Origin of the sequence: Saccharopolyspora flava (assembly GCF_900116135.1) — a bacterium.
Classification (GTDB): Bacteria; Actinomycetota; Actinomycetes; order Mycobacteriales; family Pseudonocardiaceae; genus Saccharopolyspora; species Saccharopolyspora flava.
Window position 1 is genome coordinate 170,114 of the sequence record NZ_FOZX01000007.1, and the last position, 57,671, is coordinate 227,784.

The window sequence follows — 57,671 nt, forward strand, 5'->3', positions numbered from 1 at the left end:
CCGGGGGAGCCGATCGCGGTGGTCGGGATGAGCGGCCGGTTCGCCGGTTCCGCCGACCTCGACGAGCTCTGGGAGCATCTCGCCGCCGGGCACGACCTCGTCACCCCGGTGACCCGCTGGGACCTCGGCGACAGCGACACCGGCGAGCAGCGCTGCGAGCACGGCAGCTTCGTGGACGGCATCGACGAGTTCGACCCGCTGTTCTTCACCATCTCCGGCGTCGAGGCCGCCGTGATGGACCCGCAGCAGCGCCTGCTGCTGGAGGAGTCCTGGAAGGCCCTGGAGGACGCCGGCTACGCCGGGACGATGGGCCGTCGCCGCTGCGGGGTGTACGTGGGGGCGTGGGCCGGGGACTACCAGGACCTGCTCGCCCACGAGAGCCCGGCGCAAACCCTGTGGGGCAACATGACCTCGGTCATCCCGAGCCGGGTGTCGTACTTCCTGGACCTGCGGGGACCGGCGATCGCGGTCGACACCTCCTGCTCCAGCTCGCTGGTCGCGATCGACCTGGCCTGCAAGGACCTGCGTGCCGGGGAGACCTCGATGGCGCTGGCGGGCGGGGTGTTCCTGCAGTCCACGCCCCGGCTGTACCGGCTGGCCGGGCGGGCCGGGATGCTCTCGCCGACCGGGCGCTGCCGCACCTTCGACCACCGCGCGGACGGGTTCGTGCCGGGCGAGGGCGTGGGGGTGCTGGTGCTCAAGCGGCTCTCCGACGCGCTCGCCGACGGCGACCACGTGCACGGTGTGATCCGCGGTTCCGGCGTCGGCCAGGACGGGGCGACCAACGGCATCACCGCCCCGAGCTCGGTGTCCCAGGAACGCCTGCTGCGCGAGGTCCACGAGGAGTCCGGGGTCGACGTCGAGCGCATCGGCCTGGTCGAGGCCCACGGCACCGGCACGCCGCTCGGCGACCCGATCGAGTTCCAGGCCCTGCAGCGGGCCTTCCGCGCCCGCACGGACCGGTCCGGTTACTGCGCGGTGGGTTCGATCAAGACCAACATCGGGCACAGCCAGTACGCCGCGGGTGTCGCGGGCGTGATCAAGGTGCTGCTGTCGATGCGGCACGAGCAGATCCCCGCCGCGCTGCACTTCGAGCGGGCGAACCCGGAGATCCGCCTGGACGGCAGCCCGTTCTACGTCAACACCCGCACCCAGAAGTGGGCCGCCGAGGCGGGCCCGCGCTGCGGCGTGGTGAGCTCGTTCGGCGCCAGCGGCACCAACGCCCACGTCGTGCTGGAGGAAGCACCGGCGCCGCGCCGGTCGGCCGCGCCGCGGCGGGCCGCGCACCTGGTCGTGCTCTCTGCCCGGTCCCGCGACCAGCTCGCCGAGCAGGTGGCGCGGCTGGCGGCGCACTGCCGCCGCGATCCCGCCGTGGACTGCGGGGACCTGGCCCACACGCTGCTGGCCGGGCGCGCGCACTTCGAGCACCGCTTCGCCTGCGTCGCCGGCGATGTCGCGGAGCTGATCGAGGTGCTCGACGGCGGGCTCGACTCCCCGCGCGCCCGCACCGGCCGCAAGCAACCCGGCGCGGGGGACGCGGCCGAGCAATTGCGCCGCTGCCGGGAGGCCGACGGCGCCGCGCTGCGCGCCGAGCTCGACGCACTGGCCGAGCGCTACGTCGCCGGTGCCGCGCTGGACGCCGCCGAGCTGTTCCCGGCGGGCGCGTACCTGCGGGTCCCGCTGCCGACCTACCCGTTCGCCCGCGAGCGGTACTGGCCGGAAACCCGGGACGGCGGCCCGGAAACCCCTCCCGCAGCGGAGGAGACGACGCGCAGCGAGTTCGTGGTGACCGGGTCGGAACCGCACGTCCGCGACCACCGGGTGCAGGGCCGCAGGGTGCTGCCTGCCGTGGCCTACCTGGAGCGGGCGCGGCAGGCCGGTGAGCGCGTCCTCGGCGCCGATCCGGTGCTGCGCGACGTGACCTGGGTGCGGCCGCTGACCGTCGAGGACGGCCCGGTGACCGCGGAAGTCCGCGTCGAACCGGCCGGTTCCGGGTTCACCTTCGAGATCGCCGCCGAGTCCGGCGGTGAGCGGGCGGTGCGCTGCGCGGGACGCCTCACCGGAGGCGGCGGCGCGGCACCGGAACCGGTGGACCTGGCGGCGCTGCGCGAGGAGTGCCCGACCCCGGTCTCCGCCGAGCGGATCCGGGACGCCCTGGCAGGCATGGGCATCGAGCACGGACCCGCGTTGCGGGCCGTGGCCCTCGCCCACGTCGGGCGCGGCGTCGTGCTCGCCGAGCTGCGCGCCCCGGCCGAGCGCACCCGCTCGGTCCTCGACCCGGCGCTGCTCGACTCGGCGATCCAGGCCTCGATCGCGCTGCAGCTCGCCGACGGCGATGCGGCGACCACGACCGCGGTGCCGTTCGCGCTGGAGTCCCTGCAGCGGTTCGGCCCGTGCGAGGAGCGGATGTGGGCGGTGGTCCGGGCTTCCGGCGAACCCGGCCCGCTGAGCAGGCTCGACGTCGACCTGGTCGACACCGCCGGCGCTGTGCGCGTGCGGATGGCGGGCTACACCTCCCGCCGCGCACCCGCCCCGGAACAGCAGGCGGCCCCGGAGCAGGCGGTGCCCGCGCTGTTCGAGCCGGTGTGGGAACCGGTCGGTGCGGCCGAGTTCGGCGCGCCGCTGCCGAGCGCCGCGGACCGCGTCCTCGTCGTCGGCGGCACCGAGGCGCAGCGCGCGGCGGTGGCCGCCGCGCACCCGGCGGCGCTGGGCTGGAACCTCCCCAGCACGGCCGAGGTCGAGGAGATCGCGGCAGCGCTGGCCGAGCTCGGGCCGATCGACCACCTGGTCTGGCTCGCCCCCGAGGCACCGCTGCCGACCGGCGCGACCGCGCTCACCGCGGCCCAGGAGACCGGCGTGCTCGCCGCCTTCCGGATGCTCAAGGCGCTGCTGCGGTCCGGTTTCGACGGCCGCGACCTCGGCATCACGCTGCTCACCCGCCGTGCGGTGCCCACCTGCGCCGACGACCCGGTCGAGCCCGCCCACGCCGGGCTGCACGGGCTGTTCGGCTCGGCGGCCCGCGAGTACCCGCACTGGCGGGTGCGCCGCGTCGACGTCGACGGCGAGGTGTGGCCTGCGGACCTGACGACCCTGACGGCGAGCCCCGACGACGTGTGGGTCCGGCGCAGCGGCCAGTGGCTGCGGCGCAGGCTCGTGCCCGCCGAATCGGCGACCGCACCGTCCGAAACCTACCGCCGCGACGCCGTTTTCGCGGTGATCGGCGGGGCCGGTGGGCTCGGCGTCGAGTGGACCCGGCACGTCGTCGAGCACTACGGCGCGACCGTGGTGTGGATCGGCCGCCGGGAGCGCGACGAGGACATCGAGCGCAAGCTGGCGAGCATCCCCGGCGAGGTCCACTACCTCAGCGCCGACGCCACCGACCCGGCGGCGCTGCGCGCGGCCCGCGAGGAGATCATCGCCCGCTGCGGCCCGATCCGCGGCCTCGTGCAGGCGGCCCTGGTGCTGCGGGACCAGAGCCTCGCGCGGATGAGCGAGCGGGACTTCCGCGCCGGGCTGGCCGCCAAGGTGGACGTCAGCGCCGCCGCGGCCGAGGTCTTCGCCGACGATCCGCTGGACTTCGCGCTGTTCTTCTCCTCGCTGCAGTCGTTCACGACCGCGGCCGGGCAGAGCAACTACGCGGCCGGCTGCTTGTTCGCCGACTCCTACGCGCACGACCTCGGGCAGCGCTGGAACTGCCCGGTCAAGGTGGTGCACTGGGGCTGGTGGGGCAGCGTCGGCAGCGTCGCGACGGAGTTCTTCGCCCGCCGGATGCGCGGCTGGGGCCTGCGCTCGATCGAACCCGCCGAGGGCATGGCGGCGCTCGACGAGCTGTTTGCCGCACCCCAACGGCAGCTCAGCTACATCGGGACCACCGCGCCCGACGCGCTCGACGTCGTCGACCCCGGCACCCGCAGTACCGCCTACGCCCGGACCGGCGAGCGCGTCGACCCGGAGCTGCTGCGCTCGCGCGGCGCGCTCGGCGACGGCCCGCTGCTGGACTCCCTCGCCCGGTGGCGCAGCACCGAACGCGACCCGCTGCTGGCGCGGGTGCTGCGGGCCCACCTGGCGGAACTGGGCATCACCGAATCCGCCGCGCACGCCGACGTGACCGCTCTGCGGGAGCGCGCCGGGATCCGGGAGCAGTACACGAGCTGGCTGGAGCACGCCCTGCGGGCCACGCCGGACGCGGCGGAGCCGCTGGAGGAGGTCACCGGCGAATGGCGGCGGACGGCCGCCGAGTGGCAGCGCGACCCCGACAAGGCCGCCGAGGTCCGGCTGGTCAGCGCCACGCTCGCCGAGCTGCCCGCGATCCTGACCGGCCGCACCCCGGCCACCGATGTGCTGTTCCCGCGCGGCTCGGTGGAACTGGTGGAGGGCTGCTATCGGGACAACCGGCTCGCCGACGCCTTCAACCGGGCGCTGCGCGAGGCCGCGGTCGCCGTCGTCGCCGAGCGGGTGCGCCGGGAACCGGGAGCGAAGCTGCGGATCCTGGAGATCGGCGCCGGAACCGGCGGCACCAGCGCGGGCATGTTCACCGCGCTGCGGCCCTACCAGGACAGCATCGAGACCTACACCTACACGGACCTGTCGAAGGCGTTCCTCAACCACGCCCGCACCGCCTACGGGCCCGACGTGCCGTACCTGGAGTGCGCGCTGTTCGACGCCGAGCGGCCGCTGGCCGGGCAGGACGTCGAACCCGGCAGCTACGACCTGGTGATCGCCGCCAACGTGCTGCACGCCACCCGGGACACCCGCAACACCCTGCGCAACGCGAAAGCGGCGCTGCGCGACGGCGGGTGGCTGCTGCTCAACGAGCTCGCCGCGTTCGACGTGTTCACCCACCTGACCTTCGGCCTGCTCGACGGCTGGTGGCTGTTCGAGGACACCGCGCTGCGGGTGCCGGGGTCCCCGGCGCTGTCGCCGGACAGCTGGCGCGCCGTGCTGGCGGGGGAGGGGTTCTCCTCGGTGGTGCAGGTGCTGCCGGAGGCGCTGCCGCTGGGGCAGCAGATCATCGCCGCCGAGAGCGACGGGATCGCCCGGCAGCGGCTCGTCGAGGGCGAGGAACCGCCCGCGGCAGCACCGCGGCCCGCGCACGGCGGGAGCGCGTCGGTGGCCGCCCCGGCGGCGAGCCCGCTCGGCGGAGCCGTCCCGGCCGCACCGACGCCCCGCGAAACCCCGTGTGCGGACCGGCCCACCGGGAATCCGGTAGACCGCGTCCGGGAACGCGCCGCCGCCGTCCTGCACCTGCCGGTGGACCGGATCGACCCGGCCGTACCGCTGACGGACTACGGGCTGGATTCGATCCTGGTGCTGCAGCTGGTCAACGCCCTGCGTGAAGACGTACCGGAGATCTCACCCGCGATGGTCTTCGACGCCGGGACGATCGACGGCATCGCCGCCCTCGCCCCGAGCGGCCCGGCACCCGAACCGCAGCACGCGGCCGAACCCGACCTGGCCGAGCGGATCCGGCAGCGGGCCGCGTCCGTGCTCGGCGTCGCCGCCGACCGGATCGACCCGGCCGCGCCGCTGACGGACTACGGCCTGGATTCGATCCTGGTGCTGCAGCTGGTCAACGCGCTGCGCGAGGACCTGCCGGAGATCTCGCCGGCGATGGTCTTCGACGCCGGGACGATCGACGGACTGCTCGCCCGCAGCGGCTCGCGGCGGCGGTGGGAGCTGTCCGGCAGCCAGCGGCTCATCCACCGCGACCACGTGCGCTGGGGCGGGTCGAGCACCTACAACCTGCCGCTGCTGTTCGAGATCGGCGGTGAGCTCGACGAAGCGGCGCTGGAACGGGCCGTGCGAGAGCTGGCCCGGCTGCACCCGGTGCTCACCGCCGCGCTCGTCGAGCAGAGCGGCGCGCCGCAGCTCGAACTCGACCCGTCCCGGACGCCCGCGTTCCAGCGGATCGAGCTGCGCGCGGCCACCCGGGACGAGCAGCTGGCCGCGCTGCGCGAGCTGGTGGCCGAGGAGTTCGACCTGGCCACCGGGCCGCTGGTGCGGGCGCACCTGGTCGGGCTGCCCGACCGCCGTCGGCTGCTGCTGATCACCGCGCACCACCTGCTGCTCGACGGCACCTCGACCGCGCTGCTCGTGCGCGACCTGCAGGACGCCTACCGCGGCACCGCGACACCACCGCGCGCCACCTTCGGCGACTTCACCGCGTGGGAGCGGGACCTGCTGGACGGCCCGGCATCCCGCGCGCACCGGGAGCACTGGCTGCGCGAACTGGACGGCGCGCCCGCCCACCTCGCGCTGCCCTGCGACCGGCGGCCCGACCCGGACCGGATGCCCCGCATCCGCGTGCTGACCCGGGAAGTCCCGGCGCAGCAGGCCGAGGCGCTCGCGACCTGGGCCGCGCGGCACCGATCGGGCCTGGCGACCGCCCTGTTCGCCACCTGGGTGGCCTTCCTCGGGAAGGTCACCGGTCAGCGCGACCTCGTCGCGGGGATGACCGCGGCGGCCCGCCCCGAGGAGCGGTTCCAGGACGTCGTCGGCCAGTTCGCCACCCGGCTGCCGATCCGCTGCACCACCACCGGCGATCCCGGGCAGGTGCTGGAGTCGTTGCGGGACACCGTGCTCGCCGCGATCGAGCACAGCGCCTACCCGCTGCCGGAGATCGCCCGCGCGCTGGGGCGGGAGGACGAGCCGCTGGCGCGGACGAACTTCCTGTTCCAGAACTTCGCCGGAGCCGGTCTGCTCACCGGCGAGACGACGGGGGAGCCGCAGCTGCGGCCCTTCGCCGACCTGCCCTACACCGGGGAGCACGCGCTCGCCGCGGAGGTCTACCGCAGCGGCGCCGGCTTCAAGGTCTTCCTCAAGTACGACGCGAACCTCTTCGACGACACCACCGCGCAGCGGCTGGCCGACGAGTGGTTCGCCACGCTGCGCGCCGAAACCGACGCGCTGGAACCGTGATTCCCGACCCTGGATGGGAGAAGCGATGGCTACTCTGGACGAACCGTTCGCGGTGGGCGACCTGCACCTGCGCAACCGCATCGCGATGGCCCCGATGACCCGGATGCAGTCGCCCGGCGGCGTGCCGGGACCCGACGTCGCCGACTACTACGCCCGCCGCGCCCGCCACGGCGTCGGGCTGATCTTCACCGAGGGCACCTACATCGGCCGCCCGCAGGCCGTCGAGCACGAGGGCGTGCCGCTCTTCCACGGCGAGAAGGCCCTGGCCGGGTGGCGGGAGGTGGCCCAGCGCGTGCACGACGCGGGCGGCCGGATCGTCCCGCAGCTGTGGCACACCGGCCTCACCCGCGGCGACCTCGACCCGCCCGCCGAGGGGCCCTCCGGGATCGGCCTGGACGGCACCCCGCACGGGGTCGCGATGACCCGGCAGGACCTCGACGCGGTGATCGCGGCCTTCGCCGAGGCCGCCGCTCAGGCCGAAAGTCTCGGGTTCGACGGGGTCGAGGTGCACGGCGCGCACGGCTACCTCATCGACTCGTTCCTGTGGGAGCGCACCAACCGCCGCACCGACGGCCTCGGCGGCGACGCGGCCTCCCGCGCCCGCTTCGCCACCGAGATCGTCCAGGCCGTCCGCGCCGCCGTCAGCCCCGGATTCCCGGTGTTCTTCCGGTTCTCGCAGTGGAAGGTCGGCCACTACGACGCGAAGATCGCGGAGAACCCGGACGAGCTCGCGGCGCTGCTGAACCCGCTGGCCAAGGCCGGTGTGGACGTCTTCCACGCCTCCACCCGCCGCTACTGGCTGCCGGAGTTCGACGGCAGCGACCTCAACCTGGCCGGCTGGGCCCGCAAGCTCACCGGAAAGCCGTCGGTGACGGTCGGTTCCGTCGGGCAGGCCCAGCAGTTCGGCGACGGCGGCGGTCTCGCCGAGGGCTACACCACCGAGTCCGGGGTCACCGGCATCGAGGAGCTGCGCGAGCGCCTCGCCCGCGACGAGTTCGACCTCGTCGCCGTGGGCCGGACCCTGCTGTCCAACCCGGACTGGGCCGACAAGGCGCTGCGCGGCGACCTCAGCGACATCAAGCCCTACGACCCCGCGGTGCTGGCGACTCTCTCCTGAACCGACCGCAGCTCCCGGAATTCCGACCAGGGAAGGACATCGACTTGAGCAACGACGAGCTCACCGGCAAGCGCGCGGTGGTCACCGGCGGCAGCCGCGGCATCGGCGCCGCCATCGCGCAGAACCTCCTCGACGCGGGCGCCACCGTGGTCACCGCCGCGCGCAGCGCCACCGACCAGACCCCGCCCGCCTCGAAGTTCATCGCCGCCGACCTCAGCACCCCGGACGGCGTGGAGGCGTTCGCCGAATCCGCGCTGGGCGTGCTCGGCGGCGTCGACATCGTGGTGAACTGCGCGGGCGGCTGCCGCTCCTTCCAGACCGCCCTGGAGATCGAGAACGACTGGCAGCACACGATGAACGTGAACTTCCTGTCGGCGGTGCGGCTCAACGCCGCGCTCGTGCCCTCGATGCGGGAGGCCGGCGGTGGCGTGATCGTGCACATGTCGTCCACCGCGACGATCTCCTCGTACCCGATGATCCTGCACTACGCGGCCGCCAAGTCCGCGCTGGAGGTCTACAACAAGGGCCTCGCCGTCGAACTCGCCCCGCAGGGCATCCGCGTGGTGTCGCTGTGCCCCGGCAACGTCGAAACCCCGGGCGCCGACGCCGCGCGCGACCAGATCGTCGACTACCTCGGTCTCGACCCCGACGACGACCACGCCCAGCGGTGGGCCGACGAGGTCCCGCTCGGCCGGATCGGCCGCTCGCAGGACATCGCCGACGCCGTCAGCTTCCTCGTCTCCGACCGCGCCTCCTGGATCACCGGCAGCAACCTGGTGATCGACGGTGGCAAGAGCGCGATGTGACCGGCACCCCGACCACCCCACAGGCGGAAGGACGCACGCCATGACGTCGACACAGCACGAGGTTCCCGACTACCCGTTCGCCCCGCCGGACCGGCTGAAGGCCGATCCCGAGGCGCTGCGGCTCTCCGGTGCGCACCCGGTGCTGCGGGTGCGCCTGCCCTACGGCGGCGAAGGCTGGCTGGTGACCCGGCACGCCGACGTGCGCACCGTGCTCGCCGACCCCCGGTTCAGCAGGGCCGCCGCGGTCGGCCCGGACGTGCCGCGCACGGTCGCGGCCGGACTGCCCGGTTCCTCCATGCTCAGCATGGATCCGCCCGAGCACAGCAGGCTGCGCCGCCCGGTCGCCAAGGTGTTCACCGCCCGCCGCGTCGAGGACCTGCGCCCCCGCGCCCAGGAGGTCCTCGACGACCTGCTGGAGCGCATGATCGCGGCGGGCCCGCCCGCGGACCTGACCGCGGCGCTGACCTGGACGCTGCCGATCACCGTGATGTGCGAGCTGCTCGGCGTGCCGCTGGCCGACCGCGAGCACTTCACCACCTGGGTGGACCGGCTGCTGATCTTCTCCGACCCGGCCGAGTCGGCGCGGGCGCGCGAGCAGCTCAACGAGTACCTGATCGGGCTCATCGCCGAACGCCGCACCGCACCCGCCGAGGACCTGCTCAGCGCCCTGGTTCAGCTCACCGGCGAGGACGGCGGGCTCACCGACGAGGACCTGGTCAGCATCGGCGTCAGCCTGCTCTCGGCCGGGCACGAGGCCACCGCCAACCAGCTCGCCAACTTCGTCTACACGCTGCTGATGCACCCCGAGGTGTGGCAGCGGATCGTCGCCGACCCGTCGCTGGTGCCGGGCGCGGTCGAGGAGCTGTCCCGGTTCGTGTCCAACAGCGCCACCGCCGGGTTCACCCGCATCGCCACCGAGGACGTGGACTTCGGCGGCACCACCGTGCGCGCCGGGGACGCGGTGGTCTGCGAACTCGGGGTGGCCAACCGGGACCCGGAGGTCTTCGCCGAGCCCGACGTGCTCGACATCCACCGCGGCCCGGTCCCGCACGTGACCTTCGGGCACGGGCTGCACCACTGCCTCGGCGCCCAGCTGGCCCGGATGGAGCTGCGGATCGTGCTGGAGACCCTGGCGGCGCGGCTGCCCGGGCTGCGCCTGGCCGCACCCGAGCAGGAGCTGACCTGGCGCGCCGACCGCCTCATCCGCGGACTGCACACCCTGCCGGTGACCTGGTGACCCGCCCGAACGCTCACGGAAGGACGCGCATGTCCGACTCACTGCAAGGAATCAGCGCCGCGGTGCACGACTCCGGCACCGGCATCGCCGAGGTCATGGCCGCGGTGTCCGAACAGGACACCGGCCAGGGCCTGGCCGAGGTGATGGCCTCGTTGCTGGAGGGCCACGGCGACAAGCCGGCGCTGGGCGTGCGCGCCACCGACCCGGCGACCGGGCGGCTGCTGCCGCGGTTCGACACCGTCACCTACCGGCAGCTGTGGGAGCGGGTGCGGCAGGTCGCGGCGGCCTGGCACCACGCCGGGCTGCGCCCCGGCGACCGCGTCTGCTACCTGGGCTTCACCAGCCTCGACTACGTGACGCTCGACCTCGCCGCCATCCACCTCGGGCTGGTCGCGGTGCCGCTGGCGGCCGGATCGCCGCAGGAACAGCTGGACCCGATCATCGCCGAGACCGAACCGGTCGTGCTCGCCGCCGGCGCCGGGTACCTGGACACCGCCGTGGAGTGCTTGCTCGCCGGGACCACGGTGCGCAGCCTGGTGGTGTTCGACCACGAGCGGTCCGAGGCGGCGGTCGAGGCCGCGCGGGACCGCCTCGCCGCAGCGGGCAGCGAGGTCGCCGTGGAGACCTCCGGCGACCTGCTCCACCGGGGCGCGGAGCTGACGGAGGCACCGCTGTTCGTCCCCGACTCCGGCGACGACCCGCTGGCGCTGATCATCTACACCTCGGGCAGCACGGGAGCGCCGAAGGGCGCCATGTACACCCAGCGGCTCGTCGGCACCGCCTGGTACGGGTTCACCTACGGTTCGGCCGACGTGCCGGTGGTCGGCGTGCACTACATGCCGCTGAGCCACCTCGCCGGGCGCTACTCGGTGATGACCTCGCTGGCGCGCGGCGGCACCGGCTACTTCACCGCCGCGGCCGACCTCTCCGCACTGCTGGAGGACTTCACCCTGGTGCGGCCCACCGAGCTGACGATGGTGCCGCGGGTGGCCGACATGCTCTTCGAGCACTACCGGTCCGAAGTGGACCGCAGGAGCGGCGAGCCCGGGGACGTGGAGGCCGCGGCGCGGGCCGGGGTGCGCGAGCAGCTGCTCGGCGGGCGCGTGGCCAAGGCGATGGTCGCCAGCGCGCCGCTGCCCGCCGAGATGAAGACGTTCCTGGAGTCCTGCCTCGGCGTGCAGGTCCACCTCGGGTACGGCTCGACCGAAGCGGGCGGTGTGCTGCTGGACTCGGTGGTGCAGCGCCCGCCGGTGCGCGACTACAAGCTCGTGGACGTCCCGGAACTGGGCTACTTCACCACCGATTCCCCGCACCCGCGCGGAGAACTGCTGCTGCAGTCCGACGTGCTGATCCCCGGCTACTACCGGCGTCCCGAGCTCACCGCGCAGATCTTCGACGCCGACGGCTACTACCGCACCGGCGACATCATGGCCGAGATCGCCCCGGACCGGCTGGTGTTCGTCGACCGCGCCAAGGACGTGCTCAAGCTCTCCCAGGGCGAGTTCGTCGCGGTCTCCCGGCTGGAGACGGTGTTCAGCGGCAGCCCGCTCGTGGAGCAGATCTTCCTGTACGGCAACGGGGAACGCGCCTACCTGCTCGGCGTCGTGGTGCCCTCCTCGGCCGCACCGGTCGACGGCGACGAGGCCGAGCTCAAGGCGGCGCTGTTGGAATCCCTGCAGGACATCGCGCGCGACGCCGGGCTCAACTCCTACGAGATCCCGCGCGACCTGCTGATCGAGACCGAGCCGTTCAGCCCGGCCAACGGGCTGCTGTCGGACAACCTCAAACCGCTGCGCCCGCGGCTCAAGGAGCGCTACGGGCCCGCGCTGGAACGGCACTACGCCGCGCTCGCCGAGCAGCACGTCGAGCGGCTGAGCGAGCTGCGCCGCGGCGGCGCGGACCGGCCGGTGCTGGAGACGGTCACCCGGGCCGCGCAGGCGGTGCTGGGCTGCTCGGAGGCCGACCTGCGGCCCGAAGCGCACTTCACCGAGCTCGGCGGGGATTCGCTGGCGGCGCTGTCGTTCGCGGGGCTGCTGGAGGAGATCTTCGGCGTCGAGGTCCCCGCCGCCGCCGTGCTCAACCCGGTCGCCGACCTGGCGGGACTGGCCGGGCGCATCGCGGCCGGGCGCACCGCCGCCACCGACCGGCCCGTGGCGGGCGCGGTGCACCGCGGGGAGCGGTTGCGCGCCGACGAGCTCCAGCTGGAGGAGTTCCTCGACGCCGACCTCGTCGCCGCCGCACCCGGCCTGCCGGTGCCGGAAGGTCCGGCCCGGACCGTGGTGCTGACCGGCGCGAACGGCTACCTCGGCCGGTTCCTGTGCCTGGAGTGGCTCGAACGGCTCGCCCCGGCCGGCGGCACCCTGATCTGCCTGGTGCGCGGCGCGGACGCCGAGCAGGCCGCGCGGCGCCTGGAGGAGGCCTTCGACAGCGATCCGGAGCTGCACCGCCGCTACCGGGAGCTGGCCTCCGGCGCGCTGGAGGTCCTGGCCGCCGACATCGCCGAACCGCGACTCGGGCTCGACGAGGACACCTGGAACCGGATCGCCGCGACCGCCGACCTCGTCGTGCATCCCGCCGCGCAGGTCAACCACGTGCTGTCCTACGCGCAGCTGTTCGGCCCGAACGTCGTGGGCACCGCCGAGGTGATCCGCCTGGCGCTGACGACCCGGCGCAAGCCCGTGACGTTCGCGTCCAGCATCGCCGCGGTCCCGGCCGGCGACGCCGCCGAGGACGCCGACATCCGCCTGGCCGCTCCCGTCCGCGAGCTCGACGACCGTTACGCCGGCGGTTACGCCAACACCAAGTGGGCCGGCGAGGTGCTGCTGCGCGAAGCGCACGACCGGTGCGGGCTCCCGGTGGCGGTGTTCCGCTCCGACATCCTGCTGGCGCACCGCCGCTACGGCGGGCAGCTGAACCTGCCGGACGTGTTCACCCGCCTGCTGCTGAGCCTGCTGGCGACCGGCATCGCCCCTCGCTCGTTCTACCGGGGCGGGGAACGCGCGCACTACGACGGCCTGCCGGTCGACTTCACCGCCGCCGCGGTGACCGAGCTGGCGGCGCGGATCCCCGAGGGCTACCGCACGTACCACGCGGTCAACGACCACGACGACGGGATCTCGCTGGACACGGTCGTGGACTGGCTGATCGAGCTCGGGCACCCGATCCAGCGGATCGCCGACTACGACGACTGGTTCGCCCGGTTCACCACCGCGCTGCGCGCCCTGCCGGAGCGGCAGCGCGCGCACTCGCTGCTGCCGCTCCGGCACGCCTTCGAGCGGCCCGGCGAGGCCGTGGCCGGATCGGCGGTGCCCGCCGGGCGGTTCGACGCGGCCGTGCGCGAGTCCGGCACCGACGTCCCGCACCTGGGACCCGACCTCATCGCCAAGTACGTCACCGACCTGCGCGCCCTCGACCTGCTGCAGGACGCCGAGAAGTGAAACCGGAGGAACCAGTGGACACCGACATCACCACCCTGCTCGACGAGGGGCTGCGCCTGCTGGAGGCGAAGGACTTCGACGGGTTCCGGGCGCGCTGCACGCCCGGCGCGAGCCTGTGGGAGAACGACGGCAACGGCGAGCAGACCATCGACCAGCGGATGGTGCAGTTCAAGGAGTTCGCGAAAACCGTGGACACGCTGCACTACGAGGTGGTCCGCCGCTTCGCGCGCGACGGCGAAGTGCTCCAGCAGCACGTGCTGCACGTGCTCGGCACCGACGGCTCGCGCAACGAGGTCAACGCCGCGGTCTACTTCCGCTTCGACGGCGACCTGATCGACCGGATCGAGGAGTACGGCTACCAGATCCCCTCCTGATCCCCACCCGAGCAGTCCGGAAAGGACGGTCAGAGATGGCCCGCATCGTCCGTTTTCACCAGGTCGGCGGACCCGAGGTCCTGCGCGTCGAGGAGGTCCCCACCCCGGAACCCGGCCCGGAGGAGGTGCTGATCGAGACCAGGGCGCTCGGCCTCAACCGGGCCGAGACCGAGTTCCGGGCGGGGCGCTACGGGCAACCGTCGCTGCCCTCGGGCATCGGGTTCGAGGCGGCGGGCGTGGTGCGGGTCGTCGGCACCGGGGTCGAGCACGTCGCGCCGGGAGCCGCGGTCAGCGTGCTCCCGGCCTTCGCCCCCGGTGCCTACGCCCTGCACGGCGACCTCGTGCTCGCCCCCGCGCACGCCGTCGTCGAGCACCCGCCCAACCTGACCTGGGAGCAGGCCGCGGCGGTGTGGATGAGCTTCACCACCGCCTACGGCGGGCTCGTCGAGACCGCCGGGGTGACCGGCGGGGACGTGGTGCTCATCCCCGCCGCCTCCAGCGGCGTCGGCATCGCCGCGATCCAGCTCTGCGCCGAGCTCGGTGCCCGCCCGGTCGCGCTGACCCGCACCGGCGCGAAGCGCACCGCGCTCCGCGAGGCCGGTGCCGCCGAGGTCATCGCGACCGAGGAGCAGGACGTCGTCGCCGAGGTGCAACGGCTGACGGAGGGACGCGGTGCCCGGGTGGCGTTCGACCCGGTCGGCGGCCCCGGTTTCGCCGCCCTCGCCGCCGCGCTGGCCCCCGGCGGGATCGCCGTCGTCTACGGCACGCTCGCGGGGGAGGGAACGCCGCTGCCGGTCGGGGACGTGCTGGCCAAGGGCCTCACCGTCCGCGGCTACGCCCTGTTCGAGACCACCGACGACCCGGCCCGCCGCACCGCCGCGATCGAGTACCTGCGTGCCCGCCTGGCGACCGGCGCCCTCGTCCCGCACGTCGGCGCCACCTTCCCGCTCGACCGCATCGCCGACGCCCACACCCGCATGGAGGCCGGCACCCACCTCGGCAAGATCGTCCTCCGCACGTGACGGCCGAGCACGAGCTATCCTCCGGGAGCAACCCGAGCCCGGGCAGTCCCGATTGGATCGTGACCCGTGAGTGCAGGCCCGAACAGAAGCGGCGTTCGTCGTCCGTGGCACCTGTGGCCGGCGGCCGTCGTCGTGTTCGCGCTCTACGTCGGCGGGCTCCGTGACTACCTCCTGATCCTGATCGGGGACACCGACTACATCGAGGGGCAGTTCGGCCCGGGCGGTCTCGCCTACTTCACCGACTACCCGCCGGTGCTCCGCGCCCTCTGGGCGATCAACGTCCTCGGAGGCCTCATCGCCCCGGTGCTCCTCGTGGCCCGCAACCGCTGGGCGGCCCCCACCGCTCTCCTCGCGGCGGCCGCCCAGCTCGTGCTCCTCGCGGTGACGTTCGCCCTCCTGGACCGCTGGACAGCGCTCGGTGCCTCGACCTCGTGGTTCGACATCGGAATCGGCCTCGTAACAGTCCTCTTCGCCCTCTACTGCACGAACCTGCGACGTCGAGACCTCCTCCGATGACACAAGCCCCGACGAAGCCGCGCGGTATTCCGGGGGTTCATGGGGCTTCTCGGTTCTGGGGGATCCGCCCCGGCTGGTACGAGAGCACAGCGGTCGCGTAGGCGTCGATGACCGCGACGTTGTCACCGACCTCCGAGCGTCCGCGGTGGGTGACGTCGGCGCTGACCTGTTCGAGCTCCGCGCTGCTCGCGAGCGCGGGCACCGCTACGCGGACCGGGTCGGCCGTCTTGTTGACGAAGAGGATCTTGCGGGAGCCGTCAACGGTCAGATAGGCCTGGGCGTGCACGCGCGGGTCGGGGTAGCCGTGCCCCGCGGTGGCGGAGGTGGGGACCAGCGCGTCTCCGGGGCCGAAATGCCGGAGGAGCAGCGCGAGAGCGTCATAGCGGGCGTTGGGTTCCCCCGTCTCCCAGTCCAGCAGGCTGATGCCGGGGTTCATGCCGGGATAGTCGATGAACTCGGCGATCCCGACCAGGTCGACGCCGAGTTCGACGAGTTTGGCCCACAGGTAGGACTGGACCGCCGCGCTGAGCGCCCAGTACTCCTCCGGAAAGGCCGGGGCCGGATCCATCGGTGCGGGCGGGAAGGTCCCGAGTTCGTTGATGTGGGTTTCGACGTGGGGCGCGAGCCTGCGCCGGATCGCGTCGATGTGCCGGACCTGGTCGAGGAACGCGTCCGCCTGGGCGAAGAAGATGTCCCGCCAGTGCTCATAAGGCGCGTTCCCCTCTGTCCCGAACGGGTTGATGATCTCGGGTTGGGCGTAGAAGTGGTACGAGAACGCATCGATCGGGGTCCCGTCGGAGTGCTGGGCCGGGTCGAGGAAGTGCCAGTAGTGCTCCGGGTCCGGATGGACGTGGCTCAGGGACAGCCCGATGAACTTCATGTCCGGATCGAGCGGGGACAGTCGGGAGACGACGGCGTCGTAGAGCCTGGTGTAGACCTCGGGGGAGAGCTCGTGCCCGACATCGGGTTCGCACAGCACCTCCCAGTACGCGAAGCGGTAGCGGTGGCCCGACTCGTGCCACACGCCCCGTTCGTCGGTGAAGCCGCCGGCGATGTACCAGCTGGCAAGTCGGAAGAAGTAGTCCGCTACCTCTTCGCAGGTGGGATCGCGCAGTTCGGTTCCCCGCTCGTACTCCCAGTGGATCTCGTCGGGGTCCGCGGAGACCGGGACGGGCTCGGCCGTGACGAACATCCAGGTGGGGATCGTCGCGAAGTTCGCCACGATCGGCCGGCCTTCGGCGGCCGCGACGAAGTCCTCGACGAAGGGGTCGAGCAGTTCGAAGTTCCACGAGGTCGTGGTCGCGGTCGGCGGCGCGAGCTCCGGCACCGCGAGCCGGGGCTGGGTGAACCAGGGCAGGATCCGAGTCAGGTCGGCGCGGAGCTCGCGCAGCGCGTCGAAGGCCTTGCCGTGGATCGGGGAGCCTCGCCGCAGTTGCGGCGCGGTCCACAGATGGGTCGTGAGGGTGGTTCGCGATCGACCGGTGGTGCTGGTCCAGTCGACGTGCAGTGAGGTGGACGGTTTCGCGGAGGCTGCCGGTTGGATCGCGGTCATGCCGGCGTTCCTTCCTGGAGCGGGGGCGGGTGGCCGAGCGCGGGCAGGATCGCTTGGTCGACGATCGCGATGAGCGCGTCGGCGTCCGGTGTCCTTCCGGTGTCGAGCTGGTGCTTGAGCACCAGTGCTTCGCCGATGTCGACGACGACCGGGGTGACCAGCCGGGGGTCGATGGCGCCGCGCGCGGCGTAGTGGTGGATGACGGTGCTGGTGAAGCGGTTGCCGTGCGTGTCGAAGACCCGGGTGTAGAGGGCTTCGACGAGATCGGGCCGGCGTCGGCGTTCGGCGAGGATCGCCGCCACCGCCGGCGCATTCGGACCTTCGAGCCAGCCGACCAGTTGCTCGAGAGCCCGCAGGAGATCCGCGCGCAGCGCATCGCCTTTGAAGGAGACCTGTTCGACGGGCATGGCTTCCGCCAGCGCGTCGAGCAGCAGGTCCTCGACCGAGGACCAGTGCCGGTAGAGGGAGGTCTTGGCGACCTTGGCGCGCCGGGCGACCCCTTCGATCGACAGCCTGCCCAGTCCCTGTTCCGTCGTCTCGGCGATGACCGCTGCGCGGCAGGCCTCGTGCAGGTCCGCGGCTGAGCGTCGACGAGCTGGTGGTTCTTGCGTGCACATGCCCGTCAATGTAGATACGGCACCGTAGCTACGCAACCGTAGCTACTGGTGGGCTGAGCGGCTTGTGGGGGTGGTGACGTGGTCATAGATTGGCCGGACGTGCGGTGAGAGCTGCCTCGATGAGGAGGATCTCGTGAGTGCTGTCCCCGTGTACGGCGCGATTGAGCACTGGGTTGAGGTCGCGCCGGATCGCGAAGCGCTGGTCTTCGGGGAGCGGAGCTGGAGCTGGGCTGAGCTCGACCGGCGGGTTCGGCGGGTTGCGGGTGCGCTGCGCGCGGCCGGCGTCGAGCCGGGTGACCGGTTCGCGGTCCTGGACAAGAAACACCCGGTGTGCCTTGAGCTGACGCTGGCGGCTTCGTTGATCGGCGCGGCGAACGCCGTGGTGAACTTCCGGCTGTCCGCGGAGGAACTCGCGCACGTGCTGGGTGACTCGACGGCGCGGTTGGCGGTCGTGGGGGAGGAGTTCGCCCCGGCGCTGCGCGAGCTCCAATCCGAGCTGCCCCGGCTGGGCGAGGTGATCGTGCTGGGTGGGGAGAGCGATCAGTACGAGGAGTGGATCGCCGCAGCTGAGCCGGTGGCGGATCCGCACCCGGCGGAACCCGGTGACTGCTTCCTCCAGCTCTACACCTCCGGCACCACCGGCTGGCCCAAGGGAGCGATGCTGACCCAGCGCAGCATGAGCGCCCACACCGGGGAAGCCGTGTCGGCCTACGACATGGACGAACGCACGATCAATGTCGTGGCCATGCCGCTGTACCACGTGGGAGGCACCAGCTGGGCGCTCGCGAGCATGAGCGCGGGGGCACGAACGATCATCGTGCGCGACATCGTTCCCGCTGCGCTGCTCGACCTCGTCGAACGGAGCGCGGCCACGCACGCGTTCTTCGTGCCGGCCGTGATCCAGATGCTGCTGTCGGATCCGGAACGCGCGCGCACGGCGCTGCGATCGCTGGAAGTGCTCGGTTACGGCGGTTCTCCGATGCCCGCGCCGCTGATGGAGCGCCTTTTGTCCACTCTCGACACTCCGCTCCACTCGGTGTACGGGATGACGGAGATGTCGGGGGTCTTCTGCGTGCTGGGGCCCGCCGAGCACCGGGATGACACCAGGGAGCACCTGCGGGCCTCGGCCGGTCGGCCGCTGCCGGGCACTGAGCTGCGCGTCGTCGACCCCGCCACCGGTGACGACGTCGCGCCAGGTGAGGTGGGCGAGTTCTGGGTTCGGTCGGAGCAGATGATGGCGGGCTACTGGCACATGCCGGAGGCCACGCGCGACACGATCACCCCGGACGGGTGGTTGCGCACCGGCGACGCGGGTCGCCAGGACGGCGACGGCTACCTCTACATCGAGGACCGCGTCAAGGACATGGTGATCTCGGGTGGGGAGAACATCTACCCCGCCGAGGTCGAGCGCGTCGTCATCGAGCACCCGGCGGTCGCGGACGCCGCCGTGATCGGTGTGCCGCACGAGACGTGGGGTGAAACGGTGAAGGCCGTGGTCGTTCCCACCGACGGCGCGGAGATCGACGAGGCCGAGATCATCGCGTTCGCACGGGAGCGGCTGGCTCACTACAAATGTCCCACCTCGGTCACCGTGGTCGCCGAACTGCCGCGCAACCCGACCGGGAAGATCCTCAAGCGGCAGTTGCGGACCCGGTACGTCTCCTGAGGGGCGGGCGCTTCTGCCGGTGAAAGGGTGGATCGCGTAACCCGCTCGGACGATCGACTGCGCCTGATTGGTCTGGTTTCGTCCATGACGAAGCTGCGATCTCCGCTGGGCCGAAGCAGTTGCTGGTGCGCCCGGTTGACCGAACTTGAGAGGTGGTCCGCGGATGCGGAAGGTCCTGATCGTCGGGGCGGGGCAATCCGGGTTGCAGCTCGCGCTGAGCCTGCAGGAGCGGCAGTACGACGTGACGGTGATGTCGGCGCGCACTCCCGACGAGATCCGCAACGGCCGGGTCATGTCGACGCAGTGCATGTTCCACACCGCGCTGCAGCACGAACGCGACCACGGCCTGAACCTCTGGGAAGCGCAGGCCCCGCCCATCGCGGGACTCGGCCTGTCGATCGCCGGCTCGGACGGCGATCGGGCGCTGGACTGGTTGGGCCTGCTGGACAATTACGCGCAGTCGGTCGATCAGCGGGTGAAGATGGCGGGCTGGCTGGAGCTGTTCGAGGACCGCGGCGGCGAGGTCGTCCACCAGGAGGTGACGCCCTCCGACCTCGATGCGCTGACCGAGCACCACGACCTGGTGATCGTCGCGGCGGGCAAGGGTGAGCTGGTCCGGCTGTTCGGCCGCGACGCCTCCCGGTCGCCCTTCACCAGCCCGCAGCGGGTGCTGTCGGTCTGCTACGTGCACGGTGCCGGGCCGCGACCGGAGCATCCGGACACCGACGCGGTGCGGTTCAACGTGCAGCCCGGTGTCGGCGAGCTGTTCGTGATCCCCGGTTACACCTTCAGCGGTCGGTGCGACATCCCGTTCTTCGAGGGCATCCCGGGCGGGCCGCTGGACTGCTGGAGCGACCGGCCGGGGCCGGGCGAGCACTGGTCGCGGATGCTGGACCTGATGCGCCGGTACTTCCCCTGGGAGTACCAGCGGTTCCGGGACGCCGAGCCGACCGACTCGCAGGCCACGCTTGTCGGCGGCTACGCGCCGGTGGTGCGCGAGCCGGTCGCGCAGCTGCCCTCCGGCGGTCTGGTGCTAGGCATGGCCGACGTGGTGGTCGCCAACGACCCGATCACCGGCCAGGGCTCGAACTCCGCGAGCAAGTGCGCGGCGTCCTACCTGGACAGCATCCTCGCGCGCGGTGACGAGCCCTTCGACCGGGACTGGATGACCGGGACGTTCGAGACCTTCTGGGAGTACGCGCAGCACGCCACGAACTGGACCAACGCGCTGCTGGGTCCCCCGCCCGAGCACGTCCTCGAGCTCTTCGGCGCCGCGACCGAGATCGCCGCGATCCGCACCCGCTTCGTCAACGGCTTCGACGACCCCACCGACTTCGCCCGCTGGTTCCTCGACCCGCACCTCGCCCAGGCCTACCTCGCCGAGGTGTCGCCCCTCGGCAGGTGACAGTTTTAGTGAGAACTGTCCGGACATTTCGGACTTTGATCATGGACAGTTCTCACTAAAACTGTCCCCTGGTGACGCACGCGCGCCCACTTGCGCCGGGGTCGGGGTGGTTCCGTAACGGCGGTGGTCACGGATTCCGTTCGGGGTGGGGGGTATGAGGATGACGTGGTCTGCGATGAACCGGCGTGCGGAGGAGACAGAAAGGCGGTGAGCGGGGTGAACCCGTTCGACGATCCCGATGCCACGTTCCTGGTGCTGGTCAACGAGGAGGGGCAGCACTCGCTGTGGCCCGCGTTCGCCGATGTGCCCGACGGGTGGCGCATCGTGCACGACCAGGACACCCGCGCGGCCTGCATGACCTACGTCGAGGAGAACTGGACGGACATGCGTCCCGCGAGCTTGATCGAGGCCATGGGCGGCTGACCGGCCGCCGCGCGATTCGCGCGGACAACGCCGTGAGTCCTGCACTGATGAAGGAGATCCCGCTGTGACTCAGTCCCTAGCTCCAGGGTCCGCCCCCGAAGGTGTTGCCGGGCAGCTCGACATCTGTCCCGTGTCCGGCGCTCTCGGCGTCGAAGTGCGCGGGATCGACCTGAACGAGATCACCGACGAGCAGGCGGCCCGGATCCGCGAGCTCATGCTCGAACACCTCGTGCTGTTCTTCCCGGGTCAGGACAACCTGACCCCCAAGGGGCACGTGGCGCTGGCCAAGCGCTTCGGCGACGTCGAGGTGCACCCGTTCCTGCCGAGAGTGAAGGAACACCCCGAGGTCACGCGGATCGAGTCCGACAAGGGCGGCAAGGCCGACGAGTGGCACATCGACGTCAGCTTCGCGCCCAACCCGCCGGTCGCCTCGATCCTGCACCTCATCACCTGCCCGCCCTCGGGCGGGGACACGATGTGGAGCAACCAGTACCTCGCCTACGAGACGCTGTCGGAGCCGTTCCGCGAGATGCTCGAAGGCCTCACCGCCGTGCACGTGCTCAAGCTCCCGCACGTCATCGAGATGTCCGCCGAGCACCCCGTGGTGCGCGTGCACCCCGAGACCGGGCGGAAATCGCTGTACGTCACGCGGATGTGGACCTCGCACATCCCGCAGCTGACCCGCCACGAGAGCGACGCCGTGCTCCAGCACCTGTTCGAGCACTCCGAGCAGCCCAGCTTCCACTGCCGGTACCGCTGGGAGCCGCACACGGTGGCGATCTGGGACAACCGCGCCACCCAGCACGTCGCGATCAACGACTACCAGGAGTACCGCGCGGCGCAGCGCGTCGTCGTGGTCGGTGACAAGCCCTCCAGCGACACCCCGCGCCGGCCGGACTACAAGCCGAAGGCCGACGAGCGGTACTACCCGCGCCGCATCAACGCCCACCGCGGTTACTGATCCCGATCACAGCGAAGGGGCCGGTCTTCTCAGGAAGACCGGCCCCTTCGACGTGCGATCCCCGTGACGGCGAAAAACCAGGAGGCCCACCCGGTTCGACCGGGTGGGCCTTCTGGGCGTTGCCTCAGCGGTTCAGCCAGTCCAGGAACGGCTGCGGAGCCAGCGCGGCGACCCGCTCGTGGTACATCTGCAGGTCCTCCTCGGTGAGGACCTCGCGCCCGGCGCCGGAACGCCCGCCGTAGAAGAAGTCCGACGGGTTCACCAGCACCTGCTTGTCCGGGGCGACCCGGTCCGCGCGGGACTTCATCTCGTCGAAGGTCGCCGCCTTCACCAGCTCGGCCCGCTTCGACTCGTCCAGCGGGATGCCCAGCCACTCCGCCAGCGACGCCATCTCGCCGTCCAGGTCGGTGACGAGGTCGTCGTAGTGCATCAGCCGCACGTTCGGCTCGTCGCGCCGGTTCCACGCGTCGAGCGGGTGGTGCAGCTCGGCCGCGGCGATGTCCCGGTTCTCCTCGTCGGAGGCCCCGGGGGTGCACCAGTTCAGCAGCCACTCGCGCCTCGGCGGCAGCGTCGGCGAGGGCCGCTCCGCGGACTGCTCGTCCGGTTCGGTCTGGAAGGCGCGCAGCCACTCCGCGTGGATGTTGTGCGCCTGGTGGTACATCGACAGCGCCCGGTCGAGCGGGTGCCGGGCGACGACGATGTAGCTGACGCGGGGATCGAGCGGAAGACCGTCGAGCGGGACGTGGGTCTTGATGATGCGGCGGTGCTCCTGCGCGGCCAGCGTCGCGTACATCTCCTCCTGCGAGACGTACAGCTGGTCCAGCCACGGCGACAGCGTCGACAGCGGCTGCGGCAGCTCCGGTTCCTGGAAGACCAGCAGCGCGCACATCATCTGCACCCACGTGGTGCCCGACTTCGCCGGCGCGCTGATGACGATGTCACCGTCGCGCAGCGGGAAGTCGTCCCAGCGGGCGCTGTCCTGTTGCGGCGAACGGTATCGGCGACGCTCGTTCAACGGCGGACCTGGAAGAGTCATGGTGGGCATCCTCAACGGACGAAGGGTGGCATAACGCTTCCAGCCTCTCCCCGCCGTCGCGGGCGAACATCCGAGATGCCCACCGTTACGCTCCCGCGTGACTCGTCACGGCTTGACGCCCGAGGTCAACCCGTGTTCGTAGGACAGGCCGCCGGTCGTGCCGACCTGCTCGAAACCGGCCTCGGCGAGCCAGCGCTCGTAGTCCCGCGCCGGGTAGGCCATGCCGCGGCCGCTGACCAGGACGTTGAAGTACAGGCCCAGCCGGGCGCCGAAGATCCCGTCGGTCTCGTCGTCGGACACGTTGTAGCCGTAGAGCAGCACCTTGCCGCCCGAGGGCAGCGACTCGTAGGCCTTGCGCAGCAGCCGCAGGATGTCCTCGCCGTCGAAGATCTCCAGCACGTGGCTGAACAGGACCGCGTCGTGGCCCTCCGGGAACGGGTCGGTGAAGATGTCGCCCGCGAGCAGGTCGACCCGGTCGGCCTGCGTGTTCTCCGCGAGCCGCGAGACGCTGGGCATGTCGAACACCGTCGAGCGCAGCTGCGGGTAGCGGTCGACCAGTCGCGCCGAGGTGCTGCCGTCGCCGCCGCCCACGTCGAGCAGGTGCCGGACGTCGGCGAACACGGGCTGGCCGACCAGCGCGTCCACCGAGCGCAGCGTGAACGCCGTCATCGCGCGGTGGAAGACCTCCTCCAGCTGCGGATCGTGCGCCAGCCGCTGGTACAGCGTCGGCTCGTCGCCGGGGTGGGTGTCCAGGGCGGTGTTGGTGCCGGACCGCAGCGCGCCCGTCATGTGCGCGAACGCCGGGTAGTACACCTCCTTCCAGCCGGTCAGGATGTGCCGCCAGCTGTCCGGCTCGTCCGAGGCCAGCAGGTCCTCGGCGACGGCGGAGTTGTGGTAGCCGCCGTCCCGGCGCTCCAGCAGCCCCGTCGAGCACACCGCCTGCAGCAGCACCCGCAGCTGGTGCGCGGGCATGTCGGTGAACGCGCGGATCTCCTCGGCCTGCGCACCCGGCTTGTCCGACAGGAAGGAGAAGATCCCGATCTCGGAGGCGGTGGTGACGGCGTTGAACAACGCCGGTGCGTTGACGAGGAAGTGGAACCGCTCGAGAACAGGGTCGTCTGATTGGAAGTTCTGCATGATCTCCGCACTCCCCGCGCGATCGTGACGTTCGAAAGAAAAGGCCTGGCGATTTCATATCAGGAAATGCCGCCGCGATGGCGTTTTCGGGACCGTAACGGCGGTGAACGCGGGTGCGGTGGCCAGGGCGTTTCGCCGATTATCGGGGTACCCCCGATTCACTAGGCGGTGTCCTGCGTGCAATTGAACAGCTTCGACGAGTGGTCGCCTCTGCGGGAAGTCGTCGTCGGATCCGCGGAGAATTACGTGTCGCACGAGAGGGAGCTCTCGTTCGACCTGTTCTTCCACGACAACCTCGTGCACGACAACGCCGGGCACGGGGAATCCGGCCGCTCCGAGTGGTACTACCCGAGGCTGACCGCGCGCGGCGGTTCGTCCGGCAGGCAGCGCACCCCGGTGGCCCGCCGCTACGTCGACGAGCTCAACGAGGACCTCGAAGGGCTCGCCGAGGCCCTGCGCTCCCTCGGCGTCACCGTGCACCGGCCGCTGCCGCTGTCGCCCGACACCGCCGAGGTCACCACCCCGGCCTGGTCGGCCTCGGTCGTGCCGCCGCTGAACCTCCGGGACAACACCCTCATCCTCGGCGACGAGATCATCGAGACCTCCCCGATGATCCGCTCCCGCTACTTCGAGACGCAGTTCCTCAAGCCGCTGTTCCGCGACTACTTCCGCGACGGCGCGCGCTGGAGCGTCATGCCGCGCCCGATGATGACCGACGCCTCGTTCGACCTGTCCTACGCGCGCACCGCGACCGTCGGCGGCCCCACCGAACCCATCGAGGACCCGCAGTCCTCGCCGTGGGACGTGGGGCTGGAGATGATGTTCGACGCCGCCCAGTGCCTGCGGCTCGGCAACGACATCGTCGCCAACATCTCCACCGAGAACCACGCGCTCGGCGTCACCTGGCTGGAACGCCACCTCGAAGGGCGCTTCCGGATCCACCGGGTGCACGAGCTCAGCGACAGCCACATCGACAGCATGGTGCTGGCGCTGCGCCCCGGCCTGCTGCTGGTGCGCTCCCACGAGGTCGCCGACAAGCTGCCCGAGCCACTGCGCCGCTGGGACCGGATCGTGGCGCCCACACCGCAGGAGAACAACTTCCCGCGGTACGACTCCGACGCGCTCATCCTGACCAGCCCCTTCATCGACCTCAACGTGCTGTCCGTCGACGAGGAGACCGTGCTCGTCAACGAGGCCAGCCCGGAACTGGTCCGGGTCCTGGAGGACGCGAAGTTCACCGTCGTCCCGGTGCGCCACCGGCACCGGCGGCTGTTCGGCGGCGGCTTCCACTGCTTCACCCTCGACACCGTCCGCGACGGCGGACCCGAGGACTACCTCAGCTGATCCGAGGACGAAGGGACACCGACCCCGACATGGCACCACCCAGCACCGCCGGCACCTGGTTCCGCCGCTTCCACCCGCGCCCGGACGCCGAGGTCGCGCTGGTGTGCCTGCCGCACGCCGGAGGGGCCGCGGGCGGCTACTTCTCCCTGTCGCAACGGCTTTCGGCCGAGGCCGACGTCATCGCCGCGCAGTACCCGGGCAGGCAGGACCGGCTGCGGGAGGCGTGCCTGGGCAGCGTGCCGGAGCTGGCGAGCGGGGCCGCGGCCGAGCTGGACCGGATGATCGCCGGGCGCCCCTTCGTCCTGTTCGGGCACAGCATGGGCGCCGCCGTGGCCTTCGAACTGGCCCTGACGCGCCGCCGCGACGGTGCCCGCGCACCGCACGCCCTGTTCCTGTCCGGGCGCGGTGCTCCCGGACGGGGCGTCGACCGGGGGATCCGGTTCCTCGACGACGACGGCCTGATCGCCGAGGTGCGGCGGCTGGGCGGCACCGACAGCCTCGTGCTCGACGAACCCGAGCTGGTCGGGCTCGCGCTGCCGTCGCTGCGCGCGGACTACGGGGCCGCCGAGACCTACGACCCGGGACCCGGCGCCGTGGTGGACTGCGACGTCGTGGCGCTGACCGGGGACGCCGACGAGCACGTCGCGGTCGACGACGCGCGGCAGTGGCGCGAGCACACCACCGGCGCCTTCGACCTGCACGTCTTCGACGGCGGCCACTTCTTCCTCACCGACCACGAGCCGCGGATCGCGGAGCTCGTCGGCACCGCGCTGCGCGCCGCGCGGGGACTCGACGCACCCGCGGGAGGGGACGATCGTGCGGGACCGATCCGCCCCGGGCGGTGACGGGCCGCCGCCGGCGTCCTTCGCGCAGGAACGCGCCTGGTTCGCCGCCCGGCTCACCCACGATCCGCCGACCTACTGCGTGGTGGACGAGTTCCCGATGCACGCGGACCTCGTCGCCGGCGACCTGGTCGCCGCGCTGGCGCTGCTGGCCGCGCGCCACGAGTCGCTGCGCACGGGCCTGCGCGTCGTCGACGGGCGGTTGACGCAGGACGTGCGCGCGCGGGTGGAACCGCCGGTCGAGCACGTCGACCTCAGCGGACTCGGTCCCGCCGAGCAGGCCGAGCGGATCGGCGAGCTGCGGGCGGCGATGGCGCGCAGGCCCTTCGACCTGGAACGCCCGCCGCTGTGGCGCGCGGCGGTCCTGGAACTGGGGGAGGGCGCCTGGTCGGTGCTGTTGGCCGCCCACCACGCCGTCTACGACACCGCTTCCAGCTTCAACGTGCGCGCCGAGCTCACCGAGATCTGCGCCGCCAGGCAGGAGGGCCGCGAGCCCGACCTGCCCGATCTGCCGTGCGGCTACGGCGAGCACGCGCGGCGCGAGCGCGCCCGCCTCACGCCCGCGCGGCGCGCGGAGCTCGCGGCGCACTGGCGCGCGCGGCTCGCGGGTCTGCCACCCGTGCACAGCGTGCCCCTGGACCATCCCCGGCCCGCGGCGCGCACGTTCCGCGGTGCCGAGGTGCGCGCCGCGCTACCCGAGAACGTCCGAGCCCGCCTCGCCGACGCCGCCCGGTGGCACGGCACCCGCCCGGTGGTGCTGCTGCTCGCCGGGTACGTGGCGCTGCTGCACCACCGCTCCGGTTCCGACGACGTCGTGCTCGGCCTGCCCGTGGCGGGACGCGCCGAGGCCGCGACGCTGCCGATGGTCGGCGCCCTGGTGAACATGCGGGTGCTGCGGGTGAGCGTCGCGGGCGATCCCGACGTGACCGCGCTGGTGGCGCGGGTGGCCGCCGCGCTGGAGGCCGACGAGGACCACGACATCCCGTTCCAGACCCTGGTCGAGCTGGTGGCCGGGCCGCGCCCGCCGGGCGTGCCGCCGCTGTACCAGCTCGCGTTCAACCACGACCCGGGCGGCGTGCTCGGCGCTCCCGCGTCCTCCTGCGAGGAGGACCTGCTGCTCGACGTCACCGACGAGCTGGTCCGCATCGTCTACGACGTCGCCCTGTTCGACCGCGCCACCGTCGAGGCGCTGCTGGCCGACTACCTCCGACTGCTCGCCGCAGCGCTCGAAGCTCCGGAAACCCGCCTGTCGCAGCTGGTTCCGGCCCGCGCGGCCACCGGTGCGGGCGCCCGCGACCCCGAGCCGGTCGTCGCGACCGCCCCGGCGACGGCGTGCGAGCGGGAGGTGGCCGCGGTGTGGCGGGACGTCCTCGGCACCGAGGTCACCGACGTGCACCAGGACTTCTTCGGCCTCGGCGGGCATTCGCTGCAGGCGTTGAAGATGCTCGCGACGCTCACCGCCGCCCACCGCGCCGAGGTGTCGCTGCGGACGTTCTTCGCCGACCCGACGGTGGCCGGGCTCGCCACCGCACTGCTCCGCGACCAGCGAGGGGGAACGGCATGAAGGTGACCGGCCGGATCGACGGCGTCCCCAGCGAGGTGTGGCACGAGGAAGTGCTCGCCCCGCAGTTCGCCTACGAAGCCGAGCACCTGCTCGGCCACTACGTCGCGATCGAGAAGGTCCTGCTGCTGGAGTACGTCCGGATGGACCTCGTCGACGCCGAGGGCGCCGCCGCGCTCGCCGCCCGGCTCGACGAGCTGAACCCCGAGGCGGTGCGGGCCGATCCCGAGCAGAACATGTCCGACATCTCCTTCGCCGTGGAACGCCACGTGCAGGACGGGCCCGTGGCGCCCTTCGCCGCCTGGCACGTCGACCGCAGCCGCAACGACCTCCAGGTCTGCGCCCAGCTGATGGCCGCGCGCGACACCCTCGCCGCCGTCGCCGACGACCTGATCGCCTTCGCCCGGGCTGTGCTCGCCCTCGCCGGGAACCACACCGACGCGCCCATGCCCGGCTACACCCACGGCCAGGCCGCGCAGATCGTCAGCCCCGGCTTCCACCTGGCGGCCCTGTCCGCCGAGACGATCGCCGCGCTGCGCCGGATGCTGCGCACCTACGACGAGTGCGACGCCTGCCCGCTGGGGTCCGGCACGATGGCCGGGCAGGAACTGCCGTGGGACCGCGACCGGATGGCGGAGCTGCTCGGGTTCGCCCGCGCCCAGCCGCACGCGCTGGTGGCCGTCGCGTCCCGCTCCTGGACCACGTCGATCTCGGCGGATCTCGCGCACTTCGCGGTCGCGCTCAGCCGCTTCACCACCGACCTGATGGACTGGGGCGGCAGCGCCCGCGGATTCCTCGACCTGCCCGACGAGCTGGCCGGCATCTCCGCCGCGATGCCGCAGAAGCGCAACTTCCCCGTCCTGGAACGGATTCGGGGGCGCTGCGCGCAGGTCGCGGGCCGGGCGGCCGACATCGCCGCCGGGCAGCGCAACACGCCCTACAGCAACACCGTCGAGGTCTCCAAGGAAGTCGGCGGCCAGCTGCGGGTCCAGGCGGACTCGCTGCGCTCGGCGCTGCGGCTGGCGCACGCGGTCGTGGCCGGGGCGAGCTTCCGCACCGATCGGATGCGCGCGGCGTGCGCCGAGGACCACCTCGGCGGGTTCACGCTCGCCAACCGGCTCACCCTCGCCCACGGCGTGCCGTGGCGCACCGCGCAGGTCATCGCGGGCCGCTACGTCAAGACCGCCGTGGAGCGGGGGCTGCGTCCCGCCGAACCGGACGCCGACCTGCTGCGGGCCGCCGCGGCCGAGTCCGGGCACTGCCTCGACGGCGACGTCGAAACCCTGCTGGTGGAGGCGTTCGACGTCGACCTGGGGCTGCGCGCGAAGCGCTCGGCGGGTTCCGCGCACCCCGACCGGGTGCGGGAACTGCTGGCCGAGCAGAGCGCCGAACTCGACGCCCTGGAGGCGGCGTGGGCCGACAACGCGGCCCGCCGGAGGAGGGCGGCGTGACGGAACCGGCACTGGCCGCCCGCCGCGCGGGCGTGGACCTCAACGAGGGCGCCGCCGCCGCGCGCGGCACCTTCGGCGAGCTCCTGCAGGGAATCCTGCCCGACGGCACCGATTTCCTGGCCACGTTCCCCATCACCCACGGCACCCGCGCGTGGTTCCGCTACGACCGCAGCGGCCCGCCGCGCGTGTACCCCGCGAACCGGACGAAGTCGCTGCGGCTGGCCCGCGCCATGCTCGCCGCCGGTGGCGCGGGCGGTGGCGGGACGCTGATCCTCGACAGCGACCTGCTCGTCGGCAAGGGCCTCGCCAGCTCCTCCGCCGACCTGGTCGCCACCGCGCGGGCCGTGGGAGGTGTTCTCGGACTGGACGTCTCGCCCTCGGGCGTGGAGGACTGGTTGCGTCCCATCGAGCCGACCGACGGCGTCATGCACCCCGGGGTCGTGCTGTTCGACCACCGCAACGTGGAGCTCCGCGCCCGGCTCGGGCCCGTGCCGCCGGCCACCGTCGTCGCGGTGGACGAGGGCGGTCTGGTGGACACCGTCGCCCACAACCGGCGCGCCCGGCGGGTCACACCGGTGCTGGCCGCCGAGTACGCGCGCCTCGCCGACGACCTCACCGCCGCCATCGGCGCGCAGGACCTGACCGCCGTCGGCGCCGTCGCCACCCGCAGCGCGGTGTTCAACCAGCGGTGGCTGCCCAAGCGCAACCTCGAGGCCCTGATCCGGATCGCGGGCGACCTCGGCGCCGCCGGTGTCGTGTGCACCCACAGCGGCACCATGGCCGGGCTCCTGCTCGACGCCACCGACCCCGGCCACGCCGAGGCGATCGCCGCGGCCCGGGCCGCCTGCGCCCGGCTGCCCGGAACCACCTCCGTCTACCGGTCCGCCGCCGAGCCGTCGGGCGCAGATCCGTCCGGCACTGTCCCTGGGAGCACGCATGCGCTATGACACCCTCGTCGACGCCATCGGTGACACGCCGGTGGTCCGGCTGCGCGCGGACGCGCCGGAGGGCGTGGAGGTCTACGCCAAGCTGGAGATGCAGAACCCGTACGCCATGAAGGACCGGGTCGCCCGCCGCATGATCCTCGAAGCCCGCCGCACGGGAGAGCTCGCCGACGGCGCCCCCGTCGTCGAGAGCTCGTCGGGGACGATGGCGCTGGGGCTCGCGCTGGTCGGCGCCCAGCTCGGCCATCCCGTGCACATCGTCACCGACCCGCGCATCGACCCGCTCACCCGCGCCAAGCTGGCCGCGCTGGGCTGCAGCGTGCACGTCGTCGAGGCGATGACCTCCGAGGGGTGGCAGGGCGCCCGGCTGGAACGCCTCGCCGACCTGTTGCAGGAGCTGCCGGGCGCGTACTGGCCGCGCCAGTACGGCAACCCGGAGAACCCCGCCGCCTACCGGGGACTGGCCGACGAGCTGGTCGCCGACCTGGGCACGCTGGACGTGCTGGTCGGCTCGGTCGGCAGCGGCGGCTCGCTGTGCGGCACGTCGGCGGCGCTGCTGGAGCGCTTCCCGCACCTCAAGGTCGTCGGGGTGGACTGCGTCGGCAGCGTCCTGTTCGGACAGCCCGATCTGGCGACCCGCAAGCAGAGCGGGCTCGGCAACAGCCTGTTCCCGGACAACATCGACTACCGGCTCTTCGACGAGGTGCACTGGCTCTCCGACGACGAGGCCTTCGACGCCACCCAGCGCCTCGCTCGCGAGCAGCAGATCTTCGCGGGCAACACCTCCGGTTCGGTCTACCGCGTGCTGACCCACTTGGCGGCCCACGCCGAGCCCGGCACCCGGCTGGTCGGGATCATGCCGGATCGCGGGGACCGCTACGCCGAGACCGTCTACCGGCACGAGCCCACCGGCCCGATCGCGGCCGCGCCCGCGCGCGTGCCGTTCGGCACCACCGTGACCGGCTGGTCGTACTCCTCGATCCCGCGCGAAGAACGGCGAGCGCTGGTGTTCGTCGAGTCCAACACCACCGGCACCGGCATGATCGCCCTGCGCACCGCCACCCGGCTCGGCTTCGCGCCCGTGCTGGTCACCGCCGACCCCAGCCGCTACAGCGGCGTGGAGGACACCGGCTGCGAGGTGCTGACCTGCGACACCGAGGACGACGCGGCCGTGCTGGCCGCCCTCGGCTCGCGCCCGGTCGGCGGCGTCACCACCACCAGCGACTTCTACCTGGAGCACGCGGCGCGCCTCGCCGAGGCGCTGGGCGTGCCCGGCAAGTCCTCCGAGGCAGCCGCCGCCTGCCGGAACAAGGAGCTCACCCGCACCGCCCTGCGGGACGCGGGCGTGCCGCAGCCCGCGTTCGCCGTCGCCGAGGACGCCGAGGGCGTCGCCGCGGCGGTCGCGGAGGTCGGCCTGCCCTGCGTCGTCAAACCGCTCGACGGGTCCGGCTCGCAGAACGTGCTGTGGTGCGCCGACGAGGCGACCGCCCTCGCGCACGCGGCGCGCGTGCTGGCCATCACCGAGAACGTGCGCGGGCAGCGCAGTCCCGGCCGCGTCCTCGTCGAGGAGTGCGCCGACGGACCGGAGTTCAGCGTGGAGATGTTCTGCACCGGCGGTGACGCCGTGTGCGTGGGCGTCACCCAGCGGACCGCGACCCCGCTGCCGCACTTCGTCGAGACCGGCCACCTGTTCCCGGCGACCCTCGCGACCGCGCAGCGCGACGAGCTGGCCGAGGCCGCCCGCAAGGCGCTCAAGGCCGTCGGCTTCGACCACGGGCCGGCGCACGTCGAGACGCGGCTGACGGCGGACGGGCCCGCGGTCATCGAGATCAACGGACGCCTCGCGGGCGGCATGATCCCCGAGCTCATCCGCACCGCGACCGGGATCGACCTGCTGGAGCAGCAGATCCGGGCGAGCGCGGGACTTCCGGTGAACCTCGAACCGCAGCGTCACCGGCACGCGGGCCTGCGCTTCCTCACCGCCGGGCAGCCGGGCCGGTTGACCGCGATCACCGGAACCGCCGACGCCGCGCGGGTTCCCGGCGTCACCGCCGTGCACGTCACCGCCGCGCCCGGCCGCGCCGTGCGGCCGCCGACGGACTCCTACGACCGGCTCGGCCACGTCATCGCGGTCGGGGACGCGCCGGAGGAGGTGGCGACGTCGCTGGCGGAGGCCGAGGCGCTGCTGCGCGTGGAGACGACCGACGACCCCCAGATGAGGAACGGCTGATGAACGACTACACCTACACCGCGAGCACCCCGTCGCCGCCTCGCGCGGCCGGATGCCCGTTCGACCCGGCGGCGGAACTGCTGGAGGCCCGCGAGCAGGGCGGGCCGATCATCCCCTACGAGTTCCCCGGCGGAAAGCCCGGCTGGCTGATCACCGGCTACGACCTGGTCCGGTCCGTGCTGGCCGACGTGCGGTTCAGCGCCCGCAAGGACCTCCTGCGGCACCCGACCATCGACTACGGCGACGTGGAGATCCCGCCGGCCTCGCCGGGCGAGTTCCTGTTCATGGACGGCGCCCAGCACCGCCGCTACCGCAAGGCGCTCATGGGCAAGTTCACGGTGCGCCGGATGCGGCTGCTCACCGAGCGGGTCGAGCAGATCACCGCCGACCACCTGGACGCGATGGAGAAGGCCGGTCCCGGGGCGGATCTGGTGCCCGCGTTCGCGAAACCCATTCCCGCCACGGTCATCTCGGAGATCCTCGGCGTGCCGGAGGGGGAGCGGGCCACCTTCCAGGACCAGGTCGACTCGTTCCTCAACGGCGAGGGCGACGAGGAGAGCCTGATCCTGGGCTACGCCGCGACGATGGAGCACATCGCCGAACTGGTGGCCGCCAAGCGCGCCCACCCCACCGACGACGTGCTCGGCGACCTCACGTCCACCGACCTGGACGACGAGGAGCTCAAGGGGATGGCCCTGCTGCTGCTGGCGGCCGGGCTCGACACCACCACGAACATGCTGGGCCTGGGGTCCTTCGCGCTGCTGCGGCACCCGGAGCAGCTGGCCGAGCTGCGCGACGACCCGTCGATCACCGACCGGGCCATCGAGGAGCTGCTGCGCTACCTGACCGTCGCGATGACGTTCATGCGCACGGCGCTGGAGGACGTCGAGCTGGGCGGGCGGACGATCAAGGCCGGGTCGACGGTGATCCTGTCCTACAGCACCGCCAACCGCGATCCGGAGCGCTTCGCCGATCCGCACGTGCTCGACTTCCACCGCGAGGCCTCGGGGCACGTGGCCTTCGGCTACGGCATCCACCAGTGCCTGGGCTCGCAGCTGGCCCGGGTGGAGATGCGGGTCGCGTTCCGCGCGCTGCTCGACCGCTTCCCCGCGCTGCGGCTGGCCGTCCCGCCCGAGCAGGTCACGCTGCGGCCGGAGACCGCCGACATCTACGGCGTGAAGAGCCTGCCGGTGACCTGGGACGCGTGAGCGTAACGGCGGCAGAGACGGATGTTCCGGACGTCCGCGCGGCCGACGATGAGGGGTGGTGATCACTGGACGCGAGAAATGGGTCGCGATGGATATGGCTGCCGACAACGCCGGGTTCGTCGCGGGGCAGCCTGCCGACCCGGACACGACTCTGGCCGTCGTCGGGCTCTCGTGCCGGTTCCCCGGTGCCGAGGACCCGCAGGAGTTGTGGCGGTTGCTCGCCGAGGGCGGGAGCAGCGTCGCCGAGGTGCCTGCCGGACGCTGGTCCGGACCCGCCGCCGAGGAAGCACCCCGCTGGGGCGCGTTCCTGGAGCACCCCGAGGAGTTCGACGCCGCGTTCTTCGGCATCTCCCCGCGCGAAGCCCCCTACGTCGACCCGCAGCAGCGCCTCGCGCTGGAGCTCGGCTGGGAGGCGCTGGAGCACGCGCGGATCGCACCGGAGGCGGTGCGCGGGACGCGGCTGGGCACGTTCGTCGGCGTCAGCCACGACGACCACGCCCAGCTGATCTCCGCGCACGCCCACGACCTGGCCACCGAGCACGCCTTCACCGGCGCGCAGCGCGGCGTCATCGCCAACCGGGTCGCCGCGTTCCTCGGGGCGCGCGGCCCCAGCATCACCGTCGACTCCTCCCAGGCGTCCTCGCTGGTGGCGCTGCACCTGGCCTGCGCGAGCCTGCGCGGCGAGGAGTCCGACGTCGCGCTGGTGTGCGGGGTCAACCTGCACCTGCTGCCGCAGAGCGTGCTGCTCGCGTCCCGGCTGGGAGCCCTGTCCTCGCGGGGCCGGTGCTTCACCTTCGACGAGCGCGCCGACGGCTACGTGCCGGGCGAGGGCGGCGGCGCGGTCGTGCTCAAGCGCCTGCGCACCGCCCTCGACGACGGCGACCGCGTGCTGTGCCTGGTGCGCGGCAGCGCCACCACCAACGACCCGGACGGCGACACCCTGACGGCACCGACCGTCGCCGCGCAGGCCGAGACCCTCGGCCGCGCCTACCGGCAGGCGGGCATCGCCCCGGAGACCGTCGACTACGTCGAGCTGCACGGCACCGGCACGCCCACCGGGGACCCGGTGGAGGCCGCCGCGCTCGGCGAGGTCATCGGCAGCCGCCGTCCCGCGGACCGGCCCCTGGCGGTGGGGTCGGTGAAGACCAACATCGGGCATCTCAGCGGCGCGGCCGGCATCGCCGGGTTCATCAAGACCGCGCTGGCCCTCGCGCACCGGCAGCTGCCCGCGAGCCTGAACTTCGACACCCCGAACCCGCGAATCCCGTTGGAGGAGCTGAACCTCCGCGTCCAGCGGGAGCTCGGACCGCTGCCGGACGGGCCGCTGGTGGCGGGGGTGAGCTCGTTCGGCATGGGCGGCACCAACTGCCACGTCGTGCTCAGCGACTGGCGGCCCGAGCCGGAACAGGACCGGACCCCGACGTCGCTGCCCGCCGTGCCGTGGCTGCTGTCGGCGCGCAGCGAGGAGGCGTTGCGGGAGGCGGCGTCGCGGCTCGCGGACGCCGGTGCCGCGCACGATCCGGTGGAGGTCGCGGCGTCGCTGGTGTCCAGCCGCTCCTCGTTCGACCACCGCGCCGCGATCGTGGCGGGGTCGCAAGACGACCTCCTCGCCGCGACGCGAGCCCTGGCCGACGGGGACACCGCGCCGGAGGTCGTGACCGCAGCGCCGGATGAGGTGACCGTCGCGTTCTCGGGCGCCGCTCCGGTGGGCGGTCATGGACTGGCGCGGTTCCCGGTGTTCGCCGAGGCGGTGGCCGAGGTGTGCGCGGTGCTCGACGAGGAGGTGCCGGACGGCGACTTCGGCGCCCAGGTGCGGCGAGCAGTCGAGGAAGGACTCGGGAGCGAGGAGTCGCCGCTGGCGGATGCGGCGTCGTTCGCGTTCGGCGTCGCGGCGTGGCGGTTGGCCTCGTCGTGGGGCGTGGTTCCGTCGGCGGTCGGCGCGCACGCGGGTGGCGCACCGCTCGCGCTGCACGCGGCCGGTGCCTGCTCGCTGCGGGACGCCGCGAGGCTGGTGCTGGCGCGCGCCCGGACGGCGGACCCGGACGTGCTCGACTCCGTCGAGTTCACGCGCGCCCAGGTGCCGGTGACCCTCCCCGGCGCTGGTCAGGTCGTCGAACCGGAAGCGTTGCGCGAGAACGCATTCCGGGAGGAGGACGTCGTCCCGGCGTTCATCGAGATCGGCCCGGCGACCTCGCTCGCCGCGCTGACCCGGGCGCTCGCGTCGCTGTGGATCCGTGGAGACCACGTCGACTGGCAGCCCCTGCTGGGCGGCGGGCGGCACGTGGACCTGCCGACCTACCCGTTCCAGCGCAAGCGCTTCCGGCTCGACGTCGACGCCCCGGCCGACGACGTCGCCGACACCGGTCCGACGACCGGCGCCGAGATCGCTGACCCGCTCGCGCTCGTGCGGGAGCAGGCCGGGATCGTCGCGCGCGAAACCGGTTCCGTCGACGCGGATGCGACGTTCCGGGAACTCGGCTTCAGCTCGCTGATGATCGAGGAGCTGGCCGCGAAGCTCACCGCCCGCACCGGGCTCGCCGTGTCCGCGGGAGCGGTCTTCGGCCACCCCACGCCCGCCGCGCTCGCCGAGCACCTGCGCGACCTGCAGACCGGGGCGGACACCACCCCCGACACGCGGGAACGGCAGGTCACCGACGAACCGCTGGCGATCGTCGGCATGGCCTGCCGCTACCCGGGCGGCATCGACTCACCCGAGGCGCTGTGGGACGTCGTGGCCTCCGGTGCCGACGCGATCGGCCAGGCGCCCACCCACCGCGGCTGGGACCTCACCTCCGGCAACCTGCTCGGCGGATTCCTGCACGAGGCGGGCGAGTTCGACGCCGAGTTCTTCGGCATCTCGCCCCGCGAGGCGACCGCCATGGACCCGCAGCAGCGGCTGCTGCTGGAGACCTCCTGGGAGGCCCTGGAGCACGCCGGTCTGGACCCGTCGGGGCTGCGCGGCTCGGCCACCGGCGTCTACGTCGGCGCCACCACCCACGACTACGGCCCCCGCGCGCACCGGGCGCCCGAGCACCTCACCGGCTACCTGCTCACCGGTGGCACCCCGAGCGTGCTCTCCGGCCGCGTCGCCTACGCGCTGGGCCTGGAAGGACCGGCGGTCACCGTCGACACGGCCTGCTCGTCGTCGCTGGTGGCGCTGCACCTGGCGGGCCAGGCGCTGCGCTCGGGCGAGTGCGACGTGGCCCTCGCGGCCGGTGTGACGGTCATGGCCACCCCCGGCATGTTCGTCGAATTCAGCCGCCAGGGCGGTCTGGCGGCCGACGGCCGGTGCAAACCGTTCTCGGCGGAGGCCGACGGCACCTCGTGGGCCGAGGGCGTCGGCGTGCTGGCCCTGGAGCGCTTGTCGGACGCGCAGCGCCACGGGCACCGGGTTCTCGCCGTGGTGCGGGGGAGCGCGGTCAACCAGGACGGGGCCTCGAACGGACTCACCGCACCGAGCGGTCCCTCTCAGCAGCGGGTGATCCGGGAGGCGCTGGCCGGCGCGGGGCTCTCGCCCGAGGACGTGGACGCGGTCGAGGCGCACGGCACCGGCACGCGGCTGGGCGACCCCATCGAGGCGCAGGCGCTCGCGGAGACCTACGGGCGGCACCGGCGACCGCACAGCCCGCTGTGGCTGGGATCGCTGAAGTCCAACATCGGGCACGCCCAGGCCGCCGCCGGTGTCGCCGGCGTCATCAAGATGGTGCAGGCCATCCGGCACGAGACCCTGCCCGCCACGCTGCACGCGCACGAGCCGACGTCGCGCGTGGAGTGGGCGTCCAGCGGCCTCGAACTGCTCGCGGAATCCCGCGACTGGCTCGACGAGGGCCGGCCGCGTCGCGCGGGCGTGTCGTCGTTCGGGATCAGCGGCACCAACGCGCACGTGATCGTCGAGGAAGCCCCGCTGGTCGTGGAACCGGCGCGCGACGAGCCCCCGGTGGTGCCGTGGGTGCTGTCCGGGCACGACAGCGCCGCGCTGCGCGACCAGGCGCACCGGCTGGCGGAGTTCGTCGAAGCGCACCCGGATCTGTCCGGTGTGGACGTCGGAGCGGCCCTGGCCGGTCGTGCGGTGCACGAGCACCGCGCGGTCGTGCTCGGCGCCGATCGCGGCGACGCGCTCGACACCCTGCGCTCGGTCGCGCGCGGCGAAGCGGGGGAGCCCGCCACCGCGGCGACGCGGCCGGTGTTCGTGTTCCCCGGGCAGGGTTCGCAGTGGACCGGGATGGCGGTGGAGCTGCTGGAGTCTTCGCCGGTGTTCGCCGCACGGATGCAGGAGTGTGCGGCGGCACTGGAGCCCTTCGCGGAGTTCCGGCTGCTCGACGTGCTGAGCGACGAGACCGCGTTGGAGCGGGTGGACGTCGTCCAGCCCGTGCTGTGGGCGGTGATGGTGTCGCTGGCCGCCGTGTGGCAGTCCTACGGCGTCGAGCCCGCCGCAGTCGTGGGGCATTCGCAGGGTGAGATCGCGGCCGCCGTGGTGGCCGGTGCGCTGTCCCTGGAGGACGGGGCGCGTGCGGTCGCTCTGCGCAGCCGGGCCATCGCCGCCGAGCTGGCCGGACGCGGCGGCATGGCCGCCGTCCGCGCCTCCGCCGAAGACGTGCGGGAGCTCATCGGCGACGAGCCGGACGTGTCGATCGCCGCCATGAACGGGACCGCGACCACCGTCGTGTCCGGCACCCCGGAAGCGCTGGCCGCCCTGGAGGAGCAGTGCGGTGCGGCGGGTCTGCGGTTCCGCTGGATCCCCGTGGACTACGCCTCGCACTCGGCCCAGGTGGAGGCGCTGGAGGACCGCGTCCTGGCCGACCTCGCCGCGATCGAGCCGCGGCGAGCGCAGGTCCCGTTCTTCTCCACGGTGACCGGCACGTGGCTGGAGGAGCAGGACCTCGACGCCGCCTACTGGTACCGGAACCTGCGCAACCCGGTCCGCTTCGACGAGGCCGTGCGCGCCCTCGCCGCCGACGGCTGCGGCGCGTTCGTCGAGTGCAGCCCCCACACCGTTCTCACCGAGGACATCGCCCACGCCGCCGAAACAGCAGGCCGGGACGCGGTCGTCGTCGGATCGCTGCTGCGCGACGCCGGTGACCAGCGGCAGCTGTGGACCTCGCTGGGCGAGGCCTTCACCCGCGGTATCGCTGTGGACTGGACTGCGGCGTTCACCGGCCTCGGCGCCCGGCCCGTCGACCTGCCGCCCTACGCCTTCCAGCGGCAGCACTACTGGCTCGACGCCGATGCCGGAACCCTCGACGTGTCGGCCGCCGGGCTCATCCCCGCCCGGCACCCGCTGCTCGGCGCGGCCGTGCACCCCGCCGACGGCGGTTCCCTGCTGCTGACCGGACGCCTCGACGAGCACACCCACGCCTGGCTGCACGACCACGCCGTCGGCGAGGTCGCCCTGCTTCCCGCGACGGCCTGGCTCGAACTCGCCCTGCACGCCGGGAACCGCTGCGGCAGCCCGCACGTCGACGAACTGATCTTGCACGCCCCGCTGACGCTGGGCGCCGCGACCGACCTCCAGATCACCGTCACCGCCTCCGACGAGCCGGGCCGCGCCACCGCCACCTTCCACGCGCGCCCCGCCGCCGACGACGCGCCGTGGACGCTGCACGCCACGGCCACGCTCGGCCCGGCACCGGCCACCCCGCCCGCCCCGGACTGGGCCGCCAGCTGGCCGCCCGCCGGAACGACACCGGTCGACACCAGCGGCGTCTACGCCGAGCTGGCCGACCTCGGCTACACCTACGGTCCCGCGTTCCGGGGTCTCCGTCGCATGTGGACGGAGCCCGGCGGGACCGTCTACGCCGAAGCCGAACTCGCCCTGCCGGAGCTCGACGGCACCGACTACGGCATCCACCCCGCGCTGCTCGACTCCGCCCTGCACGCCCTGCTGGGCGACGAGCTGCGCCTGCCCCACGCCTTCGACGACGTCGCCCTGCACGCCCCGGGCGGCCGCGCCCTGCGCGCCCGCATCACCCGCACCGGGCAGGACGGCGTCAGCGTCGACCTCGCCGACGCCAACGGACACCCGGTGGCCGAGATCGGGGCGCTCACCACGCGTCCCGCCGACACCGCCCGGCTCGGCGGCCCGACCGCCGCCGCCCGCTCGCTGTTCACCGTGGAGTGGGACGAGCTGCCGCTCACCGACCTCGCACCCACCGGTGACTGGGCGCTGCTCGGCGAGAACCCGCTCGGTCTCCCCGGCGGCACCGCCACCTACCGGGACCTCGACGACCTGCGCGGCGCCCTGGACTCCGGCACCGTCCCCGACGTCCTCGTGTGGCGCGTGCCGCGCTCGGACGGCGACCCCGCGACGGCCGCGCACGCGCACGCCGCGACAGCGCTGGACACCGCCCGCGCCCTGCTGCTCGACGACCGGCTGACCGACGCGCGCCTGCTCGTCGTCACCGAAGGCGCCACCGGGCCGGACGCCGTCACCGACATCGCCGCGGCCACCGCCTGGGGTCTGCTGCGCACCGCGCAGACCGAAACCCCCGGCCGGTTCGCGCTCGTCGACACCGACCGGCACCCGGACTCCCTGCGACTGCTGCCCTCGACCGCCGCCGGAACCGAACCGCAGCTCGCGCTCCGCGCCGGTCGCGCCCACGCGCCCCGGCTCGCCCGCGCGACCGCGACCGAGACCGCCGCGCCGTTCGGGCCGGACAGCACGGTGCTGCTCACCGGGGCGTCCGGGCGGATCGGCGGCCTGCTGGCCCGGCGCCTGGTCCACGAGCACGGCGTGCGCAGGCTGGTGTGCCTGAGCCGCAGCGGCGCCGAGGCGACCCGCGACCTCACCGACGAGCTCACCGGCGCGGGCTGCGCGGTCACCCACCTCGCCTGCGACGCCGCCGACCGCGACGCGCTGGCCGCCGCGCTCCGCACCCTCGGGGAACCCGTCACCGCCGTGGTGCACGCGGCGGGCGCGCTCGCCGACGGCGCCGTCACCTCCCTGACCGCCGAGCAGCTGGACGCCGTGCTGCGGCCGAAGGTCGACGCCGCGTGGAACCTGCACGAGCTCACCCGCGACGAGCCGCTGACCGCGTTCGTCCTGCTGTCCTCGGTCGCCGGGGTGCTCGGCACCTCCGGTCAGGCGAACTACGCCGCGGGCAACGCCTTCCTGGACGCCCTCGCCGCCCACCGCACCGACCTCGGCCTGCCGGGGCAGGCGCTCGTTTTCGGCGTGTGGGAGCAGGACGACGCGGGTGGCGGCATGGCCTCGGGCCTCGACGACACCGACCGGGACCGCCTGGCACGCCTCGGCCTGGTGCCGATGCCGGAGGACGAGGCGCTGGCCCTGTTCGACCACGCGGTCACCGACCCGAGGCCGCAGTGGGTCCCCGCGAAGCTCGACGTGCGCTCGGTGCGCGAGCGGGCAGCCGAGGACGGCGTGCCGCCGCTGCTGCGCCGGATCGTGCCCCCGCCCGCGGCGGAGGACACCTCCTCGTTCCCCGAACGGCTGGAGACCCTCTCACCCGGTGAGCGGCAGGAGCTCGCGCTCGATCTCGTGCGCACCCAGGCCGCGGCCGTCCTCCGGTTCGAGTCGGGGGAGCGGATCCACCCCACCCGGCCGTTCCAGGACATCGGGTTCGACTCGCTCGGCTCCGTGGAGCTGCGCAACCGCCTCAACACCCGCACCGGCGAGCGGCTGCCCGCCGGACTGCTCTTCGACCACCCCACGCCCACCGCGCTCGCCGCCTACCTGGTCGACCGGATCACCGGAGCGCAGGACGAGCCGACGCCCGTCGTCGTCCAGGAAACGGAGCCTGACCCCGAACCCGACCACGACGACGATCCCATCGCGATCGTCGGCATGGCCTGCCGCTTCCCGGGTGGCGTGACGGACCCGGAATCCTTCTGGGAGCTGGTGTCCACCGGCGGCGACGGCATCGGCCCGTTCCCCTCCGACCGAGGCTGGGACCTCGACGCGCTCTACCACCCGGACCCCGACCACCCCGGCACCTCCTACACCCGCGAAGGCGGTTTCCTGCACGAGGCGGGCGATTTCGACGCCGCGTTCTTCGGCATCTCGCCGCGCGAGGCGCTGGCGATGGACCCGCAGCAGCGGCTGTTCCTGGAGACCTCGTGGGAGGCCCTGGAGCACGCCGGTCTCGACCCGTCGGCGCTGCGCGGGTCGGCCACCGGCGTGTTCGCCGGCCAGGTCTACCACGACTACGCCCCGCCGCTGGACCGCACGCCCGAGCAGGTCGAAAGCCTCATGCTGACCGGCAACACCGGCAGCGTGCTGTCCGGCCGGGTGGCCTACGCCTTCGGCTTCGAAGGACCCGCCGTCACCGTCGACACCGCCTGCTCCACGTCGCTGGTCGCGCTGCACCTGGCGGGCCAGGCGCTGCGCTCGGGCGAGTGCGACGTGGCGCTGGCGGGCGGCGTGACCGTGATGGCGACCCCGGGTCCGTTCGTCCACTTCGGACGCCAGCGCGGCCTGTCGCCGGACGGTCGCTGCAAACCGTTCTCGGCCACCGCCGACGGGACCGGCTTCTCCGAAGGCGCGGGCGTGCTGGCCCTGGAGCGCTTGTCGGACGCGCGGCGCAAGGGACACCGAATCCTGGCCGTGGTGCGCGGCAGCGCGGTCAACCAGGACGGGGCGTCGAACGGACTCACCGCGCCGAGCGGTCCCTCGCAGCAGCGGGTGATCCGGGCCGCGCTGGCGAACGCGGGCCTGGCTCCCGGCGAGGTGGACGCCGTCGAGGCGCACGGCACCGGCACCACCCTCGGCGACCCCATCGAGGCCGAGGCGCTGCTGTCCACCTACGGCGCCGAGCGGGACGCGGACCGGCCGCTGTGGCTCGGGTCGGTGAAGTCCAACATCGGCCACACCCAAGCGGCCGCGGGCGTCGCCGGTGTCATCAAGGTGGTGCAGGCGATGCGGCACGGCGTGCTGCCCGCCTCGCTGCACGCCGGTGAACCCACCTCGCACGTCGACTGGTCCTCCGGGCGCGTCCGGCTGCTCGCCGAATCCCGGCGGTGGCCGGGCGAACGTCCGCGCCGCGCCGGGGTGTCGTCGTTCGGCATCAGCGGCACCAACGCGCACGTGATCATCGAGCAGGCCCCCGACGTCGCGGAACCGGCGGCGCGCGGCGAGTCCACGGCGGTGCCGTGGGTGCTCTCCGGCCGCGGCGCCGAGGCGCTGCGCGCGCAGGCCGAACGCCTCGCCAACCACCTGGCGGCCCACCCGGACGAGTCCGTCGTGGACGTCGGGACCTCCCTGCTGGGGCGTGCCGTGCACGAGAACCGCGCGGTGGTGGTCGGTTCCGGCCGGGACGAGCTCCTCGACGGCGTGCGGGCGCTGGCCGGGGGAACCGGCGTCAGCGGCGAGGTGCGCGACGGCGCCGAGCCCCGGGTGGCGCTGGTGTTCCCCGGCCAGGGATCGCAGTGGCCCGGCATGGCGGTGGAACTGCTCGCCGACTCGCCGGTCTTCGCCGCGCGGATGCGGGAGTGCGCCGCGGCGCTGAAACCCCACGTGGACGTGCCGCTGCTGCGGATCCTCGGCAACGCCGACGCGCTGGAGCGGGTCGAGCTGGTCCAGCCTGCGCTGTGGGCGGTCATGGTGTCGCTGGCCGCGGTGTGGGAGTCCTGCGGAGTCCGCCCCGCCGCCGTGCTGGGGCACTCCCAGGGCGAGATCGCAGCGGCCGTCGTGGCCGGTGCGTTGTCCCTGGAGGACGGGGCGCGCGCGGTCGCTCTGCGCAGCCGCGCCATCGCCGCCGAACTGGCCGGACGCGGCGGCATGGCCGTCGTGCGGGTGCCCGCCGCAGAAGCGCACCGGCTCGTCGACGACCTCGACGAGGTGTCGATCGCGGCGATGAACGGCCCCGCCGCCACGGTCGTGTCCGGCACCCCGGCCGGGCTCGACGCGCTGGAAGCCCGGTGCGGTGCGGAGGACGTGCGGTTCCGGCGGGTCGCGGTGGACTACGCCTCGCACTCGGCGCAGGTGGACGCGCTGCGGGACCGCATCCTCGCCGACCTCGCCCCGATCGAGGCCCGCCCCGCCGACGTCCCGTTCTTCTCCACGGTGACCGGCGGCTGGCTCGGGCAGGAGGTGCCGGACGCGGCCTACTGGGTGCGCAACCTCCGCCACCCCGTCCGCTTCGAGGAAGCCGTGCGCGCCCTGGCCGCCGAGGGATTCGACGCGTTCATCGAGTGCAGCCCGCACGCCGTGCTGACCGCCGAGGTCGAGCACACCCTGGAGGTCGCCGGCCACGACGCGGCCGTCGTGGGCTCGCTGCTGCGCGACGCCGGTGACCAGCGGCAACTGCTCACCTCGCTGGGCGAGGCCTTCGTGCGCGGCGTCGCCGTGGACTGGTCCTCGGCGTGCGCGGGCACCGGCGGTCGCCTCGTCGACCTGCCCCCTTACGCCTTCCAGCACGAGCGCTACTGGTGGGACGCCCCCGAGACGACGCCCGAGAGCGCCGGGGACGCGGAGTTCTGGGCGGCCGTGGACCACGACGACCCGTCGGTCCTGGCCGAGACCCTGGACGTCGACGACGCGTCGCTGCTGCCGGTCCTGCCCGCGCTGCGCGCCTGGCACCGCGAGCGGGCGTCGACGGCCGAGATCGCGTCCTGGCGCTACCGCACCCGCTGGGTGCCCACGACCACGCCCGCAACCCCGGTCCTGGCCGGGACCTGGCTGCTGGTGGTGCCCACCGGCACCGCCGCCGACGTCGTCGCCGACGCGGTCCGGGACCACGGCGGTGACGTCCGCACCGTCGAGGTCCCGGCCACCGCGACCCGGGAGGACCTCGCCGGCCGCCTGGAGCAGCGGGCGTACGCGGGCGTGCTGTCGTTGCTGCCGGCCGCCGACGACCCGGCGCCCGGAACCGGTGTCTCGCGAACCGGTCTCACCGCGACCGTCGCGCTGTTCCAAGCCCTCGCCGACACCGGGATCGACGCGCCGCTGTGGTGCCTGACCCGGCAGGCGGTGACCGCCACCGACGAGGACGCCGCGACCCCTCGCGACGGAGCGGCGGCGCAGCACATGGTGTGGGGGCTCGGCAGGATCATCGCCCTGGAGCACCCCGAGCGCTTCGGCGGCCTCGTCGACCTGCCCGCCCGGCCCGACGCCCGCACCGGGCGCCTCCTCGCCGGCATCCTGTCCGGCGCGACCGGGGAGGACCAGGTCGCGCTCCGCCCGACCGGCGCCCACGTGCGGCGGCTGGCGCGCGCGTCGGGTGCGGGCCCGGCGTGGCGACCGCGCGGCACCGTGCTCATCACCGGCGGCACCGGCGGTCTCGGCGCCGCCGTGGCGCGCCACCTGGCCCGCACCGGCGCCGACCACCTCGTGCTGGTCAGCCGCCGCGGCCCGGACGCGCCTGGCGCCGACGAGCTGCGCGCCGAGCTGGAAGCCGCCGACGTGCGGGTCACCATCGAGGCCTGCGACGTCGGCGACCGCGCCGACCTCGCCCGGCTGCTCGACGGCCTCGCCCCGACGGCCGTGGTGCACACCGCCGCCGTCCTCGACGACGGACTCGTCCAGGACCTCACCCCGGACCAGCTCGACCGCGTCCTGCGCGTCAAGGCCGACGGCGCGCGGCACCTGCACGAGCTCACCCGCGACCTGGACGCGTTCGTGCTGTTCTCCTCCGTGGCCGGCACTTTCGGCGCGAGCGGGCAGGGCAACTACGCCCCCGGCAACGCCTACCTGGACGCCCTCGCCGAGCACCGGCACGCCCTCGGACTCCCGGCGACCTCGATCGCCTGGGGCTTGTGGGACGAGCGCGGCATGGCCACCGGCGACGGCATCGGGGAGATGGCCCGCCGCCACGGCCTGCCCGTCATGGCACCCGAGCTCGCCGCCACCGCGCTCAGGGCGGTGGCCGGTGACGCGGACCCGGCCGTGATCGTCGCGAACGTCGAGTGGGACCGGTTCCACGCCGCCTACACCGCCACCCGGCCCAGCCCGTTCCTCGCGGACCTGCCCGAGGTGCGGCGGCTCACCGAGTCCCGCGAACCGGCCCGCGCCACCACCCCGGCCGGACGGCTGGCCGCACTGGCCCCGGCCGACCAGCAGGCGGCGCTGCTGACGATCGTCCGCGAGCAGGTGGCCGGGGTGCTCGGCCACGCCGGCCCGGACTCGGTCGACCCCGAAACCTCCTACCGGGAGCTGGGTTTCGACTCCGTCACCGCCGTCGAGCTGCGCAACCAGCTCAACCGGGTCACCGGGCTGCGGCTGCCGTCGACCATCGTCTTCGACCACCCCAACGCCCGCGCCCTGGCCACCCACCTGCATGGCGAACTCCTCGGCGACGCCCCGGAAACCCCGGAGGCGCCGGCCGCCGAGGTCGTCGACGACCCGGTGGTCATCGTCGGCATGAGCTGCCGGTTCCCGGGCGACGTGCGCTCCCCGGAGGACCTGTGGGAGCTGCTGCGCGCCGGTGGGGACGCCATCACCCCGTTCCCGGAGGACCGCGGCTGGGACACCGACCGCCTCTTCTCCGGCGACGGTCCCGGCTCGTCGTGCGCGCGGGAGGGCGGTTTCCTGCACGACGCCGCCGATTTCGACGCCGACTTCTTCGGCATCTCCCCGCGCGAAGCCCTCGCGATGGACCCGCAGCAGCGGCAACTGCTGGAGACCTCGTGGGAGGCGCTGGAGGACGCCGGCATCGACCCGACCACGCTGCGCGGCACCCGCGCGGCGGTGTTCACCGGCAGCAACGGCGGCGACTACCTCGCGATGGGTCCCGGCGCCCCCGACGAGGCCGTGGGCTACGCGGGCACCGGCAACATCGGCAGCGTGCTGTCCGGCCGGATCGCCTACGTGCTCGGCACCGAGGGACCGGCGCTCACCGTCGACACCGCGTGCTCCTCGTCGCTGGTCGCCCTGCACCTGGCCGCCCGCTCGCTGCAGCAGGGGGAGTGCGACCTCGCGCTGACCGGCGGGGTCACCGTCATGTCCACGCCGGGGATCTTCACCGAGTTCACCCACCAGGGCGGGCTCGCCCCCGACGGCCGCAGCAAGGCCTTCGCCGAGGACGCCGACGGCGCAGGGTTCGCCGAGGGCGTCGGGGTGCTCGTCGTCGAGCGGCTCTCGGACGCCCGCCGCAACGGGCACCGGGTGCTGGCGGTCGTGCGCGGCAGCGCGGTGAACCAGGACGGTGCGTCGAACGGGCTGACCGCCCCGAACGGCGTCGCGCAGCAGCGGGTCATCCGCGCCGCGCTCGCCGACGCGGGCCTGGAGACCTCCGACGTCGACGTGGTGGAGGCCCACGGCACGGGCACCAAGCTGGGCGATCCGATCGAGGCGGGCGCCCTGCTGGCGACCTACGGCCGAGGACGGGACGCGAAACGGCCGCTGTGGCTGGGGTCGGTGAAGTCCAACATCGGGCACACCCAGGCCGCCGCAGGCGTCGCCGGGATCATCAAGTCCGTGCTCGCGCTCCGGCACGCGCACCTGCCGCGCACCGTGCACGCCGACCACCCCACGACCCACGTCGACTGGTCCTCGGGCGCGCTGCGGTTGCTGACGGGCCCGCAGGACTGGCCGGAGACCGGACGTCCCCGGCGGGCGGGGGTGTCCTCGTTCGGCGTCAGCGGCACCAACGCCCACGTCGTCCTGGAGCAGGGGCCGGACGAGGAGACCGTGCCCGGCGCGCCTGTCGCCGACGGGGAGATCGTGCCGTTGCCGGTGACCGCGAAAACCCCTGCGGCGCTGCGGGAACAGGCCCGACGGCTGCTGCCGGTGCTCGACGACGCCGCCCCCGCCGAGGTCGGGCACGCGCTGGCGACCACGCGCGCTCGCTTCGCGCACCGGGCGGTCGTGCTCGGCGCGAGCGATGCCGAGCGGCGCGCGGCCCTCGACGAGCTGTCCGGGCCGGACGTCGTCCTCGGCACGACCGTCTCCCCGGACGAGCGCGTGGTGTTCGTGTTCCCGGGCCAGGGTTCGCAGTGGACCGGGATGGCCGTGGAGCTGCTGGAGTCCTCGCCGGTGTTCGCCGCCCGGATGGAGGAGTGCGCGGCGGCGCTGAAGCCCTTCGCGGACGTCGAGCTGCTGGACGCCCTGAGCGACGAGGCCGCGTTGGAGCGGGTGGACGTCGTCCAGCCGGTGCTGTGGGCTGTGATGGTGTCGCTGGCGGAGGTGTGGCGGTCCTACGGCGTGGAGCCCGCGGCGGTGGTGGGGCATTCGCAGGGTGAGATCGCGGCCGCCGTGGTGGCCGGTGCGCTGTCTCTGGAGGACGGCGCGCGGGTCGTGGCGCTGCGCAGCCGCGCCGTGGCGTCCGGGCTGTCGGGACGGGGCGGCATGGCCGCCGTTCGGGCTTCGTCCGAGGAGACGCGTCGGCTCGTCGGCGACGAGCCGGAGGTGTCGATCGCCGCCATGAACGGTCCCACGACGACCGTCGTCTCGGGCACCCCGGAGGCGCTGGCCGCCCTGGAGGAGCGGTGCGGCGCGGAGGGCGTGCGGTTCCAGTGGGTGGCGGTCGACTACGCCTCCCATTCGGCGCAGGTGGAGGCGCTGGAGGACCGCGTCCTCGCCGACCTCGCCCCGCTGGACGCCCGCCGCGCGACGGTGCCGTTCTTCTCCACCGTCACCGGCTCCTGGCTCGGCGATGAGGTCCCCGATGCCGCGTACTGGTACCGGAACCTGCGCAACCCGGTGCGGTTCGAGGAGGCCGTGCAGGGCTTGCTGGACCTGGGTTTCCGGCACTTCGTGGAGGCCAGCCCGCATCCGGTCCTGACCCCGGGCATCGAGGAGACCGCAGGCGACGTCGAGGTGTCGGCGGTCGGCACGCTGCGCCGCGACGAGGGCGGACAGGAACGCGTGCTGCGGTCGCTGGCGGAGGCCTTCGTCGCCGGAGCCCCGGTGGAATGGGCCTACGAGAGCGCGGGTTCTGGCCGGGTCGCGCTGCCGACCTACGCCTTCCAGCGACGCCGCTTCTGGCTCCGGCACCACGGCGCCGACGCCGCCGCGCACGGCATGGCCGCCACCGGGCACGCGCTGCTCGGCAGCGGCGTCGTGCTGCCGGGAACGGGCGGGCACCTGTTCACCGGACGCTTCTCGCCGCAGGACCAGCCGTGGACGGCCGATCACGAGGTGCTGGGCCGCATCGTCCTGCCCGGCACCGCGTTCCTGGACATGGTGCTGCACGCCGCCGACGCGGTCGGCTGCGACCACGTCGCCGAGCTGACCCTCGAAACCCCGCTGGTGCTGACCGGGACGACGCAGATCCAGGTCCTGGTGGCCGCGCCCGGCGACGACGGCGACCACGAGATCACCGTCCACGCCCAGGACGACCCGCTGCACGGCTGGACGCTGCACGCGCGCGCCACCGCGACCAGCGGCGCGCCGGAGGAACCCGCCGACCTGACGAGCTGGCCCCCGGCGGCGAGCGCGGTGGATCTCGACGGCCTGTACGAGCGGCTGGCCGACGACGGACTCTCCTACGGCCCGGTGTTCCGGGGACTGGAGCGGGTCTGGCGCAGCGGCGAGGAGATCTTCGCCGAAGTTGCGCTGCCCGAGGGCACCGAGCCCGCCGGGTTCGGGCTGCACCCGGCGCTGCTCGACGCGGCGCTGCACGCGTGGCCGGCCTGCACCGACCTCGACACCGTCCGGCTGCCGTTCCTGTGGAGCGGCGTGTCCCTGCACGCCACCGGGGCGACGAGACTGCGCGTCCGGCTCACCCCGAGCGACGACGCGCTGTCTGTGCTGGTCGCCGACACCGACGGGCGACCCGTGCTCACCGCTCGGTCCTTGGTGACCCGGCCCGTCGCCGACACCGCTTTCCCCGCTGCGCCGAGCAGCGGACCGTCGCTGTACCGGGTGGACTGGAAAGCCGAAACCGGTATGCCAGCCGAGTTCTCCCTCGCGGTGCTGGGCGAGGCCGACGACCTGCCCGCGTCCCACCCGGAACTGTCCGGGTTCCTCGATCTGGCGGCGCTGGAGGAACATCTGGCCGCCGGTGAAAAGCCGGTGCCCGAGCGGGTGCTGGTCGAGATCGGCTCGCCGAGCGGCGAACCGATGCCCTCGGCCGCCGAGCACGCCGCCCGCCGCGCCCTGGAACTCGTCCAGCGCTGGCTCGCCTCGGACCTGTTCCTCGAATCCCGGCTGGTGCTGGTCACGCGCGGCGCGGTCGGCGTGGGCGGCGACGGCCTGGGCGACCTGGCCGCGTCCCCGGTCTGGGGCCTGGTGCGCTCCGCGCAGACCGAACACCCCGGACGCGTCACCCTCCTCGACGCGGACCCGGCAGGCACCACACCCGACGCGGTGTTGCGCGCCCTGGCCGTGGACGAGCCGCAGCTCGCCCTCCGGGGCGAGGAGATCCTGATCCCGCGCCTGGTCCGCGACGAATCCCCGGCCCGGGATGCCGATCCGAGGTGGCACCTCGACACCGGCAGCGGCGGAACCCTCGACGACCTCGCCTGGGTGCCGGACCCGGCGGCGGTCGAGCGGCCGCTGGGCGAGTTCGAGGTGCGGGTGCGGGTGTGCGCGGTCGGCGTGAACTTCCGCGACCTGCTCGTGGTGCTGGGCATGTACCCCGACGCCGAGAACGCCGTGCTGGGCAGCGAAGCGTCCGGTGTGGTGACCGAGATCGGTTCCGGTGTCACGGGTGTCGGCGTCGGCGACCGGGTGATGGGCGTGTGGCAGGGCACCTACCACTCGTCGATCGTGGTGGACGAGTGCACGGTCGTCGGCATCCCCGCCGGGTGGAGCTTCGAGACCGCCGCCTCGGTCCCGGTGGCGTTCGTGACCGCCTACTACGCGCTGGTGGACCTCGCGGACCTCAAGGTGGGCGAATCGGTTCTCGTGCATTCCGCCGCCGGTGGTGTGGGCATGGCCGCCGTGCAGCTGGCGCGGCATCTCGGCGCCGAGGTGTGCGCGACGGCGAGCGAACCGAAGTGGCCCGTGGTGCGCGAACTGGGTGTCGCCGACGACCGCATCGCCTCCTCGCGGACGGCCGAGTTCGAGCAGCTCTTCAACCCCGTGGACGTCGTGCTGGACTCGCTGGCGGGCGAGCTCGTGGACGCCTCGCTGCGGTTGATGCGGCCGGGTGGTCGTTTCGTGGAGATGGGCAAGACCGATGTCCGCGACGCGGCCGAGGTCGCGGCGGTCCACGGTGGTGTGCGGTACCGCGCGTTCGACCTGGCCGAGGCCGGAGGGGTGCGTCTCGGCGAGATCCTGCGCGCAATCGTGGGACTCTTCGAGACGGGAGCGCTGCAACCGCTGCCGACGAAGGTCTGGGACGTGCGCCAGGCCGGCGAGGCGTTCTGGTACATGAGCCGCGCCCGGCACGTCGGCAAGCTCGTCCTGACCACGCCCCGCGAGGAGACCGACGGCTGGGTCGTGGTGACCGGCGCCTCGGGCGTGCTCGGCGGCGTGGTGGCCCGGCACGTGGTCTCCGAGTGGGGCGTGCGCCGGGTGCTGCTGCTGAGCCGCCGGGGCCAGGACGCGCCCGGAACCGACGCCCTCGTCCGGGAACTCACCTCGGCCGGTGCCGAGGTGCGCGTCGCCGCCTGCGACGTCGCCGACCGCGACGCGCTCACCGAAACGCTGTCCTCTGTGGAGGGTGAGATCGCCGGTGTGGTGCACGCGGCGGGAACTCTGGACGACGTGACGGTGGAGTCGCTGACCCCGCAGCGGTTGGCCGACGTGCTGTCCGCGAAGGTCGCGGGAGCCTGGAACCTCCACGAGGCGACCGCCGATGAGGACCTCCGCTGGTTCGTGCTGTTCTCCTCCGCCGCCGGGGTGCTCGGCGGCGCGGGGCAGGCGAACTACGCGGCGGGCAACGCGTTCCTCGACGGGCTGGCGGCGTTCCGCCGGGCGCGCGGCCTGCCCGCGGTGTCGGTCGCGTGGGGGCTGTGGGAGCAGCGCTCGGCGATGACCGAAGGGCTCGACGACACCGACCTCGCCCGCATGGCCCGCACCGGCGTGCTGCCGATGAGCAACGCCGACGCGCTCCGGCTCCTCGACACCGCCACCACGTCCGCGCGCGGCCTGCTGCTCGCGGCCGACCTCGACACCGGCGCCCTCGACACGGGCCTGTTCCGCGACCTCGGCCGTCGCCCGGCACCCGCCCGCCGACGAGCGGCCGCCTCCAGCGGCGGCGAGCCGCGACCGGACCTGGCGCGCCGGCTCGACGGGCTCGGGGACGAGGAACGCCGCCGCGTGGTGCTGCGCGCCGTGTGCGAGCAGGCCGCGACCGTGCTCGGGCACTCCTCGGCCGCGTCGATCCCCGTCGATCAGGGCTTCCTCCAGATGGGCTTCGACTCGCTGACCGCCGTGGAACTGCGCAACCGGCTCAACACCGCGACCGGACTGCGGCTGCCCGCCACCCTCGTCTTCGACCACCCCGACCCGGCCCGGCTCGCCGAGCACCTCGCCGCCGAACTGGCCCCGGCCACCGAGACCGGCGCCGACCTGAGCGCCGAGCTCGACCTGCTGGACACCGCGCTGAGCGACCCGTCCGCCGCCGACGACGCCACCCGCGCCCAGGTCACCGCCCGGCTCCAGAACCTGCTGTCCCGGTGGTCGATCGCTCCCGGCGACGCGGCGGACGACGTGGCCGAGAACCTGGAATCGGCCGGGGCGGACGAGCTCTTCGACTTCATCGACCAGCAATTCGGCACGAACTGAGGTCCTTCCTCCCCGGCCGTACGAACACGTGAGGCGCAGATGTCGGAACAAGAGAAGATGCTGGGCTACCTCCGGCGCGTGACGGCCGAGCTGCACCAGACGCGCGGGCGGCTGCAGGACCTGGAGACCGCGGCCCGCGAACCGATCGCCATCGTCGGCATGGCCTGCCGCTACCCGGGCGGCGTCACCACGCCCGAGGAGCTGTGGGACCTGGTCAGCGACGGCACCGACGCCATCACCCCGTTCCCCGGCGATCGCGGCTGGGACACCGAGGCGGTCTACGACCCCGACCCCGGCACGCCCGGCCGCACCTACTCCCGGGCCGGTGGTTTCGTCGACGACGCCGGGGACTTCGACGCCGGGTTCTTCGGGATCTCCCCGCGCGAGGCCCTCGCGATGGACCCCCAGCAGCGCCTGCTGCTCGAAACGTCCTGGGAAGCGGTCGAGCGAGCCGGCATCAACCCCGCGAGCCTGAAGGGACGCGACGCCGGGGTGTTCGTCGGGGCGGTCTCGCCCGACTACGGGCCGCGGCTGCACACCGCCACCGACGGTGTGGAAGGCCACCTCGGGACGGGCACTTCGCTGAGCATCGCCTCCGGGCGCATCGCCTACACCCTCGGGCTCGAAGGACCCGCGGTCACGATCGACACCGCCTGCTCCTCCTCGCTGGTCGCCCTGCACCTGGCGGTGCAGTCGCTGCGCCGGGGCGAGTGCTCGCTGGCGCTGACCGGCGGTGTCACCGTCATGTCCACACCCGGCACGTTCATCAGCTTCAGCAGGCAGCGCGGCATCGCGCCCGACGGCCGCTGCAAGTCCTTCGCGGCCGGCGCCGACGGTTTCGGACCGGCCGAAGGCGCCGGAATGCTGTGCCTGGAACGGCTCTCCGACGCCCGCCGCCTCGGACACCCCGTCCTCGCGGTCGTGCGCGGCACCGCGACCAACCAGGACGGCGCCAGCAGCGGCCTGTCCGCGCCCAGCGGCCCCTCCCAGCAGCGGGTCATCCGCGCCGCCCTCGCCGACGCGGACCTGAGCACCGGCGACGTCGACGTGATCGAAGCGCACGGCACCGGCACGAAGCTGGGCGATCCGATCGAAGCGGGCGCCCTGGCGGCGACCTACGGGCAGGGCCGCGACGCGCAACACCCGCTGTGGCTGGGGTCGTTGAAGTCCAACATCGGGCACACCCAGGCGGCGGCCGGTGTCGCCGGGGTGATCAAGATGGTGCTGGCGCTGCGGCACGGGACCGTGCCGCGGACGCTGCACGCGGCCGAACCGTCCCCGCACGTGGACTGGGACGGCGGCGGCCTGCGGCTGCTGACCGATCCGCTCGACTGGCCGCAGACCGACCGGCCGCGCCGCGCCGGCGTCTCCTCGTTCGGGATCAGCGGCACCAACGCCCACGCCATCGTCGAGGAAGCCCCCGCGCCCGACGACGAGCCCACCCCGGTGCGCGAACTTCCGCTGGCGCCGTGGGTCCTGTCGGCCGCCACATCGGCCGCGCTGCGCGACCAGGCGGGCAGGCTCGCCGCGCATGTCGAGCGGCACCCCGAGCGCACGAGCACCGAGGTCGGCCACGCGCTGGCCACGACCCGAGCCGTCCAGGAGCACCGCGCGGTGCTCCTCGCCCCCGATGCGGCCTCCGCCGCCGAGCGGCTGGCCGAGTGCGCGACCGGAGGCAGCCCGGCCGACCTCGTCACCGGGCGCGCTCTCGGCGGTGCCGGGCCCGTGTTCGTGTTCCCCGGGCAGGGTTCGCAGTGGGCCGGGATGGCGGTGGAGCTGCTGGAGTCCTCGCCGGTGTTCGCCGCCCGGATGCGCGAGTGCGCGGCGGCGCTGGAGCCGTTCGCGGACTTCCGGCTGCTGGACGTGCTGGGCGATGCCGACGCCCTGGAACGGGTGGAGGTGGTGCAGCCCGCGCTGTGGGCCGTGATGGTGTCGCTGGCCGAGGTGTGGCGCTCCCACGGCGTGGAACCCGCTGCGGTGGTGGGACATTCGCAGGGGGAGATCGCGGCCGCCGTGGTGGCCGGTGCGCTGTCCCTGGAGGACGGCGCGCGGGTCGTGGCGCTGCGCAGCCGCGCCGTCGCGTCCGGGCTGTCCGGTGGCGGCGGGATGGTGTCGGTCGCCGCCTCGGTCGAGGCGGTGGAGAAGCGGCTGGCTTCGATCGGCGGTGACCTGGCGATCGCGGCGGTGAACGGGCCCTCGGCGGTCGTGGTCTCCGGTGAGGACACCGCGCTGGAGACGTTGCTGGCCGGGTGCGAGGCCGACGAGGTCCGCGCCCGCCGGGTCCCGGTCGACTACGCCTCGCACAACGCGCAGGTCGAGAGCATCCGCGACGCCGTCGAGCGCGCCGCCTCCGGCGTGACCCCGAAACCTGGTGCGGTGCCGTTCCACTCGACCGTCACCGGCGAGGTCTTCGACACCTCCGGGCTCGACGCCGCGTACTGGTACCGGAACCTGCGCAACCCGGTGCGGTTCGAGGACACCGTGCGCGGCCTGCTGGACCTGGGTTTCCGGCACTTCGTGGAGGTCAGCCCGCACCCGGTGCTGACCCCGGGCATCGAGGGCACCGCCGGGGACGTCGAGGTGTGCGCGGTGGGAACCCTGCGCCGCGACGAGGGCGGACAGGAACGCCTGCTTGCCTCCCTGGCGGAGGCGTTCGTCGCCGGAGCCCCGGTGGAGTGGGCGCGCGTCTACGACGGGACCGGTGCCCGCCGCGTCGACCTGCCGACCTACGCCTTCCAGCGGCAGCGCTTCTGGCTCGACCAGGGCGCTCCCGCCGCCGCGCACGGCATGGACGACGCCGACCACCCGCTGCTCGACGCGGGCATGGAGCTGCCCGATTCCGGCGGCTACCTGCTCACCGGCCGCTGGTCGCTGCGCACCCACCCCTGGCTGGCCGACCACGCCGTGCGGGGGCGGACCGTGGTGCCCGGGACCGCGCTGGTGGAGATCGTCCTGCGCGCCGCCGACAGCGTCGGCTGCGACCGCGTCGACGAGCTCAGCCTGGAGAAACCCCTGGTGCTCCCCGAGGACGGCGGGGCGCTGGACGTCCAGCTGACCGTGTCCGGGGACGAGGACGGCCACCGGTCCGCCGGTGTGCACGTGCGCGGCGCCGACGGCACCTGGACTCGCCACGCGCGCGCCACCCTGACCACCGGTGCGCCGGAGGAATCCGACCTGGCGAGCTGGCCCCCGGCGGGCGCGAGCCCGGTCGAGATCGACGGGGTGTACGAGCGGCTGGCCGACGACGGGCTCGCCTACGGGCCGGTGTTCCGGGGCCTGGAGCGCGCGTGGCGCAGCGGCGAGGAGATCTTCGCCGAGGTCGCCCTGCCGGAGGGAGTCGAGCCCACCGGGTTCGGGGTGCATCCCGCGCTGCTCGACGCCGCGCTGCACGCGTGGTCGCTGGGCTCGGACACCTCGGGGCCGGTCCGGTTGCCGTTCCTGTGGAACGGCGTGTCCCTGCACGCCACCGGAGCCACCCGGCTGCGGGTCCGGCTCGCCCCGGCGGGCGACGGCGGCATGTCGCTGCTCGCGGCCGACGACGCGGGCCGGCCGGTCGCCTCGATCGAGGCCGTGGTCACCCGGGCGCTCGGCGAGGACCGCGGCGAGGCTCTCGACGCCCTGCACCGCGTCGAGTGGACACCCGCACCCGCGACCGGCGGGAACGCCGACCTCGCCGTCGTGGGGGACGACGTGCTCGGCCTGGACCGGATCGCCGACCGGCACGACGATCTCGCCGCGCTCGCCGCCCGGGTGGCGGCGGGGGAGCGGGCGATGCCGGAGTGCGTGCTCGCCGGTGTCGCCCCGTCCGGCGAGGACATCGCGGCCGAGGCCGTGGACGCCGCGACCCGCGCGCTGGAGCTGGTGCAGCGCTGGCTCGCCGACGAGACGTTCGCCGGAGCCCGGCTGGTGCTGCTCACCCAGGGTGCCGTCGCCGCCGACGGCGGCGAGAACCTGACCGACCTGGCCGCGTCCCCGGTCTGGGGGCTGGTGCGCTCCGCGCAGACCGAGCACCCCGGGCGCTTCGTCCTCGTCGACCTCGACGGAGACCTCGCCTCGCTCGCCGCGCTACCCGCGGCCCTGGCGACCGGGGAACCGCAACTGGCGCTGCGGCGCGGCGAACCGCGCCTGCCGCGCGTGGTGACGGCTCCCGCTCCGCTGCGGCTGCCCGACGGCCCCTGGCGGCTCGACGTCGACCCGGCGACCGGCCTCGACGGCATGACGGTCGTCGCCCCCGACGCCGACGATGCGGCGCTGGGCGAGTTCGAGGTGCGGGTGGAGGTGCGCGCGGCCGGGGTGAACTTCCGCGACGTGCTGGTGTCGCTGGGCATGTACCCCGACGCCGAGAACGCCGTGCTGGGCGGTGAAGGCGCCGGTGTGGTGACCGAGATCGGCTCCGGCGTCACCGGGGTGAAGCCCGGCGACCGCGTGATGGGCCTGTGGAGCGGCGGTTTCGGCTCCTCGGTCGTGGTCGAGGAACGGGCGGTCGTCGCGGTGCCCGCGGGGTGGAGCTTCGAGCGCGCCGCCTCGGTCCCGGCGGCCTTCGTGACCGCCTACTACGCGCTGGTGGACCTGGCCGGTGTGCGGGCGGGGGAGCGGGTTCTCGTGCACTCGGCCGCCGGGGGTGTGGGGATGGCCGCGGTGCAGCTGGCGCACCACCTCGGTGCCGAGGTGTGCGCGACGGCGAGCGAGCCGAAATGGCCTGTCGTGCGCGAACTGGGCGTCGCGGAGGACCGGATCGCGTCCTCCCGCAACGGGGACTTCGAGCAGACCTTCGACCCGGTGGACGTGGTGCTGGACTCGCTGTCCGGGGAACTGGTCGACGCGTCGCTGCGGCTGGTCCGGCCGGGTGGTCGTTTCGTGGAGATGGGCAAGACCGACGTCCGCGACCCCGCTGAGGTCGCGGCCGCGCATGGTGGTGTGCGGTACCGGGCGTTCGACCTGGCCGAGGCCGGTGGGGTGCGTCTCGGCGAGATCCTGCGCGAAGTCGTCGGACTCCTCGAAAAGGGAGCGCTGCAGCCGCTTCCGGTTTCGGTGTGGGACGTGCGCCGGGCCGGTGAAGCCTTCGCGGTGATGAGCCGGGCCCACCACGTCGGCAAGCTCGTGCTGACCGTGCCCCCGGCCCAGGCTGAGGGCTGGCTCGTGGTGACCGGCGCCTCGGGCGTGCTCGGCGGCGAAGTCGCCCGGCACGCGGTCGCGGAATGGGGCGCGCGCCGCGTGCTGCTGCTGAGCCGCCGAGGCCAGGACGCCCCCGGAACCGACGACCTCATTCAGGACCTGACTGCGGCCGGTGCCGAGGTGC

24 protein-coding genes and 1 pseudogene (2 of these 25 running past the window's edge) are annotated in these 57,671 nt (G+C 73.5%); 21 read left to right on the plus strand and 4 right to left on the minus strand.

Annotated elements, in window-relative coordinates; all coding sequences use genetic code 11:
* The 8 genes from BM424_RS20305 to BM424_RS20340 all read left to right on the plus strand — a co-directional run.
* Positions 1 to 6,918, plus strand: partial view of an SDR family NAD(P)-dependent oxidoreductase gene (locus tag BM424_RS20305; protein ID WP_093420460.1) — the end only. The gene continues 12,864 nt to the left of window position 1, outside the view; only the last 6,918 of its 19,782 coding nucleotides appear in the window; its start codon lies off the left edge, out of view; its stop codon occupies positions 6,916 to 6,918.
* A 25-nt stretch (positions 6,919 to 6,943) separates the two neighbouring features.
* A complete protein-coding gene (locus tag BM424_RS20310; RefSeq protein WP_093420462.1) occupies positions 6,944 to 8,035 on the plus strand; it encodes an NADH:flavin oxidoreductase in 1,092 nt (363 codons plus the stop codon).
* 44 nt (positions 8,036 to 8,079) lie between these two features.
* Entirely contained in the window at positions 8,080 to 8,841 is a 762-nt protein-coding gene (locus BM424_RS20315) for an SDR family oxidoreductase (protein WP_217649772.1), read from the plus strand.
* A gap of 40 nt (positions 8,842 to 8,881) precedes the next feature.
* Positions 8,882 to 10,078, plus strand: coding sequence for a cytochrome P450 (locus BM424_RS20320; protein WP_093420465.1), 1,197 nt, complete (start codon positions 8,882 to 8,884; stop codon positions 10,076 to 10,078).
* Between the two features lie 29 nt (positions 10,079 to 10,107).
* A complete protein-coding gene (car, locus tag BM424_RS20325; protein ID WP_093420467.1) occupies positions 10,108 to 13,515 on the plus strand; it encodes a carboxylic acid reductase in 3,408 nt (1,135 codons plus the stop codon).
* 14 nt (positions 13,516 to 13,529) lie between these two features.
* A complete protein-coding gene (locus tag BM424_RS20330; protein ID WP_093420469.1) occupies positions 13,530 to 13,889 on the plus strand; it encodes a nuclear transport factor 2 family protein in 360 nt (119 codons plus the stop codon).
* Between the two features lie 35 nt (positions 13,890 to 13,924).
* Complete coding sequence (locus BM424_RS20335) at positions 13,925 to 14,911, plus strand: zinc-dependent alcohol dehydrogenase family protein (RefSeq protein ID WP_093420471.1); 987 nt, start codon at positions 13,925 to 13,927, stop codon at positions 14,909 to 14,911.
* 66 nt (positions 14,912 to 14,977) lie between these two features.
* Positions 14,978 to 15,427, plus strand: coding sequence for a hypothetical protein (locus BM424_RS20340; protein WP_139274110.1), 450 nt, complete (start codon positions 14,978 to 14,980; stop codon positions 15,425 to 15,427).
* Between the two features lie 37 nt (positions 15,428 to 15,464).
* Here the strand turns inward: BM424_RS20340 and BM424_RS20345 are convergent, their stop codons facing one another.
* Together BM424_RS20345 and BM424_RS20350 are read right to left on the minus strand one after the other, a co-directional pair.
* Entirely contained in the window at positions 15,465 to 16,979 is a 1,515-nt protein-coding gene (locus BM424_RS20345) for a hypothetical protein (RefSeq protein WP_093420477.1), read from the minus strand.
* Entirely contained in the window at positions 16,976 to 17,596 is a 621-nt protein-coding gene (locus tag BM424_RS20350) for a TetR/AcrR family transcriptional regulator (protein WP_093420479.1), read from the minus strand. Before BM424_RS20350 ends, BM424_RS20345 begins: the two co-directional genes overlap by 4 nt.
* A 133-nt stretch (positions 17,597 to 17,729) precedes the next feature.
* Between BM424_RS20350 and BM424_RS20355 the strand changes: the two genes are divergently transcribed.
* From BM424_RS20355 to BM424_RS20370, 4 genes are all read left to right on the plus strand, one after another.
* A complete protein-coding gene (locus BM424_RS20355; protein WP_093420482.1) occupies positions 17,730 to 19,262 on the plus strand; it encodes a long-chain-fatty-acid--CoA ligase in 1,533 nt (510 codons plus the stop codon).
* Between the two features lie 163 nt (positions 19,263 to 19,425).
* On the plus strand, positions 19,426 to 20,667 hold the full coding sequence (locus tag BM424_RS20360; protein ID WP_093420484.1) for a styrene monooxygenase/indole monooxygenase family protein: 1,242 nt from the start codon (positions 19,426 to 19,428) through the stop codon (positions 20,665 to 20,667).
* 207 nt (positions 20,668 to 20,874) lie between these two features.
* A complete protein-coding gene (locus BM424_RS20365; protein WP_281248787.1) occupies positions 20,875 to 21,090 on the plus strand; it encodes an MbtH family protein in 216 nt (71 codons plus the stop codon).
* 130 nt (positions 21,091 to 21,220) lie between these two features.
* Positions 21,221 to 22,051 (plus strand): TauD/TfdA dioxygenase family protein, encoded by an 831-nt coding sequence (locus tag BM424_RS20370; protein ID WP_217649773.1) that lies wholly within the window; start codon positions 21,221 to 21,223, stop codon positions 22,049 to 22,051.
* A 124-nt stretch (positions 22,052 to 22,175) separates the two neighbouring features.
* On the opposite strand, the gene BM424_RS20375 is transcribed toward BM424_RS20370, so the two are convergent.
* On the minus strand, positions 22,176 to 23,087 hold the full coding sequence (locus BM424_RS20375; RefSeq protein WP_093420489.1) for a sulfotransferase domain-containing protein: 912 nt from the start codon (positions 23,085 to 23,087) through the stop codon (positions 22,176 to 22,178).
* 105 nt (positions 23,088 to 23,192) lie between these two features.
* On the minus strand, positions 23,193 to 24,224 hold the full coding sequence (locus BM424_RS20380) for a methyltransferase (protein ID WP_093420492.1): 1,032 nt from the start codon (positions 24,222 to 24,224) through the stop codon (positions 23,193 to 23,195).
* Between the two features lie 246 nt (positions 24,225 to 24,470).
* On the opposite strand from BM424_RS20380, the gene BM424_RS20385 reads away from it, so the two are divergent.
* The 9 genes and pseudogenes from BM424_RS20385 to BM424_RS29535 form a co-directional block, all read left to right on the plus strand.
* Positions 24,471 to 25,568 (plus strand): glycine amidinotransferase, encoded by a 1,098-nt coding sequence (locus BM424_RS20385; RefSeq protein ID WP_245776004.1) that lies wholly within the window; start codon positions 24,471 to 24,473, stop codon positions 25,566 to 25,568.
* Between the two features lie 29 nt (positions 25,569 to 25,597).
* Positions 25,598 to 26,413, plus strand: coding sequence for a thioesterase II family protein (locus tag BM424_RS20390; protein ID WP_093420495.1), 816 nt, complete (start codon positions 25,598 to 25,600; stop codon positions 26,411 to 26,413).
* A complete protein-coding gene (locus BM424_RS20395) occupies positions 26,385 to 27,974 on the plus strand; it encodes a condensation domain-containing protein (protein WP_093420497.1) in 1,590 nt (529 codons plus the stop codon). Before BM424_RS20390 ends, BM424_RS20395 begins: the two co-directional genes overlap by 29 nt.
* A complete protein-coding gene (locus BM424_RS20400) occupies positions 27,971 to 29,422 on the plus strand; it encodes an argininosuccinate lyase (RefSeq protein ID WP_093420500.1) in 1,452 nt (483 codons plus the stop codon). The genes BM424_RS20395 and BM424_RS20400 overlap by 4 nt, the downstream gene beginning before the upstream one ends.
* Positions 29,419 to 30,369, plus strand: coding sequence for a GHMP family kinase ATP-binding protein (locus BM424_RS20405; RefSeq protein WP_217649774.1), 951 nt, complete (start codon positions 29,419 to 29,421; stop codon positions 30,367 to 30,369). Before BM424_RS20400 ends, BM424_RS20405 begins: the two co-directional genes overlap by 4 nt.
* Positions 30,359 to 32,596 (plus strand): pyridoxal-phosphate dependent enzyme, encoded by a 2,238-nt coding sequence (locus BM424_RS20410; protein WP_093420502.1) that lies wholly within the window; start codon positions 30,359 to 30,361, stop codon positions 32,594 to 32,596. Before BM424_RS20405 ends, BM424_RS20410 begins: the two co-directional genes overlap by 11 nt.
* Positions 32,596 to 33,804: a cytochrome P450 gene (locus BM424_RS20415; protein ID WP_093420505.1), complete on the plus strand. Its 1,209-nt coding sequence runs from the start codon at positions 32,596 to 32,598 to the stop codon at positions 33,802 to 33,804. The genes BM424_RS20410 and BM424_RS20415 overlap by 1 nt, the downstream gene beginning before the upstream one ends.
* A 163-nt stretch (positions 33,805 to 33,967) precedes the next feature.
* Positions 33,968 to 52,372: pseudogene (locus tag BM424_RS20420) on the plus strand (type I polyketide synthase); the annotation flags it as partial.
* Between the two features lie 39 nt (positions 52,373 to 52,411).
* On the plus strand, positions 52,412 to 57,671 hold the start of the coding sequence (locus BM424_RS29535; protein ID WP_093420511.1) for a type I polyketide synthase. 5,441 nt of this gene lie beyond the right edge of the window; the window shows 5,260 of its 10,701 coding nt (coding positions 1–5,260); it begins with the start codon at positions 52,412 to 52,414; its stop codon lies beyond the right edge, outside the window.

Bases quoted from the DNA above. Each gene is read 5' to 3' on its own strand.
- BM424_RS20380 (WP_093420492.1), bottom strand. From the start codon at position 24,224: ATGCAGAACTTCCAATCAGACGACCCTGTTCTCGAGCGGTTCCACTTC.
- BM424_RS20310 (WP_093420462.1), top strand. From the start codon at position 6,944: ATGGCTACTCTGGACGAACCGTTCGCGGTGGGCGACCTGCACCTGCGC.
- BM424_RS20350 (WP_093420479.1), bottom strand. From the start codon at position 17,596: ATGTGCACGCAAGAACCACCAGCTCGTCGACGCTCAGCCGCGGACCTG.
- BM424_RS20320 (WP_093420465.1), top strand. From the start codon at position 8,882: ATGACGTCGACACAGCACGAGGTTCCCGACTACCCGTTCGCCCCGCCG.
- BM424_RS20375 (WP_093420489.1), bottom strand. From the start codon at position 23,087: ATGACTCTTCCAGGTCCGCCGTTGAACGAGCGTCGCCGATACCGTTCG.
- car (WP_093420467.1), top strand. From the start codon at position 10,108: ATGTCCGACTCACTGCAAGGAATCAGCGCCGCGGTGCACGACTCCGGC.
- BM424_RS20390 (WP_093420495.1), top strand. From the start codon at position 25,598: ATGGCACCACCCAGCACCGCCGGCACCTGGTTCCGCCGCTTCCACCCG.
- BM424_RS20360 (WP_093420484.1), top strand. From the start codon at position 19,426: ATGCGGAAGGTCCTGATCGTCGGGGCGGGGCAATCCGGGTTGCAGCTC.
- BM424_RS20410 (WP_093420502.1), top strand. From the start codon at position 30,359: ATGCGCTATGACACCCTCGTCGACGCCATCGGTGACACGCCGGTGGTC.
- BM424_RS20335 (WP_093420471.1), top strand. From the start codon at position 13,925: ATGGCCCGCATCGTCCGTTTTCACCAGGTCGGCGGACCCGAGGTCCTG.
- BM424_RS20400 (WP_093420500.1), top strand. From the start codon at position 27,971: ATGAAGGTGACCGGCCGGATCGACGGCGTCCCCAGCGAGGTGTGGCAC.
- BM424_RS20415 (WP_093420505.1), top strand. From the start codon at position 32,596: ATGAACGACTACACCTACACCGCGAGCACCCCGTCGCCGCCTCGCGCG.
- BM424_RS20345 (WP_093420477.1), bottom strand. From the start codon at position 16,979: ATGACCGCGATCCAACCGGCAGCCTCCGCGAAACCGTCCACCTCACTG.